Raw genomic sequence first — 57,671 nt, 5'->3', positions numbered from 1 at the left:
AGTTTCAAACCACGGTTCGTGAACAAGAGCTGGAGCGGATCCCAAGCGATGGCCGGGTAGTTATCATTGCCAATCATCCGATTGGTTCGCTGGATGGGCTGGCACTGATCAAACTCATCAGCGAGATCCGACCCGATGTAAAAATTGTCGCCAACCAAATGCTGATGGCCTTGCCTCCCTTACACTCCTTACTATTTCCGGTTGATGCCATGCAAGGTAAAACCCGCCGTGAGCTGCTGGATAACATCGCACAGCATTTGCAGCAAGAAGGCGCCTTGATTATTTTTCCGGCCGGTGAAGTGTCCCGGCTAAAGCCCAATGGTATTCGCGATGGTCGCTGGCACCATGGCTTTCTGCGCTTTGCTACCCAGGCCAAGGCTCCGGTGCTGCCCATCCATCTGCAAGGGCGCAATTCCTGGCAGTTTTATCTGGCTTCCATGTTGTACAAACCGCTGGCCACCATGCTGCTGGTCCGTGAAATGTTTCGTCAACGCCAAAAGCAGCTGCAAATTCGTATCGGTGAACTGATTCCGTTTGAAAGCTTCTCCAGCCTGGCGCTGGAGCCTCAGGCCAGAGCCAAACTATTTAAAAAGCACTTGTATCGGATTGGCACCGACAAAGCCCGGCTGTTTAAAACCCAAAGCGGCATTGCCTTGCCAGAAGATCGTAAAGTGTTGAAAAAGGCGGTGGAAGCGTGCCAGTTATTGGGCGAAACCGCCGATCACAAGCAAATCTATTTGTATCAGCATCAGGGCAGCTCCCCCATCCTGCGTGAAATTGGTCGTTTACGTGAAGTGGCTTTTCGGGCCGTAGGGGAAGGCAGTGGTAAACGGCGCGATATCGATCCATTCGATAGCTGGTATCAACATTTAATCCTGTGGGATCCAAAAGAGCTGGATATCGTTGGCAGCTATCGTTTTGCCGATACAGCGGCGGTTATTGCTAAGCATGGGCAAGCGGGCTTGTACTGCGATGCGCTGTTTCAAATGTCCAGCGGCATGCAGCCCTACCTGGCCGCCGGGCTTGAACTGGGCCGAAGTTTTGTGCAGCCCAAGTACTGGGGCAAGCGCAGCCTGGATTACCTCTGGTATGGCATCGGCGCCTACCTGAAACAGCGACCGGATATTCGTTATCTGTACGGCGCCGTCAGTTTATCCAACAGCTACCCGCAGGCCGCGCGCGATCTGATGGTGTACTTTTACCATCTTTACTTTCAGCACCCGGCATCCCCTGCCGTATCGCGCCATCCTTATGTACTGAATGAACAACTGCTGCCAGAGTTGCGCCAACAGTTTTGTGGCAACGACTATGCCGCTGATTTCAGCCAACTGAAGCATTTGCTGGCCAATATGGGGCTCAACATCCCCACTCTGTACAAGCAATACAGTGAGATCTGTGACGCCGGCGGTGCTTATTTTTTAAGTTTTGGGCTGGATCCGGACTTTTCCGACTGCATGGATGGCCTGGTGCTGGTCGATATCACAAAAATTAAAGCCCATAAGAAACAACGCTATATGGGGTGATGGCGGCCAGTTCACTGGCAGAGTGCGCCAATTCAGGTTAAGTTAAGCTTGTACCGTCTATAAATTAGTCAAATGCGTGACTCTTTCACGCTGCACTGATCGCTTGCCGTGGTCAATTCCCGCTGGCAATGGCGAGTACAGGAGGACACCCATGTCTGACTTAGTCCATACCTTTAAACGGTGGCTACCGCTGGCACTTTGTGCTTTGCTGTTAAGTCTGCCAGCCAGCGCTCAGGATGAGTCCTTTGAGCAGGCGCAACTGGATCAGGTGCTGGCACCGATAGCTCTGTATCCGGACAGCATCCTCAGCCATGTGCTGATTGCCTCTACCTACCCGCTGGAAGTAGTACAGGCCGCCCGCTGGGTTGCGCAGCATCCGGAACTGGATGCAGAAACCGCCTTGCAGCAAGTCGAGCAGCAACCCTGGGATCCCAGTGTCAAAGCGCTGGTGGCATTTCCGGATTTGTTGGAGCGCATGAGCGACGATCTGGATTGGCTGGAGCAATTAGGCGAAGCTTTTTTAACCGATGAAACCTGGGTGATGCAGAGCATACAGCAGCTGCGTGAACGCGCCTACGCCCATGGCGCCTTTGATGAAGTCGAACACATTGTGGTGCAACGTGAGCAGGATGTGATTATCATTGAGCCGCGTCAGCGTGAAGTCGTCTATGTCCCCTACTACAACACCCGGGTGGTGTATGGGGATTGGTGGTGGCCGCATCATCAGCCTTACTACTGGCATTATCCAGGCGCTTACTATACCCACAGTGCTTTCTATTGGGGGCCTTATTACCGGGTCACGCCACGCTTTTACTTCAGCGGTTTTCACTGGCACCATCGCCATGTGATCGTGAACCATCATCACTTTTATCATCCACCACGCTATTACCCGACCCGGGTGGTGCATGTGCACCATGGAAAACGTTGGCAACACAATCCGGTGCATCGCCGTGGTGTGGTCTATCGTCGTGAAGCCCTGAGCCGTCAGTACGACCCTCGCCCCAGAAGCTATACCCGGGAAGAACGTGGTCCGGCCCGCGAGTGGCGCCGCCCGCGTGCACAACCGAGTGGTGATTACAGCACAAGTTTCCGCCAGCACGCTCGTAGCCAGGAAAGAACGGAGCAAGGGCAGCGTCAAGAGCGAGACTGGAGAGGTCGCAGCGAAGGCTCACGGAGCCTGCGGGCAGATGCAGCGCCACAGCGCCAGGAGTCCAATCTGCAGCAACGCCGGGAACAGCTGCAACAACGTCAGCACGCTACCCATGAGCGTTCTGCCAATCTACAGCAACGCCAGCAGCAGACAGAACGGCCAGAACGCCGCATGTCCGCGGACAGTGCAACGGCCAATCCGGTTCGTGAACAGCGGCAGCGTGCCTCAGAATACCGGGGTGCCCGTGAGGTGCAGCAGAGCCAAGCCGTGCCAAGCCGTCAACCGGCCATGCAGCAACGCGTTCAGACCAGAAGCCATGAACAGCAAGCTCCTATCCGGCCGAATCGCCAGCTAGAGCAGCAGGCCATGCCACAACCGGAACCAATCCGTCAAAGCACTCAACCGCAACAAAGAGCGCAGCGGCCGGTCGAAGCGATCCGCAGCCAAAGCCCTGTGCAGGCACAACCCAGGGTACAGTCGCAGCCAAGCTCGCCCAACCGGGTTCAAAGCACTGCCCCGGCACAACGGCCGCAACGGGTTGAGCGCTCGGCCTCCCCACGGCCCCAAGCTGCTGAGCGCAGCAGCCGCAGCAGTGAACGCCGGCAACGGCAGATTGATTAAGTCCCTGTTACAGTGTCAGCCTATGCTGGCACTGTAAATTTTCCTGCCACTTCATCGTAAATTTTTATAATTCCATTTCAGACACTTAGCATGTTATCAGAACTTTATCATTTGACAACGCTGTCATTTAATAAATAGTTAGTACGACATGCCATACGGAGCAACACAGCAAGCAACAGGGAGCCGTCCGTCAGGCAGACACTCGTTACAGCATGTTGATACCGAACTGCCTCAGGGTAGTGATAACAATAAAAAACTCTCTTTTGGAGGACACCATGCAAGATCGTATCAGTCAGCTTTGTCTGGCCAGTTCGCTGCTGTTTGTCAGCAGCTCAGCTTTTGCCAGCACACCTGGCCCCCCCAACATCAGCTGGATGCCAAGCCAGTTCGAACTGCAAAATGGCGCTGTTACCATCCCGGTGCAATGGGATATGTGGTGGGGCACCAACGGTAATAAGTGGGTTTTGTTACAAAATGACAGCGCTGTCTACAGTGCAGCGTTAACTCCTAATGGTCAACAAGCACAAAGCGGCCAGGCCAACCTGACGCTCACCCAGCCCGGTAGCTACCAGTTGCAAGTGCAACTCTGTCTGGTCACTGACGGTACCGAAAACTGTCAGCCCAGTGGCATCACCACCATTCAGGTCAGTGGCAGTGGCGGTTCGGATCCAGTTGACCCAGTCGATCCAGTAGACCCGGTAGATCCAGTTGATCCAGTAGACCCGGTCGAACCTGAACCCGTGAATCCAGCGGCTCCCGCCAAACCAGTGATTGCCTGGCTGGATAGCAATCAATCCCTGACCAATGGTAACGCCAGCTTTACCATCAGCTGGAATATGTGGTGGGGCAATAACGGCAATCTGTGGCAATTAAAGCAGGATGATACGGTGATCCACAGCGCTGCACTGACGCCCAATGGCCAGCAGGCACAAAGTGGCAGTGTGCAGGTAAATGTCGGCCAAACCGGTCAGTACCACTACAAGGTCAGCCTCTGCCAGCAAAGCAGCTCCGCCCTGCTCTGCACCGACAGTGATGCAACCACTGTGACCGTCTCCGCAGGCTCAGGTGGCGGCGGTGGAGGTGGCACCAATCCGGATTTTGATCCCTGGACCGATCTGGACATGACCTACTGGCCACACCCACTGAAAGAGCGCAACCGCAGCTACCAGAACACCAGCGGCAAAAAAGTGGCCGCCTACTTCGTGGAATGGGGCATCTACGGTCGCAATTACCATGTGGCCGATATCCCGGCAGAAAACCTGACCCATATTTACTATGGATTTATTCCGGTCTGTGGCCCGAACGAGTCGTTGCGCCAGGCCAACCCGGAGGGCTATGCCGCCTTAAATGCCCAGTGTCAGGGCAAGCCCGATTACAGTGTGGTAGTGCACGACAAATTTGCCGCGCTGGAAAAATCCTACCCGGGCGATCGCTGGGATCAGCCCATCCGCGGTATTTTTGCCGAGTTGTACCGGCTAAAACGGGCGCACCCTGAGGTGAAAATTCTGCCATCGGTGGGTGGCTGGACCCTGTCTGATCCGCTGTACGACATCGGGGTGGATCCAGCCGCCAGAGCCGTCTTTATCGAGTCGATGATCGACTTTATCCGCACCTACGACTTCTTCGATGGTATTGACATCGACTGGGAATTCCCTGGTGGCGGTGGCGCTTTGCCTGAACTCGGCAGCCCACAAGACGGGGCCGGCTTTGCCATTTTGATGCGCGAGCTGCGTGAAGCCCTGGATGCACTCAGCCTGGAAACCGGCCGTGAGTACGAGCTGGCAGCGGCTATGAGTGGCGGGGTAGAAAAACTCAGTGTGGTCGATTGGGAAGATGCGCACCCGTACATGGATTTCATCAATCTGATGACCTACGACTACTACGGCGCCTGGAGCGGTACCCTGGGCCACATGACCGGCCTGTACCCATCCGACAACTCCCCCATCACCGGATTTTCTGCCCACGAAGCGGTGCAGTACCTACTGAACCGTAGCGTACCGGCAGAGAAAATTGCGCTCGGTGTTGCCATGTATGGCCGCGGCTGGACCAACGTCAGTGGCGTAGTGGCTGGCAACCCCTTTACCGGCATTGGCGGCGATGGCATTACCGGTGGCTGGGAGCGCGGCATCATGGATTACAAAGCCATTGAAGCCGACTTTATGGGCGGGCCTGAAGCCAGTGGCATCAACGGCTTTACCGTCGGCTGGGACGATGAAGCCAAGGCCAGCTATGTCTGGAACCCTGCCACCAATACCCTGATCAGTCTGGATACTAAGCGCTCGGTGAGGGAAAAAGGCAGTTACATTCTGCAGCATCAGCTGGGCGGCATTTTCGCCTGGGAGATTGATGCCGATAACGGCGCCATCCTGAATTCGATGCATCAGGGCCTGGGCCATCCAGCGCAATAACAATCGATGAACCCGGCCCGCAGCCTCTGTGGGCCGATCTTCAATTCATGACTGAGACGAAAACAATGAAAAGCATTCCTTTTGCGCTATGCAGCGTCGCCGCTTTGCTAAGCGCCCCGCTGCTGGCTTACGACTGCAGCAACCTGCCTGAGTGGCAACCAGAACAAGCATACACCACTGGCAGTGAAGTACAGCAACAGCAACAAGCCTTTCGTGCCAATTGGTGGACCCAGGACCAGAGCCCGTTGGAGCATTCCGGTCCCTGGCAAGAGTGGACGGCCCTGGGACAGTGCGAGGGCAGTGACCCGGTCGATCCTGTGGATCCCGTTGACCCGGTTGATCCAGTTGACCCAGTTGACCCGGTGGACCCCGTTGATCCGGTAGACCCGGTCGACCCAGTAGACCCAGTTGACCCGGTGGATCCGGTAGAGCCTCATCCAGGCGATACCCCCTGCCGGCCAGATGGTCTTTACCAAACCCCCGGGCTGGAGGTGCCCTACTGCAGCATCTACGACGAACTCGGCATCGAGATCATCAGCCCGGATCACCCACGGCGCATTATTGGCTATTTTACCAGCTGGCGTCATGGCAAAAACGACCAGCCGGCTTATCTGGCCTCCGATATCCCCTGGTCAAAGATAACCCATATTAACTACGCCTTTGCCCATGTCGACAGCAACCATCGCATCTCAGTTGGCGATGTCACCGATCCGAACAACAGCTCGACCGGTATGAGCTGGCCGGATGTACCGGGCGCCGAGCTGGATCCGAACCTGCCCTATCAGGGCCATTTCAATCTGCTGAACCGCTACAAAGCCGAACACCCCCATGTCAAAACGCTGATTGCGGTCGGTGGCTGGGCCGAAACCGGTGGTTACTTTGATGCCAATGGCGATCGCATTGCCAGTGGTGGCTTTTACAGCATGACCACCAACCCGGACGGCAGCATCAATCACGCTGGGATCCATACCTTTGCCGAGTCGGCGGTTGAGTTTTTACGTCAGTACCAGTTCGACGGCCTCGACATCGACTACGAGTACCCGACCAGCATGACAGACGCCGGCAATCCGGATGACTTTCACATCGCCAACCCACTACGCGGTGCCTTAAATGCCTCCTTTGTCGAGTTGATGCGGGTGCTGCGCCAGTACCTGGATGCAGCCAGTGTCGAAGATGGCGTGCATTACCAACTGACTATGGCGGTACCGTCTTCGGCCTATCTGCTGCGCGGTATGGAGGTGTTTGATGCCTTACAATACCTCGATTTTATCAATGTGATGAGCTACGACCTGCATGGCTCCTGGAATCAGTTTGTCGGCCCCAATGCCGCCTTGTTTGATACCGGTGAAGATGCTGAGTTGGTGGCCTGGAATTACTACAGTGCCGCTCAGTACCAACAACTGGGTTACCTGAACACCGACTGGGCCTTCCATTACTACCGAGGCGCCCTGCCGGCGGGTCGGATCAACATTGGTATCCCCTACTACAGCCGCGGCTGGCAACGGGTGCAAGGCGGTCATCATGGCCTCTGGGGCACGGCATCCTTACCCGATCAAAGCCAATGCCCACCGGGCACCGGTGGCAGCACCGTCAGCCGCTGTGGCGATGGCGCCGTCGGCATTGATAACCTCTGGCACGATCTGGATACCCAGGGCCAGGAAATCCCGGCCGGTTCCAACCCCTTGTGGCATTTACGCAACCTGCAGCAAGGCATTGTCGGCTCCTACCTGGAGGATTATGGGCTGGATCCGGCCAGCAACCCGGCACACCAGCTGATTGGCAGCTACCAGCATCACTACGAGCCGGTCGCAGTGGCACCCTGGCTGTGGAATAACGAGAAAAAGGTCTTCTTATCGATTGAAGACGAACTCAGCATAGCCACCAAAGCGCAGTACGTGATTGATCAGCAGATTGGTGGCGTGATGTTCTGGGAACTGGCCGGTGATTACAGCTGGCACAGCGATCGCGGCGAGTATTTCTTTGGCGATACCCTGACCTCGATTTTCTACCACAGTTTCCAATCGGCCCCTGCTTATGGTCATTTGCGCTCCGGGCTGCCGTTGTCTGGGCAGGCCATCGATCTGCGCTTTACCATCGATAACTTTAAACTGGGCGATCAGAACTTTCCCATCAACCCCACCCTGACGCTAACCAATCACAGTGCCTTGACCATTCCCGGCGGCAGTGCCATCAGCTTTTCGGTGCCCACCGCTATTCCGGATAGTTTAAGCGATCAAAGTGGTTTTGGCTTAAGCGTCATCGACAGTGGCCGCAATGCCAGTGGCAACAACATTGGTGGCTTGCAGCACCCCTTCCATCGGGCCGAGTTCAGTCTGCCTGGCTATCTGGCTCTGGCTCCCGGAGAAAGTCTGGAGCTGACGCTGAATTACCAGCTGCCAATGCCTACCCCAACCGGCTGGCGCATTGAACTGGCCGGAGAGTCCTACGCCTTTAGCCAGGAATACCCGCAGCTGCCGCAGCTGACCGAATTGCCTGGCGATCCGGGCAATGGCGGCCCGGGTGAAGGCTGTGGTGGCATCAGCCCTATCCACCCCTGGCCGCAATGGCCGCAGACCGACTGGGCCGGCAATCCAAGCCATGCGCTGGGTGGTGATCACCTGTCGTATCAGGGCAGTGTCTACCGGGCCAACTGGTGGACCAACTCACAACCTGGCTCTGATGGTAGCTGGACCCTGATCTGCAGCCTCTAAGTGCTGCACAAAACCAACAGCGGGGCCTGGCCCCGCATAACAACCATAAGGAGACACTCCATGAACCATGTCATCACCCATTCCCGGCGACTGCTGGCCATTGCCACCTTGCTGGCCAGCCCGGCCTTGCTGGCGCACGGCTACGTCGAATACCCCAAGGCCCGTCAGCAAATCTGCAAAGAAGATGGCGGCTACTGGTGGCCGGCCGATGGCTCCGGTGTATCCAACCTGGCTTGTCGCGCCGCTTTTCAGCAATCCGGCGGTTACATGTACACCCAGCACCATGAATTTGCCATCAATATCCGCGATTACCACAATATGGCCGCAGTACGGGCCGCCATTCCAAATGGCACTTTGTGCGCGGCGAATGATGATCGCAAAGCCGGCATGAATATCGCCTCCAGTCACTGGCAAAAAACCGAAATCAATCTGGCTCAAACCCCGGTGTTGCCGGTACGCTTTCGCGCCACAACCCCGCACAACCCGAGTTTTTGGCAGTTTTACCTGACCAAGCCCGGCATTGATCCGGCGGCCCGTCCGCTGCATTGGGAAGACTTAGACTTGATTTATGAGACAGGCAATACGCCGGCTGAAGCCGGCTATTACCTGTTTGATGTACCATTACCGGCCGGTAGAAGTGGACCGGCTATTCTCTATACCCGCTGGCAGCGCAACGATGTGGTCGGTGAAGGGTTTTACAACTGCTCGGATTTGGTCTTTACCGGCAGTGGTGGCGGCACCGATCCGGTCGAGCCACCGCCAAGCTGGTTTGATAAAGGTGCCTTTGTTGATTTGCAAATCCCGGTGGCGGCAGGCGACAGCGCCCAGCTGCGGGTGTTTGACAGCCAGGGTCAGGAATTGCTGGACCAAAGCTGGACCATCAATGCCGCCCAGTTGCCGCAGCAGTGGGCCTTTGATATCGCCAATCAGGTCAATGCCCAGCACGGCTCGCTGATCCAGATTGGGGTGCTCAGCAACAACAGCGTGCAGCTTAGCCCGGATTTAGCCAGCAATCGTTTCTATTTATCGGATAACAGCTACTTTGTGAATCTGGATATTCGGGCCGGTGAAACCAACCCGGTGCCGGATGACTGCCAGGGTCATGATCCGGCCACGGCTCCGGCCTATCCGAACTGGCCACAAAATGATTGGGCGGGTAACCCCAGCCATGCAGCGTCTGGCGATCTGATGCAACACCAGCAGGTGCTGTACCGCGCCAACTGGTGGACTCAGTCGGTACCGGGCTCGGACGAAAGCTGGACCGAGATCTGCGCTTTCTAAGCCGCGTTTTTTAGTCACTCTGCTCAGGCAGCCGGATCAATTGATGCACCTGGATCCGGCGGCCTTCCTTGGGGCTGGCAGTAAAGCGGCCCCGAACCCGAACCTGCTGCCCGACCAAATCCTGTACCAGGGTTTCCGGGTGAATGCCCACCCTGCGATGTGCATCGTCTTCCAGCCAATAATGCCTGGGCTCATCAAAGGAGCGCACCTGACCGGTGATCACCACCACATGGCCATGAAAGCGTTCGGGCTCTGCCACCAGCTTGGCTATCGGCACTTCCAGCACCGCATCACTGCAACTGCTGAGCAGCCACAGCACTGGCAGCAACAGCAGCACTGTGCGTAACACCCAACCTATCCGTTGCATGGTTTGACTCCCCCCAAATAGCAAAAACCCGCGCCAGCGCGGGTTTTCAATCACAGCATTAGCCCAACCAAACCCGGGCGTTGCGGAACATCCGCATCCAGGGGCTGTCTTCCTGCCAGTCATCCGGATGCCAGGAGTTGGCCACGGTGCGGAATACCCGCTCCGGGTGCGGCATCATAATGGTGGCGCGGCCATCACGGCTGGTTAAAGCGGTAATACCGGCCGGTGAGCCATTCGGGTTGGCTGGGTACTGCTCAGTCACACGGCCGAAGTTGTCCAGATAGCGCAGCGCTACGGTGCCACTGTCGTTGGCGGCAGCAAAGGCTTGCTGATTGGCAAATTCGGCATGGCCCTCGCCGTGCGAGACGGCAATCGGCATGCGGGAACCGGCCATACCGCTAAAGAACAGCGATGGCGTTTCCTGCACTTCCACCAGGCTAAAGCGTGCTTCAAAGCGCTCGGACTTGTTGCGCACAAAGTGGGGCCACAGCTCGGCGCCCGGGATCAGGCTTTTCAGGTTCGACATCATCTGACAGCCGTTGCACACCCCAAGCGAGAAGGTATTGTCACGTTGAAAGAAAGCCGCGAACTGATCGCGCGCCTGCGCATTGAACAAAATGGACTTGGCCCAGCCTTCACCGGCGCCCAATACATCGCCGTAGGAGAAACCGCCACAGGCCACCAGGCCATCGAAGTCGCTCAATTGACGCCGGCCAGCCAGAATGTCGCTCATATGCACATCGATGGCGCTAAACCCAGCCCGGTTAAAGGCCGCGGCCATTTCCTGATGCGAGTTGACGCCCTGCTCGCGCAGAATCGCGACTTTAGGCGCAGCGCCTTTGGCAATGTAAGGTGCGGCAATATCGGCATTCAGATCAAAGGTTAGGCGGGTATTAAGGCCAGGATCGGCCTGATCGGCTTTGGCAGCGAATTCCTGCTCCGCGCAATCCGGATTGTCCCGCATCGCCTGCATCTGATAGGTGGTTTCGGCCCAGATGCAGCGCAGCTTGGTCCGGCTTTGCTGATACACCAGGGCATCGCCACGACGCACCAGAATGTCATCGCTGTTGCTGACGCTCCCCAGCAGATGGCTACAGGCCGCCAGCTGATGATCCGCTAATACTTGCTGCACATGCGCCAGCTTGTCGTTGCTGACTTGCAGCACAGCGCCCAGCTCTTCACTAAACAGCACCGCCAAGTCATTCTGACCCAGCGCGGCGATATCAACGTCAAAGCCAGCCTTACCGGCAAAGGCCATTTCGGCCAGTGTCAGCAACAAACCACCGTCGGAGCGGTCGTGGTAAGCCAGAATTTGCTGCTCACGCACCAGTTGCTGCATCGCATCAAAGAAGTGTTGCAGCAGCTCTGGCGACGCCAGATCCGGCACTTCCTGCCCCAATTGCTGGTACACCTGAGCCAGACAGGAGGCACCCAGGCGGTTTTGGCCCTGGCCCAAATCAATCAGCAACAGGCTGCTGTCACCGCAGTCGGTGCGCAGCTGTGGCGTCACGGTTTTGCGAATATCTTCTACCCGGCCAAAGGCGGTGATCACCAGGGACAATGGCGAAGTAACGGCTTTTTGCTCGCCATCTTGTTGCCACTGGGTTTTCATCGACATCGAGTCTTTCCCCACTGGTATGGTCAGGCCAAGCGCCGGACACAGCTCTTCACCGATGGCTTTGACCGCCTGGTACAGGCCGGCATCTTCGCCCGGGTGACCGGCGGCGGCCATCCAGTTGGCGGAGAGTTTAATCCGTTTCAGTTCACCGATATCGGTGGCGGCAATGTTGGTGATGGCTTCGGCCACCGCCATCCGGGCAGAGGCGGCAAAATCCAGCAAAGCCAGCGGGGTGCGCTCGCCCATCGACATGGCTTCGCCGTGGTAGCTGTCGTACGAGGCTGCCGTGACCGCACAGTTGGCGACCGGCACCTGCCAGGGACCGACCATTTGATCGCGCGCCACTAAACCGGTCACAGAGCGATCGCCAATGGTGATCAGGAAGGTTTTCTCAGCAATGGTCGGTAAGCGCAGCAGCCGCTCGGTGGCATCGGCCACAGTCACGCTATCAAGCTGCAACGGCTCGCCGGCCGTCTGGCTGCTTGCAACGTCGCGGTGCATCTTCGGCGCTTTACCCAGTAATACATTGAGCGGTAAATCAATTGGCGTGTTGCCAAAATGCTGATCCGACAGCACCAGATGCTGCTCGGCGGTGGCTTCACCCACCACCGCATAGGGGGCGCGCTCGCGGCGGCAAATGTCTTCAAACACCGCCAGGCGCTCTGGCGGGATCGCCATTACATAGCGTTCCTGCGACTCGTTGCACCAGATTTGCAGTGGCGACATGCCCGGCTCATCGTTCGGTACTTTGCGCAGCTCAAAACGGCCACCGACGCCGCCATCATTGACTAGCTCCGGGAAGGCGTTGGACAAACCACCGGCACCGACATCGTGGATAAAGCAAATCGGGTTGGCATCGCCCAGCTGCCAGCAGCGGTCGATCACTTCCTGACAACGGCGTTCGATTTCCGGGTTTTCCCGTTGCACCGAAGCAAAATCCAAATCTTCCGCCGACTGACCGGACGCCACCGAAGAAGCAGCACCGCCGCCCAGACCGATGTTCATCGCCGGGCCACCCAGCACCACCAGCTTGGAGCCTGGTTTCATCTCGCCTTTTTGCACATGATCTTCACGGATATTGCCAAGACCACCGGCCAGCATAATCGGCTTGTGGTAACCGCGCACTTCCACGCCGTTGTGGCTGTTGACCTGTTGCTCGTAGGTACGGAAATAACCCACCAGATTCGGCCGGCCAAATTCGTTGTTAAAGGCAGCGCCGCCCAAGGGGCCTTCCAGCATAATGTCCATCGCATTGACAATGCGGCTTGGCTTGCCAAAATCGGTTTCCCACGGCTGTTCAAAGCCCGGGATCCGCAAGTTCGATACCGAAAAACCAACCAGGCCGGCTTTGGGCTTGGCACCGACACCGGTCGCGCCTTCGTCGCGGATTTCGCCACCAGAGCCGGTGGCCGCGCCCGGGTATGGAGAAATGGCGGTTGGGTGGTTGTGGGTTTCCACCTTCATCAGAATGTGGATCGGCTCGTGATGGTAGTTGTATTCCTGGGTGGTCGCATCCGGGAAGAAGCGGCCGGCTTCCGAGCCAATCATCACCGCAGCATTGTCTTTGTAAGCCGACAGCACGTAATCCGGTGTCTGCTCAAAGGTGTTTTTGATCATCTTGAACAGCGACTTGGGTTGCTGCTGGCCGTCGATGGTCCAGTCGGCATTGAAAATTTTATGCCGGCAATGCTCGGAGTTGGCCTGAGCAAACATGTAGAGTTCAATGTCGTTCGGGTTGCGGCCCAGCTGTTGGAAGTTGCTGACCAGATAATCGATTTCATCGTCGGCCAGAGCCAGTCCCATGCTGCTGTTCGCCTCGACCAGGGCTTCGCGGCCACCGGCCAGAATATCCACCGAGCTGAGCGGTGCCGGCTCGCCGTGCAGGAACAATTGCTCGGCCGCTTCCAGGCTATCAAACACCGCTTCCATCATCCGGTCGTGCAGCAGGGCTTTTAATGCGTCCTGCTGGCTGATGGTCAGGGTTTCGCTGCACTGCACATAGTAAGCAACGCCCCGCTCCAACCGCACCACCGACGACAAGCCACAATTGTGGGCAATGTCAGTCGCTTTCGACGACCAGGGCGAAATAGTACCCGGCCGTGGTGTCACCAACAGCATCAAGCCCTGCGGGGCATGACTGGCCAGTGCCGGGCCATAAGTCAGCAGTTGCTCCAGCGTGTGCTGCTGTTCTGCAGTCAAAGCGGCACTTAGCTCGGCAAAGTGCATAAACTCAGCGTAAATTTCCGTAACCGGCAGCGCCAGACGCTGGCATTGGTCCATCAGTTTGCGGATTCGAAAGTCTGACAGTGCAGGTGCACCACGCAGGATCAACATAGGCTTTTTTCCGTTGGTTGAACGACGAGGAATTTGAGCGCGCTATTATAAAGAAATTTGCTGTCTAGGGATAGAGCGGCAACTGGGGCGGGATTTGGCGACGCAATACAAGCAGCCGACTTCGCGCGTCTCTTTTGTCGTCGTTGTCTATTGCCGACTTGGCAACATTAAGTACACCACAAAAACACTGTATTCCTTAACAGCAGCAAGTGTAATTAAATTGTTGATTAGGATGCGTTAGTTCGATAGATTGGAGAAATTTAAAATAAAGTTATGTGCAATAGGAGATTTAATGCAATGAAAAGGAGGTTCTTAGCCTTTGTTTTTATTATTTTCGGTTTTCAATATGCTGCTCTGGCATCAGAGACAGTAGCACAACCAACTATTTCAGAATTAGAGCGAACAATTAGTACTCTACAGTCAAAAGTTAGAAGTTTGGAATATGCGCAAACCAATACAGAGACAGCCGTTTCAAAGTTACAAGAGGCTATAAATAGGAATGGCCTTGCTATCGTATTATTTGCCTTTTTCTGTGCATGGTGGGCAAAAACAACTGGGCGAAGTGCGTTTGGGTGGTTTTTATTAGGGCTGTTTTTTCACGTTTTTACAGCAATCGCACTTTTAATAAAAACCGAGCGCAGCTCATAACAAACCAAGTCAGCGGGACACTAACACTTAGGCTCCCGTCACTTCGTTCCGTATTTTATCCTAAGTGTTATTACCCTGCTTGGGGCGTTAGATTTATAAGGAGTTAGAAATGAAGAAAGCAATTACTTTATCGATTTTTAGTGTTTTCTTAGTGGCATGTGCTTCAAATGATAAAGTCGAAGTAGCCACTGATGAGCCAATACAATATATGGATTTAACCTCAGACGATAAAAAAGAATTGATTAAAGAGTATTGGGTGGTAGAAAAAAGGCAAGAGCCTAAATACCCAATAGACGCGGCTAGAAAAGGTTTATCGGGTTGTGTTGATTTGATTGTAGGTATCAACAGTGATGGCAGGTTAGGTGGATATAAAGTTAAAAAATCATACCCTGAAGGCGTATTTGATGAGCATGCTGCAGCCGCACTAACTCACTGGAAATGGGTGGCAACAGAAATAAATAGCGATAAGACACCGGTTTTAACATCGATTCAATTGGATTTCATGGTCAGTGGATCTAAAAATAAAACAGAGTCAGAAAATCAGTGTGGCTATTCCCACAATTTGTATCTCTAACAAGCCAAGTCAGCGGGAATTTTACTCGTTGGCCTTTGGCCAAGACACTCATAAAATCCCCTGCTTGGGGCGTTGGTATGACTCCCCACGTCAAGCAGGTTGAGCATATTTCTGCTCATTCAAGAACCATGTTTTTTGCTGTTTAAAGCGAGTTAATGCACCAAATGAAGCTGGTAATGTTCGTCGGTTGTCATGCTGGTATCCGTGGATTATCAGCTTTCGCTGACAACGCCTACCTTACTTGTTCCGCCGTGGCACCTGTCTTCAGTCTAGGTTCGAGGTTCAACAGCCGTGAGGCTGTTGCCATCCTAACGCCGTCGGTGGTTGTGCCACACCCGATGCTTGATCCAATGCATTAACTCTAACCTGTTGCTCATGCTGGCACCCTGGATAACCGCTTTGCCGGGTTCACCGGTGACAGCACCACTTCACGCGAGATAGCCCAGATGTAGGCTATCATTTCTCTGGCAATGGCGGTCACTACCAGGTTGTAGTGTTTACCGCGCTTCATCAGTCGCTGGTAACGCCTGCACAGCCGAAGCTGGGCCTGCCAGGCGATATCAATAACTTCTTTGCTAAGACTTTCCTGACGCTTTTGCAGCTCGGTGGATACCTTGGCGGCATAGCGGTAGGTATGCGCTCCTTCGACCAGCAAACGCCTGGCGCGGGTATTGCCCGTTCGGGTAATGCCGCCTTGGCGTCGTTTACCCCCGCTGGAGTGTTCCGAGGGAACCAGCCCCAGATAGCTCATCAGCTTTCTGGGGTGGTTGAAACGGGATAAATCACCCAGCTCGGCAATCACTCCAACTGCGACCAGTAAGCGCACACCGCGCATGGCCTGAATGGCTTTGACCACAGGATAATAGCGCCAGTTTTTGACATGATAGCTGAGTTCGTTATCCAGCAGCTCTAAACGGCGGATACGCTCGGTAATGGTTTGTATCGCTTCTTGCAGCACAATTTGCTGGGCTGGGTGCGGTAGTATCAGCTCAGTAAGCCAGCGTAAATGCTTTGCTGACCAGTTGTCCTGGATGCTGCAGCGAATGTTGTTGCGAAGCAGCAGGGCTTTGAGCTGATACTTGGCATCCTTTAAGTCCTTCATGGCGGTTTCACGGGCACGGGATAAATCGCGCACAGCTTCGTCTTCCGGCTCAGGGACATAAATAGGGTCCATATCCCCAGAGCGCAACAATAGTGCCAGTTTTACCGCATCGCGCTTATCGGTTTTGACACGCTCACCGGCTTTTTTGGGGATAAGGGAAGGAGCGACAACATAGCAGCAATGGCCAAGGCTGGTAAGGTAACGATAAATCCAGTAACCACAAGGGCCAGCTTCATAAACAAAGTGCAGTGTTTTCCCTGGATGCTTCGATTCAAATTGGCGAACCAGCTTTTGCAGGGCGGGCTTGGTACCACCAATGCGGCCAAGGCTGATTGGTTTGGCCTCACGGCTGTCTTCAATGTAGGCGACTTCGAAAAAATCTTTATGCGTGTCCAGACCAATAAAGGTTATGCTATTGTTAATCATGCTGACCTCCAGTATTGTATTCTCAGCAAATACAGTATGGCTCTGGCTGCGAAGCTAACCCACGAACTCGGAGGTCAGCACCTTGTGGGGAGTCATTATGTCTAGCTTTCATTAGGGGGTCTCAGTGCGATCACGCTCCATTGTCGCTTTGCTTCAGGCATTGTCGCTCGCATTTGCTTGTGCGGGTATTCTGTCGGCATGCGTTCCGTACTCGCGATCCTACTTGCATATCAATGCGAAAGTTCATGAGCGCGAGGTATGTGGAACGGGTGCGCCAGTCACCGCGGTATTCCCTCACGGGCAGGTTACCGTTGCTCTCACGCTCGATCCCGGCCCGTTTACCCGGCGAGAGCCAGAGTTGGCCGTATTCGTCGATACGGATGCTCAGGTAACAATTGCTGAGTTGGGCGCGATGATGCATCCGAAGTCCGAGCGTGGTCCGATCCAAATCCGGCTGGTTAGCCTAGGTAGTTCAAAGGCTGCGGGCTTCTCATATCATTCGCAGTCGAAGGGTAGTTTTGTTCATAGATTTCAGCTGTTGGGTATTCCGGCCGAGGTTGCCTCCGGTGTCCTTGAGCTCCCAGAAATCGTTGTCGGCAGCCAGGTCATTCCTTCCTCCCTCGTGACGTATTCCCGGCAAAGACATGTCGGCGTTGTTCCACTAAATTGTTGAGGTTTAGCGGGCAATAAAAGCTAACTATGCGTTCAAGCGAAAAGCGGGGACAGACCATCGTGTTTCTTAATGTTTGGCCAGCCCACGACCGCTTAACACAGCGTTATAGCCTGCCAGTTTACAAAACGTACGTATAGGCGTACGCTTTATGGGTCGGAGGTGACCTATGACTACACTTAACGCTACAGAAGCGCGCACTAAGCTCTATGCCTTGATTGACGAGGCGTCTACCAGTCATCAACCTATTATTATTACAGGGAAAAGGGGGAATGCTGTCCTCCTGGCAGAAGAGGATTGGAACGCCATAACCGAAACGCTCAACTTGCTGGCTGTGCCAGGCATGAGGGAGTCTATCCGTGAAGGCATGAGTGCTGGACTCGACGAGTGTGATCAGGAGCTTGATTGGTGACTTGGAGGCTCTACTACACCAAGCAAGCTCAAAAAGATGCTCGCAAACTCACCTCAGCAGGGCTTAAGAGTAAAGCTCAAGAGTTGTTGCAAATCATCGAGCAAGACCCCTACCAGAAGCCACCTCCCTATGAAAAGCTAGTGGGTGACTTGGCGGGAGCATATTCCCGAAGGATAAATATTCAACATCGATTGGTGTACCAGGTACTAGAAGAAGACAAAGCGGTCAAAATTCTACGGCTATGGACCCACTATGAGTAAAAGCTATAAGGAACCTTCGGGGCCAGATCCCGAAGGTGAAGGTTATGGATTGACTGGATGCCACTTCAGCGCCACCACACAACGCACTAACCGCCGCCTCGAGCCCACTCATCTTGAACTGCTGAGTGAATAGCTGCGACAGGCGGCGGCAGAGAAGACTTATCTCATATAGGTCATGCGTCGGATTTTGTGGTCTTCGAGGGTGTAGATCACTGTGCCGCGCTGTGTCATTTCTGAACCTTGTATGGTGAAGCTCACTTCCACCTGATCAATCACATGATTGCCGTCAATGATGCGGTTCAGAACGATTTCCTGGGGCTTGCTCTGAAAGGTTTGAGCAAAACCGCTGCGCAGTGCGTCAATGCCCTCAAATACCTTCTTATCGGGGAAATTAAAGGCTTCAATCTCCGGGTGAAAGTGGCTGACGAAAGCGTCCAGATCATGGGCATTGTAAGCTTCCAGGTGCCCGTCGATCACTGCGGCCGCTTCCTCGGCGGTATGCACATAAGGCAAACTGAGAGGTTCGCGACCCAGCTTAAATGCAAAGTTATGCCCACTTTGTGCAAAGGTGCCGGTGACTTGCGGTTTGCCATCGTCTCCCTGATGAAGCTGCCCGCTAAAACGCGGCTCGCCGGGAACGCCTGCCATGCCGAAAGAAACACGGTCACCGTCCACCTGAACAGCCTGCAGTGGAATGCCTTGCGCACCCTGAGCCGGAATATCCATGCTTCCGTCCCAGCCGGACTCTTCCGGATTCAGGGCAACAATAATAAGCATTTCGCCGTCGGGCAGGTCAATCTGACCATACCAGGTACCGACCCACTGACGGGAATCGGCCAGCACCTGGGATGAGATCAGCGCCAGAGCGAGCATTAGCCCGGAAAAGTATTTAATTTTCATGATGGTAATCCAAATCGCTGCTGTTTATGATGGCGTTAATTATGCTTGTTCTTTGCAAGAAAACATTTCAAAAAGTGTTACAGAATATATTCCGGTCACTCCCCTTTTAGCTTAGTACCACTTGCTATTGAGTTTTAAATTGGCAGGCCGGCCAGAAAAGAAAGGGGTTAATTTTCATCTGCCCCAATTAAACATAACACTGCCGAATAGCTCCACTATACAGCAGCTGCTATTGTGCAAGCCTTGAGTACAACAAAACGATGCCCGCAATAATTTAACAATACCGTTCAAACTCATTGAAAAAATTGATTTATTATGCTTTACTTTAGCCGTGGAAAGTGCTCGCAAATATGTTTTTGGTCATGAAAATCACAGTAAGTGAGCCCTTCATGCTCACAATAAGTGCGCTCATTAGAAGGTAGTCACTGAGCCGGATTTCACCACTATCGGAGAATAACCATGTTCAAGTTATCCATGACTATACTGTTAGGTGCTTTAGTTGCTGGCTGTGCTTCTGCACCTTCGAGCAACATTAGCATAACCGGTGAGGTTCGAGAGGCCATTTCAGTTGCAGATGTTGCGATTTACCAAGTGCCAGTACCTCCGGGACAATACACTGAAATTGCCGCCTTATCCGTTACAAGCCCGAGTTCTTTGTCCATGGCTGATCATGCTACAACCGAACAGTTAATTCATCTTCTGAAATCCGAAGCCGCTGCCATTGGAGCTAATGGCGTTATCTTAACGGACTTAAACGATGTGTCCTTTACGACCAGAAAGGTAACCTACGATGGAGTTCAGTCCGCTGCCATTGATGAAACCAGATTTCAGCGGAAGATAAAAGGCTATGCTGTAGCTGTGGAATAACGAATTGTCGGAACTCCTATTGTTAGCGCTGACGCGGCTTTTTGTTCGAGCTTACCAGCCAAAACGCAAGCACAAATATGCCGTAGCGCGCAGCACCAGTTGCTTTAAACCAGCATTTAGCCAGGTGGGAACTGCTGTTTTTGATGCAGCACGCGCATGATACGAATGTTTGAACCGTCAACCCAACAGGAAACGATCATGGAGATTTCCTGGATAATCAGTAATCTACCCGAAATGCCGTCATGCTGAACCGCCATCAGTGGTTGCTCAAGCAAATGTTCAACTTTAGATTCAATGAGTTCATCCGTTTTTTCAGCTGCTACCGGATTAAAGTCGTAAAGAAACTCAAAAATTTTCTCACGATCATTGAGGGAAGCTTCTTCCCAGAAAATCATCCGTGGACCCGGTTACGGATGTTCGCTTTACGCTCAGCCATGCGGGTTTTGGCCATGCCGTGTTCAACGAATACAGCTTGCCCGGCGTCGAGCTGCTCGAATGCCTGATTCACTTGTTCAGTGAGCCATGCATCGTGCGATACTGCTTTGCGTTGTTGCTCTGCCAACTGTTCCGTCAGTTCACGACAAGCATCGCTTAAGGTCCGGCCCTGGCTTTCAGCCATTTGTTGCGCCAAGCGCTTTGTTTCTTCGTCGACACGAAATTGAATTCTGGTATCCATGGTAAGCCCCTTGCTGTACACACAAATGTTAGCACTAGCGTTGTACTTGGGCAAACAGACAACTGCAAAAAACAACCACCGACCAGCACGGAACTTGTTATACTGCCATCTTGTCTATACAGCAATAAGTGACCCTGCAACGTACAAGTAGCGTAAAGTCACTACTACATACATAGACCCAATTTTGAGGCCAAGGAGGCCCTATGATTAAACGTAAAAAACCAGTACAACTGCGCAAACGGCGAATTGTGAACGTCAGCTCTACCCGTCGTCGTATCAACCGCAGTATTGAAACCTTAAAGATGCATCGCCGCCGCCGCAACTTCCAGGCACAAAGCAATGCCCTTCAATCCGGCTCACCAGCCTGCTGCGACGCCTGATCCGCAGCCTGCTGCCGGGCTGCTTTTTTTTCCTGCCTTCTTTTTTGAAAAAACGCCGATAGCTGGGCGCTGCACGCTTCTGCCAGCACACCGCCAGTTACCTCCAACTGATGATTGAGCTGTGGATGACGCACCAAATCCATCACGGAGCCAGCAGCACCGGTCTTGTAATCGCTGGCCCCAAACACCAGGCGCTTGATACGGCTATGTACCAGCATGCCAGCGCACATGCTGCAGGGCTCCAGCGTGACGTACAGGGTGGTATCGAGCAGCCGATAATTGCCAAGGGCAGTAGCCGCCTCACGCACGGCCTGCATTTCGGCATGGGCAGAAGGATCGCTTTGGCTGATCATCTGATTCCAGCCTTCACCCAGAATCTGTCCATCCTGCACCAGCACAGCCCCTACCGGCACCTCACCTTGTTGCTCGGCACGCTCAGCCAGCAGCATCGCATGCCGCATCCAGTCTTCGTCGGTCATCTTTGTTTACATTTTGCGGTGATTTTACGCTTTAGTTTATCATCAGCAGGTGGTAAAACAGACTAAAATATTGCGATATCGACGAACTTACACTAACGCAAAGTGTAGCAGGACATTGATTTTATTATATTTTCAGTTCTGGTATCTTTTTTGCTTTACTTGTAAGTATACAGATTCGTCGAATTAAACAACATGGAGCAACACAGATGGGACCTTTTGAAATTGCAGCCATTGCCATCATTGGCGGCCTGGCTTACTCGGCCTATGAAACCTACAGCAAAAACAAACACCGCACCAACAAAGCCGATGTACAAGCATTGGAAGACGAAATTAAGCGGCTGAAAGAGCGGGTCAGCACGTTAGAAAGCATTGTTACCGACAAATCCTACCAATTAAAAGAGCAAATCAACCGGCTATAACGCCGGTTTGCTGCGCTGGTAGCGGTTTAAAATGGTATCCAGTTCGGCAGCGAATGCTTTGCGATCGCTTTGACTTAAGCTGGCCGGCCCACCGGTATGAATGCCGCTGCTGCGCATGGTGTCCATAAAATCACGCATGGTCAGCTTTTGCGCGATGGTGTCCTGCCGGTACAACTCGCCACGCGGATTCAGCGCCTGCCCCTGTTTTGCCAGCACTTCAGCGGCCAGTGGAATATCGCCGGTGATCACCAGATCGCCAGGCGAGACCCGCCGCACAATTTCATTGTCGGCCACATCAAAGCCCTGCTCTACCCGCAACGAACGAATATAAGGCGACGCCGGTACCCGCAGCGATTGATTGGCCACCAGCGTCAGCTGGATTTTGGTGCGCTCCGCCGCCCGGTACAAAATATCTTTAATGACCGCAGGGCAAGCGTCGGCATCGACCCAAATCTGCATGGTTACTCCTCGTTTAGGCACATCAGTGCTGGCTAATTTGACAGCACGGACTGGCTGATGCAGCATTTTAGCTCAATTTGCCTTGCTACAGGAAATCCAGGTGCCAAACCCATCGCTGGAGCAATTGTATCAACAACAGGCCCGGCAGGTTCTGGCCACCTTAATCCGCTTGCTTGGCGAGTTTGAGCTGGCCGAAGAAGCCACGCAGGAAGCATTTTATGCTGCTATGCAGCAATGGCCGACCGACGGCTGGCCGGATAACCCCGTGGCCTGGCTGATTACCACCGGCCGGCGCAAGGGCATCGACCAGATCCGCCGCCGCCAGACCGCCCGCCAGTTTGCCGCAGCCCAGCAGCCCTTGCTGGATGAAGCAGAGCCCAGGCTGGAAAGTAACGATATCCAGGACGACCAGTTGCGGCTGATGTTCACCTGCTGTCACCCGGCGTTATCTGCCGATGCCAGGCTGGCGTTAACCTTGCGGGAGCTGTGCGGCCTGACCACCGAGCAAGTGGCCGCGGCTTTGCTGCAACAACCAACCACCCTGGCGCAGCGGATTGTGCGGGCCAAGCAAAAAATCAAAACTGCCGCCATCCCGTATGAAATTCCAACCGCCAAAGAGCTGCCAGCCCGGCTGCAATCGGTGTTGCAGGTGATTTACCTGATTTTCAATGAAGGTTACTCCAGCAGCGGCGGCGATCAGCTGCTCGATAGCCGGCTGGCCGATGAAGCCATCCGGCTCGGCCGTCAGTTGGCTCAGTTGTTGCCAGAGCCGGAAGTCCATGGCCTGTTGGCACTGATGCTACTGCAACACGCCCGGCAGCATGCGCGGCAAGATAGCCATGGCGACTTGATCACGCTGGAGCAGCAGGATCGCTCGCTTTGGCTAGAGCCGCTGATCAGCGAAGGGGTGCATTGGTTGCAACTGGCTTTACGCCAAGCCCCGGCTGGCATCTATGGCTTGCAGGCAGCCATTGCAGCAGTGCATGCCGAGGCAAAAAGCTTTGCCAGCACCGACTGGCAACAAATTCAGGGACTGTACCAGCTACTGTATCAGCAATGGCCCTCCCCGGTGGTGGCGTTAAACCGGGCGGTCGCCATCGCCATGTGTCAGGGGCCTGAGGCTGGTCTGCGCGAACTCGATGCCCTGAGCAGCCACAAAGCCATCCAGAATTACCATCTGTACCATGCCGCCCAAGCCGACTTGTACCGCCGGGCTGGCCACATTGCGGCCGCCCGTAGCGCCTATCAGCGTGCCCTGGCTCTGGTGCAACAGGAACCTGAACGGCGCTTTTTGCAGCAACAACTCAAAACCCTGACGGACGAATAAATTTTTGCATCGCCTGTCGAAATCGATGGTATCGGCACGACTTAGGGGTAAGTCCACCACTTAACGCCTGACAGGAGTTGTTATGCACTACATCATTATCCGCAAAGCCGATGCCGCCACCGAGCGTGGCGAGCTGCCCTCCAATGACGTCTTAAGCGCCATGGCCAATTACAACAACCATCTGCTAAAAGCCGGCGTCTTTGTTTCCGGCCAGGGGCTGCGCCCCAGTAGCGAAGGCTGTCGTCTGCACATCCAGCCAGAGGATGTCGTGCTAAGCGACGGCCCCTTTACCGAAAGCAAGGAGCTGATCGCCGGTTTTACCGTAATTAAAGCCAATAGCCTGGAAGAAGCCCGGGCCTGGGCCAGCCAATGGCCAAAAGAAGACGCAGGTGCCCAACTGGAGGTGCGCCGCTTTTTCGAGCTCAGCGATTTTGAGCCTGGCAGCGGCCTGGCCAAGCATCAACAGATGGCAGCACAAATGGAGCGCCTGCCAGTAAGCATGGCCAGCTACTTAACCTTTCCCGGCACCTGCCGGGAGGCCATGCAGCGCTATGCCGAGCTGTTGGGTGGTGAAATCGAGCTGCTGATGCCGTTTAAAGACAGCCCGATGGCAGGCGATGTGCCTGCCGACTGGCAAGACAACATCATGCACGCCCGGCTCAACATCGGCGGCCGCATCCTGATGGGCTCGGATGCGCCCCCTGGCCAGTACCAGGCCCCCCAGGGGATCTCCGTTCAGCTGGAATTTGATACGGTAGCAAAAGCACAAACGCTGTTTCAGGCACTGGCACAAAACGGCCAGGTATTAATGCCATTCGGCCCGACCTTCTGGGCCAAAGGCTTTGGCATGCTGACCGATCGCTTTGGCATCGGCTGGATCATCAATTGCGACCAAGGAGACTAAGATGAACTATCTGGCACTGGTGTATTACCAGGAGCAACAAATCGAAGCCATGACCGAGCAGGAGTGGTATGACTTAAACCAAAAATGCATTCGCTGCGTGGAAGGGCTGACCCAAAGCGGCCACTTTATCGCCGGCCAGGCGCTGCAGCCGACCCGGCAGGCCACCACAGTGCGGGTGCGCGATGGTGAAACCCTGATCACCGATGGCCCTTTTGCCGAAACCAAAGAGCAACTGGCTGGCTTTTATTTGCTGCAAGCCCGGGATCTGAATGAAGCCATTCAACTGGCCAGCAAGATCCCACCGGCACAACTTGGCAGTGTGGAGATCCGACCCATCCGGCAACTGCCGCCCAAAGATGAAGGAGCTTTGTCATGAATTACGTAGATGGTTTTGCTGCCGCAATCCCTGCAGCCAATAAAGAACAATACATCCAACACGCCCGGGCGGCTGCCCAGGTGTTTAAAGAGCACGGTGCTTTGAGACTGGTGGAGTGCTGGGGCGATGATGTGCCGGAGGGGGAGCTGACATCTTTTCCCAAAGCCGTGCAATGCAAAGAGGACGAAGTAGTGGCCTTTTCCTGGATCCTCTGGCCATCGAAAGAAGTGCGCAACAGCGCCATGCCAAAAGTGATGGCCGACCCACGACTGCAACAAGACACCAACCCAATGCCTTTTGACGGCAAACGGCTGATTTACGGTGGCTTTCAAATGGTGGTGGATGAGTAATATGACCAGGCCAGCTTTAGCTGGCCTGCCCTAACCAGACTAGACCTTCACTTTATAACCGGTTTTAAAAATCCAGCCAATTACCAGCAAAAAGCTCAGCATAAACAGCAAAATCATGCTTAAACTGACAGCCACATTCACATCCGATACGCCGTAAAAACTCCAGCGAAAACCACTGACCAGATAGACCACCGGATTAAACAAGGTGACCTTCTGCCAGAACTCCGGCAACATGCTGATGGAATAAAAGGTGCCGCCTAAAAATGCCAGCGGGGTGACGATCATCAACGGCACCACCTGCAGCTTTTCAAAGCCATCGGCCAGCAAGCCAATAATAAAACCAAGCAAACTGAAGGTAATGCAGGTCAGCAGCAAAAACAGCAGCATCCAGCCTGGGTGCATAATGCTGTAATCCACAAAGAAGCGGGCGGTCAGCAAAATAATGCCACCCAGGATCATCGATTTAGTGGCCGCTGCTCCGACATAGCCGAGCACAATTTCCACCGCCGATACCGGCGCTGACAGCACTTCATAAATCGAGCCCGACCATTTGGGCATGTAAATACCAAACGAAGCGTTCGAGGTGCTTTCGGTCAGTACCGTCAGCATAATCAGGCCCGGAATAATAAAAGCGCCGTAACTGACCCCATCAATCGACACCATGGCCGAGCCAATGGCTGCGCCAAACACAATGAAATAGAGCGACGTCGAAAGCACCGGGGAGGCAATGCTTTGCAAAGGCGTACGCCAGGTGCGTGCCAGCTCGGATAAATAAATGGCTTTCACCGCATACCAGTTCATAGCGCTTCCTCCAGTAAACTGACAAAAATTTGTTCCAGCGTGCGTTGTTTGGTGTGGACATCCTTCAGTTCCAGCCGGGCCCGCTCAATGGCGCCGAGCATTTCGGTGACATGGTTGTGATCGCTGCCCCCATCGTAGGTGTAGGTCAGCATCAGGCCATCTTCCGATAAATCCAGCTGGTAGGCCGCCAGGCTATCGGGTACTTGCGGCAACGGCTGTTGCAGTTGCAGCATCAGCTGTTTTTGCCCAAGCCGGGTCATCAGCTGCTGTTTTTCTTCGACCAGCAGCACCTCGCCACGGCTGATAATGCCAATCCGATCGGCAATCTCTTCGGCTTCTTCAATGTAATGGGTAGTCAGAATAATGGTCACCCCCTGTTGGCGCAGCTGTTCTACCAAACGCCACATATCGCGCCGCAGCTCCACATCCACCCCAGCGGTTGGCTCATCCAGAAACAGCACCTCGGGCTCATGCGCCAGCGCCTTGGCAATCAACAAGCGCCGCTTCATACCACCGGACAGCTCCATCACCTTGCTGTCGCGTTTTTCCCACAGCGACAGTGACTGCAGCACCGATTGCAGATAGGCATCGTTGCGGGCTTTGCCGAACATGCCCCGGCTGAACACCACCGAATTCCAGACGGTTTCAAACATGCTGACTACCAGCTCCTGCGGCACCAGGCCAATCCGTTGCCGGCTTTGCCGGTAGTCTTTGATCACATCAAAACCCGCGACCCGCACCGAGCCGGAGCCTGGATTGACCAAACCACAAATAATGCTGATTAAAGTGGTTTTGCCAGCGCCATTCGGCCCCAGTAAAGCCAGGATTTCTCCCTGTTTGATCTGCAGATTTACGTCTTTTAGTGCTTGATGGCCAGATTTATAGGCCTTATTGAGGTTCTCTACCTCGACAATGTAGTGACTCACGCTGCTTCCTTTTTCGTCATGGTGGATGGTATTTACTCAGTCGTTTGGACGCTAAGCCAATCGACAAGGGTGGCGAATGGCTTAGCACCGCACTGTAAAACCTCAAGTTAACTTAAGGTCAAGCACTTTTACTGTTTGAAGAACTGCGCTTAGATAATTCAGCGGCAATACTGGTACGAGCACTAACAGCAATACGCCTTTCGCTCGCGACGAGTGCAATAACTTAGCATAGGTGTAAAAGGTACAGTGTTACGGCTTGTTACCCAATTGCAAGCTTTTCCAACGCTGCAAAATACGGGGCGGCAGCCAGTACCAGCTGAGTAGCAGCAACAAGAAAAACAGCGTGTAGCCCAGAGTAAAAACCCAGGCGGGTGCATCGTAGTAAATCAGGTTGGAGACCCAGTACTCGATGAAGGAAACATCAAAACCGTCCTGTCCGGCTGCCCGGCGCAGATCAACTTCCCAGTAGGTCAGCGGGCAATAACGGCCGCGCAGGCTTTGCACCAGCACTACGGTCACCACCGCCAGTTGCGTCAGGCGGAAAGTACTATTGTGCACCCAGTGCCAGCCACGCCAACCGCCGATCAAAGTCAGCAGCAAGCCGCCCAGCACAAAGAGCACGATCAAACCGTGCACCACCAGGACAATATCTGCCAGCAAGGCCGGGGCTGGCACCCGTTCATACCAAGGGTTCATCGGATAAAGTGTATCACAACAGTACTAAAATCCGTCCGAAGCCAACACAGCTGCGACCAGTGTCGGCTAAGCACAGTCTCTGTGCTAGTATACTTGGCGATGCAAAATAATACCTATACCAAGATCAACCAAGGAGACAAACCTGTGAGAAAACTAGGTATCCTGCTGCTGTGCTGGTTATTGCCGCTGTCGGCAGTACTGGCAGAGCAAAAACTACTCAGTGCCGAGCTCATCTGGGAGCTGAAGCGAATTGGCGCCCCGGTGATTTCACCCAAGGGTGAGCACATCGTTGCGCCAGTGACCAGTTTTGATGTACCGGCCGATCAGGGCAGCACCCAACTGTGGTGGTTCGCTGCTGATGGCTCCAGCAAACGGCCAATTACTGCCGAAGGCATGCGTGTTAGCGAAGCGACCTTTTCACCGGATGGCAGCACCCTGGCCTTTATCAGCCAGCGTCACAAAGACGATGCCGGCCAGATTTACCTGCTGCCGATGAATCGTCCGGGTGAAGCCCAGCGCTTAACTGAAGTACCAACTGGTGTCTATGGCATCAAATGGGTCGGCCAGCATCTGTATTTCATCAGCCGGGTGTTTCCTGGACAAAGCTGGGACGAAATAAGCGCTCAACTTAAAGCCGATAAGGACAATAAAACCTCGGCCCGTCAGTGGAATGCGCTGCCTTACTCGCACTTTGACCACTGGCTGGATGAGCGCCGCCAGGCCCATGTTTTTCGTATTCCGGCCGCCGGTGGCGAAGTCGAAGCCATTACCCAGCCGCTGGGTTTGGAGTTACCGCGCTCCAGCCAGGGCTCGGGCAGCTACGACATTGACCCATCTGAGCGCTACATCGCCTTTAACGCCAACGGCTGGGACAATCAGGTCGATGCCAAAATCGATATTTTCCTGGCCCGGATTGGCGGCAGCGAAGCCGAAAACCTGACCGCTGGCAACGAAGCACCGGATGCCAACCCACAGTTTAGCCCGGATGGCAAAACCCTGGCCTTTACCCGCCAGCGCATTCACGGTTTTTATGCCGATACCGCCAACCTGGTGTTGCTGGATCTGGCCCGTCGCAATGAGCGCGAAATTACCACCAACTGGGATCGCTCGGTATCCAACTTCAGCTGGACCCACGACAGCCGTGGCTTCTATGCCGCCATTGATGATGCCGGTACCTCGCGGATTTATCATATCGATGCCCGCAATGGCAATGTCCGCGCTGTGACCGCTGCCACCAACTTTGGTCGTCCGGCCATCGCCAGCAATGGCACCTTGGTGGCTACCAACGAAAGCTTCCTGTACCCGGCACGCCTGGTGCGGATCAACCCACGCAACGGCAACCTGACCCGACTGGACAGCTTTAACGATGAGGTGCTGGCCGATGTCGATCTGGGCACCTATGAGTCCGTGACTTACCAGGGCCACAACGGTCAGGACATTCAAATGTGGGTGCATTACCCGCCTGGTTTTGACCGCAGCAAAAAATACCCGCTGTTTTTGCTGATCCACGGTGGCCCGCACAACGCCATTACCGATGGTTTCCATTACCGCTGGAATGCCCAGACGTTCTCTTCCTGGGGCTATGTTACCGCCTGGCCTAACTTCCACGGCTCCAGCGGCTTTGGCCAGGACTTTGCTGACAGCATCAACCCGGATTGGAAAACAGCCCCACTGTACGATGTACTGCGTGCCGCCGACTGGTTCAAAGAAAAAGACTGGATCGACAACGAGCGCATGGTGGCCGGTGGCGCCAGCTACGGCGGTTACTTAAGCTCCATCATTCTGGGCCAGGAGCATCCGTTTAACGCGCTGCTGATCCATGCGGCGGTGTACAATATGTACTCGCAGATGTCGGCCGACTTTGCCGTGCACTCCACCCGTTTCGGCAATTACTGGGACAACCCGGAGATTTACAAGTCCATTTCACCGCACTACTTTGCCGGTAACTTCAATACCCCGACCCTGGTGATCCACGGTCAGCTTGACTACCGGGTGCCGGTTGGTCAGGGCTTTGAGTTGTTCCGTACCCTGCAAAGCCGTGGCGTCGAGTCGCGGATGATCTACTTCCCGGATGAAAACCACTGGATCTTAAAGCCAAACAACTCTATTTATTGGTACAATCAGGTCAAAGACTGGATGACGCGTTTTGCCGAGCCAGGCCCGCGCTAATGTGCCCTGAATCGTAACAAAGGCGGCCTGGTGCCGCCTTTTTTTATCTGGACAGAGTTTAAAACCATGCAGCTAAAAACCATTCATAAAGAGCGCTACCGCAACCGTTTAAACCGCATTATCATCGCCAGTATCCTGGCATTGGCCGGCATTAGTCTGGGCAGCTCTACGCTGCTGATCCAGCTGTTTTCAGCGCCTGGTGCGGGTAATTTTTGGCTGAATTTCACCGGGGTCGTGCTGGGCTGTTTGGTGGTCGGTACTGCGTTAAAACGGCTGAAAAGCCACCCGTACTTTTTTGAAGTGGCCTACATCTGGGATTTGAAGCACGAGCTGAATCTGATCCAACGCAAACTCAAAGCCATTCAAATCGCGGCTGACCGGCTGGAGCCTGAGGCCCTGACCATCCTGGCCTTTAGCTATGCTGGCTCACGACTGATCTGGCAACTCGATGACAATACCCTGGTGTTGTCGGAACTGAATAAAGCCGACAATGCGCTGCAACAAAAAATTGCCGATGCCGGTCTTCGCATCAGCGCCGAAGATTATCGACGCCAGTTGTTGGAAAAATTTTAAGGCGATCCGGTATTACTGAAAGGTTTTCAGATACAACTGCTCCACCTCGGCCCGGGCCCAGGGGGTTTTGCGTAAAAACTTTAAGCTGGATTTTACCGAAGGATCATTCTTAAAGCAGTTGACCCGGATTACATTGGCCAACTGCGCCCAACCATAGTGCTCAACCAACGCGACCAGGATTTTCTCTAATGTGAGGCCATGCAAAGGGTTGTTGACTTGCTCTTTACTCATTCGGCTGCACCTGTGGTTTTGAATGCATCTATGGTACCGCAAGCAGGTTGTAACCGCTATTCGCAAAACCAGGCTTCACACAACCACTAGTCGATGGCTTGTTCGAGCAGCTGGATGGCCTTGCCGTAGCGGGGATGCTCCGGCGCTAATTGAGCGGTAAGCGCTGCAACCCGAAGCGCTTCATCCACTTGCCCAAGCCGCAGCAAAGCCCAACTCAGGTTGAAATAGTAGGCCGCTTCGCCTGGCGCCAACTCGGTTGCACGATAATAATGCGCTTTGGCGGCGGCAAAGTCGTGCTGCTGATAGGCAATATTGCCAAGGCCAAAAGCACTGGTCGCTTGCTCGGGCCAACGCCGCTCAGCGACGACATACCCCTCAGCGGCTAAAGACCAGCGTTGTTGTTGCTCCACAGCTGCCACTGCCTGCAAATACCGCAATGGCTCTGCCGTCGCAGGTAATTGCCCGGATGCCGGCACCACCATGGCCCAATAGTTGGCCAGTTGCCAACTGCGCTCAAACTGACGCAATGACATACTTTGCCGGTAGCGGCTACCAGAGCGCAGCAGCAGTTGCTGGCGCTTCGGATCAAAGCCAATTACCACCGCATAATGCCAACGCGGCCAACGTGCCAGGCCCAGGTTTTGCAGTACCAGTACCGGATGCCCCGCTGCCAGTTCAGCCAGCAGATCGGTAAGTTGGGGGGCAAGTACATAAGGGATCCGTTCAGCCCGGCGACTGGCGGCTAACAGCTCAGCCTGCAGGCTACCCTGACGCTCCGGTAAATACACCTGTTCGGCCAGCTGATCAGGATGAGCCGTTTCCACACCACTTACCTGCAGCACCGTTGCCAAAGCAGCGGGACCACACTGGTATCTTAATTGCGGATAGAAAGGAGTGTCAGTCAGCTCAATGTAAGCCAGCTCTGTAGCCGGCAGCTGCTGATACTGATACAGCCGGCCCGAATGACTGCAGGCCGTCGATACCAGCATCATCGCCACCAGCAACATGCAGCGCTGACTACGCCATGCAGACATCACAATCATTGCAGCCATGCGTTGCCAACAGCAACGGTGTTGCCCAGAGTGAACCTGCCCCCTTTGCGGCTGGCTGATTAACGGAAAAATACCAGCCAGATAATAATCCCGATTAAAATGACCGTGGTACTGATGCTGATCCCGGCACCAGCCGGTAGCTCATTGATGCTGGCAGTTAACTCCCGCACTTCTTCGTCGGTTAACGCAGCAACCCGCAGTAAGGCTTCATCTGGATCCACCCCATACTGCACCAGCAACTCCCGCACATCGTCGCGCTGCAACTGCTCGGTCAACTGCGCCCGATCCCAGCCGGATTGCTTTTCTTGCACAAACTCATGGGTACTAACAATATCCGCTTGCGCCACTGGTATCAGCGCCGGTTGCAGTAAAACAGCGCCAGTCAGAGATAGTGTAAATACTAAGGTTTTCGTCATGGTAGTGCTCCGGTTAATGAACCTATTGACCTTAGACCAAAACCATAGGATTTTCCATAAAGGAATTAATAATCATTGCATTAGCGTCTTAAAGTGCTTACTGAAACGCTCGCATTGCTGCGTTTGATCAATCACCTTCCATGCTTTTCAGCGAACCCGATACCCCACCGATGACACCACATCATCACCACGACAGGTCGTTCTTTGCTGAAGTTGCTCAGGCGAGCAATTGCCCCGCCCAGTTTCCAGACAAAACTCAAAGCGTGTTTCAAACCAAGTCGGCTCTGCTACCCGATCTGCGCCCAGGCTTTGCCAGTTCCAGCGCGGCACCACGGCAGCGGACTCGTTGGCAAAATGACGGCTAGTGGCATCAAGCACTTCGACTTGCTCGACCAATAAGCTCGGGGTCAGCAAGTAGCGCACCGTTGCACAGCCCTCACGACCGGCTCTTGCTTCTTCTACAGGGTAACGCGGAGCAAATCGCTGAAACTCATTCGCTACTTGTGGGCCACTGGCTGATGCTGCTTCAGGGGTATCATTGCTGCTGCAGCCAAACAGCAGCAACATTCCTGCACAGAGTAACAATAGTCGCATTAGTTTTCCTTCAATAGCATAAACAATAACTTTAAAAAATAGTAATCAATAAAAAATCAAATCACAATGTTCTGTTTATTTTTTCCATAAAAAATGCCCACCCATGGTGAGCATTTCTGTTTAAAAGCACGGTTAGCGAATGATTAAGGCATCGCCCTCGGCATCAATCTGCACTGTGCTGCCTGGCACAATGTCACCTCTTAACAGCGCTTGTGCCAATGGGTTTTCCAGATGCTGCTGGATAGCCCGCTTCAGTGGCCGGGCACCAAATACCGGGTCAAACCCGACAGCCGCCAACGTATCCAGCGCCGCTTCGCTGACCTCCAGCTGATAATCACGCTCTTGCAAACGCTGCCGCAGCCGCGCCAATTGAATGCCGGCAATGGCTTTGATTTGCTCGTGCCCCAGCGGATGGAACACCACGGTTTCATCCACCCGGTTTAAAAACTCTGGCCTGAAGTGCTTGCCAAGCACATCCATCAGCATGGTTTTCATTTCCTGATAGCTCGACTCACTGCTGTACTGCTGGATCAGATCCGAACCTAAGTTCGACGTCATGATGATGACGCTGTTTTTAAAGTCCACCGTCCGGCCCTGACCATCGGTCAGCCGTCCATCGTCCAGTACCTGTAGCAGAATGTTAAACACATCCGGGTGGGCTTTTTCTACTTCATCCAGCAAAATGACTGAGTAAGGTCTGCGCCGCACCGCTTCGGTCAGATAGCCGCCTTCCTCATAGCCGACATAGCCAGGAGGCGCACCAACCAGGCGCGATACCGCGTGTTTTTCCATAAACTCGGACATATCTATCCGCACCATCGCATCCGGGCTATCAAACAAGAAGGTCGCCAAGGCTTTGGTCAGCTCGGTTTTACCCACCCCGGTTGGCCCTAAAAACAGGAAAGAGCCAATCGGCCGGTTTGGATCGGACAAGCCCGCACGCGAACGGCGAATGGCATTGGCCACCGCCACCACAGCTTCTTGTTGCCCCACCACGGTGCGGCGCAAGGCTTCTTCCATCTGCAACAACTTGTCGCGCTCCCCTTCCAGCATCTTGCTGACCGGGATGCCGGTGGCTTTGGACAAGACATCGGCAATTTCCTGCTCAGTGACCCGGTTCCGCAGTAATTGCATGTCCTGCATCTCGGCCTGACTGGCCAGATCCAACTGCTTTTCCAGTGCCGGAATACGGCCATACTGCAGCTCGGACATGCGCTGCAAATCACCGGCCCGGCGGGCCACTTCCATATCCAGCCGCACTTGCTCCAGTTCAGCCTTGATGGTTTGGGTGCCCTGCAAGGCCGCTTTTTCCGATGACCAGATCTCATCCAGATCTTTGTACTCTTGCTCCAGCAAAGCAATTTGCTCCTGAATGACATCACGGCGTTTTTTGCTGCTGTCATCCACTTCTTTGCTCAGTGCATTGTCTTCCAGCTTTAACTGAATAATGCGCCGCTCCAGTCGATCCATTTCCTCCGGCTTGGAGTCCATCTGCATCCGGATGCTGGATGCGGCTTCATCAATCAAATCAATGGCTTTATCCGGCAACTGGCGATCATTGACGTAGCGGTGCGACAAAGTAGCCGCGGCTACAATGGCCGGATCGGTAATTTCCACCGCATGGTGCAGCTCGTAACGCTCTTTTAAGCCGCGCAAAATGGCAATGGTATCTTCTACTGTTGGCTCTTCCACCAGTACTTTTTGAAAACGGCGCTCCAGCGCAGCATCTTTTTCAATGTATTTGCGGTATTCATCCAAAGTGGTGGCGCCCAGACAGTGCAGCTCCCCCCGCGCCAGCGCAGGCTTTAACATATTGCCGGCATCCATGGCGCCATCGGCTTTGCCGGCACCGACCATGGTATGAATTTCATCGATAAACAAAATGACCTGGCCTTCTTCTTTCGCCAGTTCATTCAGCACGGCTTTGAGCCGCTCTTCAAATTCACCCCGGTACTTGGCACCAGCCAGCAAAGCGCCCAGGTCCAGCGCCAGCACCCGTTTATCCTGCAAACCTGCCGGCACTTCTTTGTTGATAATACGCAGCGCCAGCCCTTCCACGATGGCGGTTTTACCAACGCCAGGCTCACCAATCAGCACCGGGTTGTTTTTGGTGCGGCGTTGCAGCACCTGAATGCAGCGGCGGATCTCTTCATCCCGGCCAATCACCGGATCCAGTTTGCCGGCTTCAGCCCGGGCCGTTAAATCGACGGTGTATTTGCTCAGTGCCTGTCGGGTATCTTCGGCATTGGGATCATCCACTTGCTGACCATCCCGCATCTGATCAATGGCTTTGCCAAGCGCCTCTTTGGTCACCCCTTGCTCACGCAGGATCTGGCCCAAAGCGCCCTTGTCTTCGGTGGCAGCCAGCACAAACAATTCGCTGGAGATGTACTGATCTTTGCGCTTTTGCGCCAGCTTATCGCACATATTCAGCAAGCTGCCCATGGCAGCGGATAACTGCACATCACCGCCGGTGCCTTCCACCGTGGGCAAGCGCTCTATCGCCTGCGTTACTTTCAGCCGCAGTTCGTTAAAATTAATGCCAAGCTTGTTCAGCAGCTCGCGCACGGTGCTGCCATCCTGGTTCAGCAGCGCATGCATCAAATGCACCGGCTCAATAAACTGATGATCGCGGCCAAGTGCCAGCGACTGCGCATCGGCAATGGCCTGTTGGAACTTGCTGGTCAGACGATCTAATCGCATGATGTTCTCCACTCAAAACTGTAACAAAAGTTATAGCTTATATTGGGAGCCACCGGACAGTTTTCAAGCAGCAAGTGTCAAATAATTGACTAGGATCAAAGTTAGGGCTGCAACCAAATGCAGCTAGCCATGCGGCCAGTCTGGCCATCGCGGCGGTAGGAGTAAAACAATTCGTCTTGCGTAAAGGTGCAATAGTTGCCGCCATAAATCGCCTGCACCCCGGCACGCTGCAAACGCAGCCGGGCCAGTTGGTACAAATCCGCCAGCCATTTGTGTTCGCTTTGCTGCACAAAGGCCGCTGCGGCCTGTGGATCGGTGGTAGTAAATTGCTGTACCACCTCGCTGCCTACCTCAAAGGCCGAAGGCCCAATGGCTGGTCCAAGCCAGGCCATGATCTCAGCGTCAGCAGCAAACTTTGCTAAGGTATTCTCCAGTACCCCAGCAGCGAGACCTCGCCAGCCGGCGTGAGCTGCCGCCACCTGCCGGCCACGAACATCGCAGAACAGCACCGGCAGGCAATCGGCGGTCATCACCGCACACACCTGGCCTGGTTGATCACTAAAAACCGCATCGGCAGTCACCGGTTCCGGACCGCTAAGGGGTAATGTCGCGACTTCGATTCCATGCACCTGCTCCAGCCAAAGCGGCGTCTTAGGCATAGCAGCAGCCTCTACCAACAACTGGCGGTTGCTAGCGACCGCCGTTGGCTGATCGCCGACATGAGCACCGAGATTCAAACCGGCATAAGGCCCCAGCGAAACACCCCCTAACCGGGTGCTGCAGATGGCTTGCACCACAGCAGGAGCTGGCCAATCCGGCTGAATCAGTGGCAGCTCAGGCATCGTCCATGCCATGTTCTTGTGTATCAGCCCGCAAGGTTTCAACCAATAAACGCATATCCTCCGGGATCGGCGCTTGCCATTCCATGGTTTCACCGCTGATAGGATGATCCAACTTTAGTAAAGCGGCGTGCAGTGCCTGGCGTCTGAAATCGCGCAGTACCTGACGGAACTGCTCCGAAGCGCCCCGTGGCGGACGGGGCCGGCCGCCATAAACGGGATCACCAATCAACGGATGATGCAAGGACTGCATATGCACCCGGATCTGGTGGGTACGGCCAGTTTCTAACCGCAGCCGCAACCGGGTATGGGCCCGAAAACGCTCCATCACCCGGTAATGGGTGACAGCCGGTTTGCCCGCTGAGTCTATCGCCATCAGGGTTCGCTGGGTTTGATGGCGCCCGATCGGTGCATCCACAGTGCCACCACCAGTTAAAGTACCGTGACAGACGGCTTCGTACTCACGGGTGATCAAACGTTGCTGCATGGCTGAAACCAAAGCCGTTTGTGCCGGTACTGTTTTGGCCACCACCATCACGCCAGAGGTATCTTTATCCAGCCGGTGAATAATGCCCGCCCGTGGCACTTCCGCGATATCCGGTACATGGTGCAGCAAGGCGTTGAGTAAGGTACCGGCCTGATTGCCCGCCCCCGGGTGCACCACCAAACCGGCCGGTTTGTTGATCACCAGGATATCGTCGTCTTCGTACAGGATGGTTAAGGCGATGGCTTCGGCTTCGTGCTGCACCTCTTCCTGCAGCTCGGCATCCACGGTCAGTTGCTCGCCGCCCAGCAGTTTATGCCGAGGTTTGCTTTCCACAACACCATCAATCTGTACCTGACCGGCCTGGATCCAGTTTTTTATCCGCGAACGGGAATAATCAGGGAACAATTCGGCCAGCACCTGATCTAACCGCTTACCGTAAAGATGGTCAGGCACGATTTCTGTCAATTTGATCTGTTTTGTCATAGCGGAAGCAGGTATCCTGTGTGCATTCCCGAAGGCTCTGGGTTAGAATCGGGTTTCTCTTGGAGCGTATTTTAACGGTTTTACCACCAACTGGACAGCCAAAGGCTGACGGAGATATGAATTTAACCATGAATAGCAAGTTTTCTACCATCCTCTGGGTGATTTTACTGGCACTGACGCTAAGCGCCTGTGCCGGCAAACGCAAGCAAGAACCAGTGTCTGTCACACAAAATGCCCAGGCTATGTATGCCGAGGCCAAGCGCGTACTGGACTCAGGCCTCTATAATCGTGCTATTGAGTTGCTGCAGGCTGTTGAAAACCGCTATCCTTTCGGCCCTTTAGCGCGTCAGGTACAGTTGGATATCATCTATGCCTATTACCGGGCGAACAACCTACCTCAGGCCATTGCCAACATTGATCGTTTTATCCGGTTGAATCCAAACCACCCGGATTTAGATTATGTCTATTACATGCGTGGCCTTGCCAATCTGAAAGCGGATGAAAATGCCTTCCAGTCGTTCTTTGGTATTGACCAGGCCGACCGTGATCTGGCCAGCACCCGTCAGGCGTTTGATGATTTCCGCATCCTGATCACCAGTTATCCGGACAGCAAGTACAGTGCGGATGCCCGCATCCGCATGCAGCATATCCGCGAAACCCTGGCCCGCCATGAGCTGTTGGTGGCCGATTACTACATGCGTCGTGGTGCTTATTTGGCTGCCGCCAACCGTGGCAAGTACATTGTGGAGTTTTTCCGTGAATCGCCGCAGGTAGAGCAGGCACTGGAACTGATGGTACAAGGCTACGATAAGTTAGGCTTAGAGAAGCTGCGTGATGATGCCTATGAGGTATTAAAACTCAACTTCCCCAACAACAGAACCCGGATAGGCTCTTAAGGCCTTCTCCTTGAAAATACCGCCGGTTGGCGGTATTTTTTTGCTTAATCCAAGGCTTCCAGCGCTTCTGATAACCGGCCAATACCGGTCACCTGCATGCCTTCAATCGGCTCTTTCGGGCAGTTAGCTTTGGGCACAATCGCCCGTTTAAAGCCGTGCTTGGCGGCTTCGCGCAATCGCTCCTGACCGCTGGGTACCGGCCGGATCTCACCGGATAATCCGACTTCACCAAACACCACCAGATCAGGTGGCAAAGGCTTATTACGAAAGCTGGACACCAGCGCCAGCAAGGTAGCTAAATCGGCACTGGTTTCCTGCACCCGGATGCCGCCTACCACATTGACAAACACATCCTGATCGGCCATCTGCAAACCGGCATGACGGTGCATCACTGCCAATAGCATAGCAATGCGGTTTTGCTCCATCCCCACCGTTACCCGCCGCGGGTTATTCAGTGGCGAGTGATCGACCAAGCCCTGAATTTCTACCAGCAAAGGCCGGGTTCCTTCCCACAGCACCATCACGATGCTGCCAGACTGCACATCTTCAGTTCGGCTCAGGAAAATAGCGGATGGGTTTTTGACTTCTTTCATGCCCTGGCCGGTCATGGCAAAAACTCCCAGTTCATTGACGGCACCAAAGCGGTTCTTGTTGCCGCGCAAGGTACGGTAACGGCTGTCCGCATCGCCATCGAGCAAAATGGAGCAATCAATGCAATGCTCCAACACTTTGGGACCTGCCAGGCTGCCGTCTTTGGTGACATGCCCCACCATAATCACCGCGATGTTGTGCTGTTTGGCAAAACGGGTCAGGTAAGCAGCACTTTCGCGCACCTGCGACACACTGCCCGGCGCCGACTGAATGTCAGCCATCTGCATCACCTGAATGGAGTCAATCACCATCAACCGGGGCTTTTCCTGCTGCGCCAGGTGGCAAATGGTTTCCACATTGGTTTCCGCCAGCATCCGCAGTTTGCCGGTTGGCAAACCCAGCCGGTTCGCTCGCAGTGCTACCTGTTGCAAGGACTCCTCACCCGTCACATAAAGCGCATTGCCCTGCTCAGCCAGACCACACATCATTTGCAACAGCAAGGTACTTTTACCAGCACCAGGGCTGCCGCCTATCAAGACCGCAGAGCCCGGCACGATGCCACCACCCAGCACCCGATCCAGCTCAGTGAACCCAGAGCTAAAGCGCGGTACATCCTGCAAATCCACTTCATCAAGTCGCAACACCTTCGCTGCCGCAGCACCGGCATAACCACCAAAACGGCTGTTTTTATCTTTCGCCGGGCCTAACCGAACCTCAGTAATGGTATTCCAGGCACCGCATTCACTGCACTGCCCCTGCCAACGCATAAAGTCGGCACCACAATCGTTACAAACATAAGCCGTTTTATTTTTTGCCATGAAATTCCTCAACGGGTAGGGGTCGTGCCAAAGGCAATGCATTTATGGGTATAGATATTGCATTATTTACCGGACTATTGAAAATAATGCCACAACCACGTAGCGTACAGTCATTCTACCGGCAGTTGCACGGTATTTTGACGCTGAATTCAGTGAGATTATGACAGCCCCTGACTTGCAAGAACACCTTAGCATCATAGAGCGCTTGAAAAGCTCAGTACAGACCTCTGATTTTGATCAGATGTTTACTGTGCTCACCAGTGAGCTGCCTAAATCCAAGCAATTTTTGCTGAAGATGGAGCTGAAACGGCTGTCCCAGCCCTGTGATTTCTTTATTGACCTGCGTGGCCATGTCGATGGCGATGTTCGCCCTTACGAGTATCAGGGTAAAACGCACTACATGGATGACAAAGCCATCGAAGTGTTTGAACAGGGCATCAGCGACTACGGCCGCTTTACTCTGGGTGTTTACGAAGATGTGATGAACACCGACAACAACTATCGGGTGATGCACCGCAAGGAAACTGAGGCCAGAATTCGTCAGGCACTCACTAATGGTCCGCAAACCGAACCAGAGCCCACTGAAGAGGTGATGACCAAACACCAGGCCCGGCTGGTGCAGTTTGGCAGTTACATCAACCGCAGTGAAGAGCGGATGAACTACAGCATTACCGTAGAGATAGTGCTGGAAAATGGCAAAATGTACAGCGCCCAGACCACCGATATCTCAGTACAAGGCTGCAAACTGAAACTGGCCCGCCAGATTAAACTGGCTGAGAACACTGAGATTGGGGTGTTTTTCCGCGAGCTGGAGCAAGAGTACACGCTAGATCGCAACAACCCCATCCGCTATCAGATTGTTGAAGTCAGCCCGCTCGATCAAAAGACTCAGCAATTACGCCTGAAACGACTGGAACTAAGTAATCAGCAGGAACAGGAATTTAGCAGCTTTATTGACCGCTTTATCCGCGGCAATAAACGACGCTACAAACTCAACCTGGACAATGCGCTCGATGCCGTCATTGTTAAGGGGTACGAACAATTTTATGTGCCCAGAACCAGCAGCCTGCCGGTGTTTATTGCCGTGCAGCAAGGCAAATCGCACCCGCAATGCGCGTTAACCACAGAGAACAACCGAGCCAGCTTTCATTACTTTCAGGATGAACTGCAACGCTCGGTATTGCCACAGATCCTCAGTGCTAAGCGCCTCAAGCAACTGTTGCAATTACCCGAGGGCAAACGACAGACTTTGTTGTTCTGTTTTACCCATGCCGCCAAAGGCAAGCTGTATTTTTACAGCGCAACCCAGCAAGAGCTGACTGCGGAACCAGGGCTGATGCACTTGTTTCTTGGTTTTGGCGCCAGCAAGAAAAGCTGGAAAGTTTTTCAGCTTAGTTTTTTAACCACATCGGCCGAGTACAGCCAGTTGCACTTTCAGGTACCTGGGGATGCGGCCACAGCTGGCAAACCCAAAAACACCAATTTGTTGGATGCTTACCTAAAACCCCTGCGTTTTATTGTCAGTCTGACCGATCTCAGTACCGAACCAAGCACGTCCTGGTATCAACAGCTCAGTTACGACAAAAATGCTGTGCGATCGTTGAACCAGTTTGCCCATGCCAAGTTAAACCAACTACCATTCTGTGAAGCTATCCCAGTCAAGTATGTGAACTTACGCTCGGAAGACCGTTATTTGTATAAAACCACGGTACAGCTATTCAACGCCAAAGAAGAGGCACTACCCGCAGCCTTTAGCCGGGATTTTTCTCCCAATGGCATGCAGGTGGAAATGCAGTTACCAGCACAGATCAAGCGCGGTGATATTATTCGGCTGAATCTGCCGGATCTGCAAAAGATCAGCAATAAATACCAACTCAGTCAGTTGGCGTATGAGGTCATGGCCGTCAGTAAAAGTGGCACCATCATGAACCTGAAAGTGCTGGAGAATGATGACGAGCATCAGGGCAAAGCATTTTTCCAGTTGCTGATCCAAAACAATCGCAGCAAATTAACCGTAGCCGAAGAGCAAGTGAAGCACCCTGGGCTGGCACCTGCTCTGCGCAATATGTTGATCAAAGCGTTGGATAACTTTCCGTTTTATTTGCATCGCAAAGGCATTCGCTACGAAATGAAAGCGGTGGCTCAGGGTGGCCTGCCGACCAGTTTGCATCAACTATTGGCGCAACTACCAGCCAGCCCGGAGCATCTGAATATTGAGCCCCTGATTAAACACAGTGCCGTTAATCTCACCTTTGCCAGTCAACTGAAGCAAATGAAACGTCAGGATCCCCCGCAATGTTACGAGCTCTATCTGAAAGTGCAACCACAGCAACAAGGCGAACCGGAGCTGAGCTGCCACTACGATTATGAGTACCAAACTGAACCTGAGAAGAAAGCTTTTATTGAGCGGCTTATCAACGAACAAGCCGCGGTGTTTTGTTACCGCATCTGGCTGTCGCGCACTGGCCGCCCCGACAGTGACTTTATCGCTCAGGAGCTTAGCTACATCAGCCAGTACGCTATTCATAAAGCCAAGCTGTTGGAAGAAGAGCTGTGGAGTGTCGTCGGCGTGGGTGAGCTGCTGGATATCACGGAAGAACTGCTGCTACGGTTGGATATTCCACAATCACAACGCCAGCAACAAAGTACGCTGCGTGACAGTTTACTCACCCCACGGTAAGCGAGCGTAACCAGTTCGCTAACTGAGGGAAATGATCCTGCACTGCCAGCGGGTGAGTCAGCATGCTGATGTGGTCGTAATCCGTCAAAGCACCGCTTGCTTTGCCCAGATGTGTGTACTTTGCCTGCTGCTGGCAGGCTTCCGCGATAAACGCCTGCACATCCTGCGGATGGCCCAGCACCCGGTCTTTTTCCGCCACAAAATGCCACAGATGCGGCCACTCTATCTGCTTCGCAGCAGCCGCATAATCGAAACCATCGCTGCAATCAACAAACCCATCTTGCTCTATCCAGGCAATGCAATCCTGCAAAAATTGTCTTGGCTCATCATCCGCCCCAAGCCGTAAGCGCTTCGCCGGAAAATAGCCATGTTTAGCGGCCAACCAGGGGCCAAGCCGGTTCCAGATCAAGTCCACTTTAAAACGCTTCTCCAGACTTTGCACCCGGATGCGGCGCTTGCTACCAAAACAGACTTTGGAGCTCACCAACGACAACAGCTCCGGATGGCGGCACAAGCTGGCAGCGGCCAAAACACCGCCCCAGGAATGCGCAATCAGATGGATTTTTTGCTGGTGCGCTCGCTGCAGATGCCGGATCAGGGCAGGAATATCCTGACAGATCAACTGCTGCTGACTGTGATCAAAACCACTGGAACTGTGCGGCAACGAGCGGCCCCGGCCGGCAAAGTCAGCGCAATACACCGCAAAACCCTGATCGGCCAGATAACAACCCAGGCCTTTGCCAGAGGCGCTGTAAAAAATCCGGCTATTCTCAATAGCGCCGTGCAACATCAATACCACACCATGCGGCTGATGCAGCGGCAATAAACGGCGAATATGCAGCTGGTACTGCTGCACCGGTAAAAAGTACGAATGCTGCTGGTGTTTCATCTGGCCTGTTAATCCAGTAAATACAATAGCTGCAGTAAAGAGCCATGGCGAATCGCCGCACTGGCTTTCGCCTGCACCAGTGGCTTGGCATGAAATGCCACGCCAAGGCCTGCCGCTGCCAGCATCGGCAAGTCATTGGCGCCATCACCAATGGCCACCGTTTGGTGTTTTGCCAGATGATACTGACTGGCCAGCTGCTGCAGTACCTCGGCTTTGGTACTGGCATCCACTATCGGGCCTTGCACCTCACCGGTCAGCTTGCCATCCGCTATCGCCAGCTCATTGGCAAAGGTCGCCGACAAGCCCAGTTGCTGCTCCAGCGCCTTAGTAAAATAAGTGAAACCACCCGATGCGATGGCCACATGCCAGTTGTAACGCTTGAGCTGCGCAACCAGTTCGCTCAGTCCTGGCATCAGCGGCAGCTCTGCCAACACCTCAACCAAAATAGCCGCATCGGCGCCTTTCAGTGCTGCCACCCGCTCACGCAAGCTGGCAGCGAAATCCAGCTCGCCGCGCATGGCGCGGGCCGTGACCTTGGCCACCTCATCACCGACACCGGCTTTGCGGGCAATTTCATCGATGCATTCAATTTCTATGGCGGTCGAGTCCATGTCCATCAGCAATAAGCCTGGCTCATTCAGGCTGGGCGCTTGCTCCAGATACACCAGTTCCAGCGCTTGCGCCTGCGCCCATTGCCGAACTTCCTGCTGCTGATGCTGTGATAACAGCGTTGGCAGCTGCAGCACCAGGGCTGGCATTAATTCCGGATGGGGCTGATACAAACGAAGCGCCAGCACCTGTGGTGCCAGATCAGGACAGCTGGCAAAAAGCGCGGGCAACTGGGCAAAAGTGAGAAAGCCGCCAAAAATACGCAGGCTGGCCTGGGGCGTAAAGTCACTGAGTTGCGGCTGCAGTGATGTCGTTGCCCAGGCTGCTACAGGCTTGGTCGTTTGCACACGAAGCTGCCCATGGTGCAAGCACAACAGCGCGGGTGTATTTTCAGAGCAACAGTCGGATAAGTCTTGAGATGGCCAATCAGGGGCCTGGAATTGATAGCAGTAAGACACAATAACGCCGTCGTTGGTTGCGGTTTCTCTATTCTACTCATAAAAGTGGACCGCTGTCAGCGCTTTGTGGCGGTAAAGAGTGCGCCTGGCAATAGGGCACAAACCGGCAAGAAGCCACAAAGCGACTTTTTCCTGCGATTACTAACGGTAGCTTTCTGGTGCGACAGCCGTATACTCCTTACCAAATCAAAAGGAGCCACAGATGTTTGTTACCCTAGTTGCCCTGCATGTGGCAGCCGCCGTCTCCACCCCGCTGGCAGCACAAACTGCTGCCGAAAGCGCCGAAATAGAGCGTCTGGTCATCACGGCCACCCGTACCGCCCGCCCCTGGCTGGAAACCCCAGCTGCGGTGGATCGTGTTGATGTCGAGAGCCTGACACCAGGCATGCGCACCGATGCCGCCGAGTTGCTGGAAGGCATGGCGGGCCTTCAGGTCGACACCCGCTTTAACTTTGCCCAGGATACCCGCATTACCCTGCGTGGCTTTGGTGCCCGCGCCGCCTTTGGCGTGCGCGGCGTGCGACTGCGACTGGATGGCATTCCGCTGTCGATGCCAGATGGTCAGGCGCAAACCTCCAGTATTTTGCTGGATGAACCGAGCAGCGTCGAAGTGTTGCGTGGCCCACTGGCAGCCATACATGGCAACTCGGCCGGTGGGGTGATTGATCTGCAAAGCCGCCGGCCGCTGCAAAGCACGGTGTCGGCCAACCTCAGTGCCGGCAGTACCGGGCGCGAGCGCCAACATCTTCGTGCTCTTTATGCCGATGAGCACCAAAGCTTCAGCGGCGACTATGCCCGCTTTCGCACCGATGGCGACCGGCCCTTCAGTGCGGTAAAGCGCGATCAGTGGGCACTGCGCTGGTACCGCGATCTCGGAGAGCAGGCTGAGCTGATTTTGCGGCTGGATGACAACGATGCCCCGCTACTGCAAGACCCTCTGGCTTTAAGCCCCGGGCAGTGGCTGGAAAACCCACAGCAAACCGCCCCCCAGGCGGACACCTTTGGCACCCGTAAAAGCATTCGCCATCGTCAGCAGTCGCTGACCTTGCGGGCTCGCGACTTCAGTGCGCTGCACTGGTTGGCCGACTGGCAGTTGTCAGCCTGGCATGGCAAGCGGGAAATTGAGCAGTACCTGGCGTTTCCTGGCACCGCCATCAGTTCATCCGGAGCCGTTATTGATTTAAGTCGCTCTTTTTATGGCACCAACCTAAGCGGCACAGTGCAACCTCTGGCAGCCACGCCGTGGCGCTTGACGCTGGCACTGGAGCAAGAGCAGCAAAAAGACGAGCGGCTTGGCTTTGTTAATGACTTTGGTAGCCGTGGCGAGCTGCGCCGCGACGAAACGGGCCGGGTCGACAGCCGTGATGCCACCCTGATCAGCGACTGGCAGTTCCACCCGAGCTGGGCATGGGTCACAGGCGCCCGCTTTAGCCGCATCGACTTTACCGTGGACGATCGCTTCATTGTGCCCGGCAACCCGGATGACAGTGGCGAGGTCCGCTACCAGGAAAATGCCTGGAGCTCGGCGCTGAATTTTGCCGTGCGCGATGATCTCAGCCTGTTTGCCGGCACCGGTGTTGGCTTTGAAACGCCTACCTTAACCGAAATGGCGTATCGCAATGAGGGCTCAGGCCTGAATACCGAGCTTAATGCCGCCAAAGTGCGCCAACATGAGCTTGGCCTGAAGCTGCAACGCGAGCGTTGGTTGCTGCAGAGCGCTGTCTTTGTGATTGATACCGACAATGATTTGCTAGTGGATCAAAGCATCGATGGCCGCACCACTTACCGCAATGCGGCCAACACCAAACGAGAAGGCATTGAACTAAGCAGCCGCTTTACCCTAAGCGATACCCTGAGCTGGCGCGCCAGTTACACTTGGCTGGATGCCAGCTTTGGTCAAAGTGAAGCAGATGCCAACAGTGGCAATCGCTTGCCCGGTTTAGCCCGCAGCAACTTTTTCCAACAGTGGCAATGGCAGCCGGTTAGTAGTGGTACCTTACAGCCGCTGAGGCTGCGCCTGAACCATCAGTACCGCTCGACGGTGCCGGTCGATGACGCCAACAGCAGCTTTGCACCCGGCGCGCATTTGTGGGGACTGGCGGCACAGACCGAGTGGCAATGGGGCCATACCCGGCTGGATGCCTGGTTGCGACTGGATAACCTGACCAACAAAGACTATGTCGGTTCGGTGGTGGTCAATCAGAGCAATGGCCGCTCGTTCGAGCCTGCGCCAGGCCGGCTTTGGATGGCAGGCATCACACTGCACTGGTAGGAACTAACCGGAGTACCTGTTGGGTATTGTGCCAGAGGGCTTCGGCCAGCTGGGCTGGCGACTCTGGCCGTAACAGGCAAAAGTGATGAAATACCTGCGCCAGCTGAGCCGGCGTATTGATCTGGCCCTGAAAACCGGCCAGCGGCATGGCCGGCGCATCGGTTTCCAGCACAAAGGCACTTAGCGGCAACTGCTGCACTGCTCGCCTGGTTTTGCCGGCGCGTTCATAACTGATGGTGCCGCCAATGCCCAGCTTAAAGCCACGTTCGATAAAGGCCTGGCCCTGCTCCGGGCTGCCGGAAAAAGCATGCAAAATGCCACCTTCCGCAAAATTTACCCGCTTAATTGCCGCCAGCAGATGCGGTTGGGATTTGCGGTGATGCAAAATCACCGGCTTATTCAGCCGGGCGGCCAGTGCCAGTTGGGCTTCAAACAATTGCTGTTGCATGGAAAAAGTGTCAGGCGCAAGCGCGAAATCGAGGCCGATTTCGCCAATCGCACAGATTGCGTCCTGCTGCTCACGCAGCATGGTCTCCAGCGCTGTCACCGCCTGCAGGCTGTGCTGCGCTGCCCACCAGGGATGAATACCGAGCGCAATCTGCCACTCTGGCTGCTGCTGACGCAGCTTAAGTAACGGCTGCCAGGCTGCCTGCTCTACCGCTGGGATCAGCAACGCCGCTACCCCAGCAGCCTGAGCCGCTTGCCAGTGCTCCTCCATTTGTCCAGCCAGCTCGGGCAGGTCCAGATGGCAGTGGGTATCAAATAGTTTTAAGGGCATAGCCGGTCAATCGACCAACGGCTGTCGTCCTGCTGGCGGTACATAAAGCGGTCATGCAGTCGGTGCTCGCCGCCCTGCCAGAATTCAATCTGGTGCGGTCGTACCAAGAAACCGCCCCAAAACGAGGGCAATGGTACTTCGCCATGCTCAAACTTGTGTTTGATTTCGGCAAACTTTTGCATCAAGGCCTGCCGGGTGGAGACCGGCCGGCTCTGCTCGGAGGCCCAGGCCGCTAACTGGCTTTCTTTGGGCCGGGATAAAAAGTACTTCATCACCTGAGTGCTGGGCACTCGCTCGGCGGTGCCATAGACAATGACCTGACGCTCCAGCGGATGCCAGGGAAAATGCAAACTGACTTTGGGGTTGGCTGCCAGCTCGGTCGCTTTGCGGCTGCCCAGATTGGTGTAGAACACAAAGCCATCGGCACTGACATCCTTTAACAGCACCAGCCGCTGCGACGGCTGACCACTGGCATCCACCGTCGCCACGCACATGGCGGTCGGATCCGGCAGCTCGGCAGCAATGGCATCTTTTAGCCACAGCTCGAACTGCTGGATGGGATCTGCATGCAGTTTATCCAGATCCAGTTTGTCTTTGCTATAACTGCGCCTGATGGCATCAATCTTCATTACATCCGCTCCATCACCTCAATGCCCAGCAAGTCCAGCCCCTGGCGTAACATGCGGGCGGTTAAAATACTTAACATTAAACGGCTGGCTTTGAGCTCTGGTTCAATGCCGTCTTTGAGGATAGGGCAAGCTTCGTAAAAGCTCATAAAGAGGCTGGCCAGCTCGTACAGGTAATTGCAGAGCAGGTTGGGCTGGGCCTCTTTCATCACCTGCTGCAAGGTTTCTTCCAGTCGCAGCAGTTTAACTGCCAGTTGCAGCTCCTGCGGCTGTTGCAGCACAATCGTGGCCTGGAAGTCATCGCCAAGTTCTGCTTTACGCAAGATGCTGCGCACCCGGGTGTAAGCGTATTGCAGATAAGGGGCAGTGGCACCTTCAAAGCTCAGCATCGCATCCCAGCTAAAGACGTAATCGCTGGTGCGGTTTTTCGACAGATCGGCAAATTTCACCGCACCAATGCCCACTTTGGCTGCCACTTCCGCCTGCTCGGCTGCGCTTAGCTCAGTAGCTTTTTCCGCCACCAAAGCACCAGCCCGGCTGATGGCTTCATCCAGCAATTCAGCCAGCTTGACCGTGCCACCGGTGCGGGTTTTAAAGGGTTTACCATCTTCACCCATCATGGTACCGAACGGGCAATGATGGTACGCAGTATCGTCACGCAGCAAACCGGCTTTGCGGGCAGTCAGCTCCACCTGCTTAAAATGCAGGCCCTGACGGGCATCGGTAAAGATAATGATGCGATCGGCCTTTAATTGCTGACTGCGGTACTGGCAGGCCGCCAGATCGGTGGTGGAGTACAAGAAGCCACCGCCGGTTTTTTGAATAATAAAGGGGGATGGATTGCCGTCTTTATCGGCCAGCTCCTGCAAAAACACCACCAGAGCGCCCTGATCTTCCACCGCCAGGCCACTGGCTTTGAGCTGTTCAACAATGCCGTGCAGCATCGGGTTGTAGGCACTTTCCGGCTTGATGTCATCGTGCGTCAGGGTCACATTCAGCTTTTGATAAACTTCGTCGCTGTGCTTAATGGAGGTATCAATAAACAGCTGCCACAGCTTCTGGCAATGGGCATCACCACTTTGCAGCTTCACCACATAATCACGGGATTTATCGGCAAAGCCGTCTTCATCATCAAAGCGCTTTTTCGCTTCACGGTAAAAGTTTTCCAGATCGGCCAGCGCCACCTGCTCCAGATCGATGCCAGCCGCCAGCTTGTCTTCCAGGTGCGCAATCAGCATGCCGAACTGGGTGCCCCAGTCGCCCATATGGTTTTGCCGGATCACGGTATCGCCCCAGAACTCCAGGCAGCGCACCACCGCATCGCCAATGATGGTAGAGCGCAAATGGCCAACGTGCATTTCTTTCGCCAGATTGGGCGCGGAATAATCCACCACTACCCTCTGCGGGCTGCCATTAGGCGCCACGCCAAGACGTGGGTCCTGCGCGGCCTGCTGCAACTGGGCGGCCAGCCACTCTGGCTTTAAGCTGATATTGATAAAGCCTGGCCCGGCAATCTCGGCCTTGGCAGCGACATCGTCCAGCGCCAGCGCATCCAGCAATTGCTGCGCCAACTGACGCGGATTGGTTTTCAGCGCTTTGGCGGCGCTCATGGCACCATTGATTTGGTAATCACCAAACTCAGGCCGGGTGCTGACCGTGACGGCCGGGTTGGTATCGGCTGGCACGCCCAGGGCGGCAAAGGCCGCTTGCGTTTTTTCGGTCAATAATTGTTTAATATTCATTTGCTTGCCCTGTTAGTGCTCACGGGTTTTGGTAAACTGAATGTTCGGGTAACGCTCTATCGCCAGGTTCAGATTCACCATGGTCGGTGCGATGTAAGTCAGATTATCGCCGCCATCGAGCGCCAGGTTCTGGCTGGCTTTCTTTTTAAATTCTGCCATGGCTTTGCTGTCGTCGCTGTACACCCAGCGGGCAGTGGAGACGTTGATGCTTTCGTACAAAGCATCGACGTTGTATTCGGATTTTAACCGGTGCACCACCACATCAAACTGCAGAATACCAACTGCACCAACAATCAGATCGTTGCTGTCGATGGGCCGAAACACCTGCACCGCTCCTTCTTCCGACAATTGCACCAGGCCTTTGAGCAGTTGTTTTTGTTTCAGCGGATCGCGCAGCCGGATACGGCGGAACAGCTCCGGCGCAAAATTTGGAATGCCGGTAAACTGCATATCTTCGCCCACAGTGAAGGTATCGCCGATTTTAATGGTGCCATGGTTGTGCAAGCCAATAATGTCACCTGGCCAGGCTTCTTCCACATGCTCCCGATCACCGGCGACAAAGGTCAGCGCATGCGACACTTGCACATCTTTGCCAAGCCGGACATGACGCATTTTCATGCCTTTTTCGTACTTGCCAGAACAAATGCGTAAAAACGCCACCCGATCGCGGTGCTTCGGATCCATATTGGCCTGAATCTTAAAAACAAAGCCGCTAAAACCAGGTTCATTCGCTTGCACCAAGCGGGTATTAGTTGCCCGAGGCTGTGGCGTCGGCGCCCATTCGGTCAGGCCATCCAGCATATGATCAACACCGAAGTTACCAAGAGCGGTACCAAAGAACACCGGGGTCAGCTCGCCTTTTAAAAACAGTTCCTGATCGAAGGCATGGCTGGCGCCCTGCACCAGTTCCAGCTCATCACGCAGTGTCTCAGCGAAAGAACCAATCGCCGCATCCAGCTCCGGGTTATTAATGCCGGCAATGATGCGCACGTCCTGAATGGTGTGACCCAGGCCCGATTTATACAGGATGACCTCATCCCGCAGCAGATGGTAGACCCCTTTGAACTCCTTACCACAACCAATCGGCCAGGTAATCGGTGCGCAGGCAATATTCAGCACGCTTTCTACTTCATCCAGCAAATCAATCGGATCGCGGATATCCCGATCCATTTTGTTCATAAAGGTCAGAATGGGCGTATCGCGCAGCCTCGTCACTTCCATCAGTTTGATGGTTCGGTCCTCGACCCCTTTGGCGGCATCAATCACCATCAGACAGGAGTCCACCGCCGTCAGGGTGCGGTAAGTATCTTCCGAGAAATCTTCGTGACCGGGTGTATCGAGCAGGTTGACAAGGCAGTTGTTGTACGGAAACTGCATCACCGAGGTGGTGACCGAGATGCCCCGCTCTTTTTCCATCTCCATCCAGTCGGAGGTAGCAAACTGACCGGATTTTTTGCCTTTGACGGTACCGGCTTTTTGGATCAGTTCACCAAATAACAACACCTTCTCGGTGATGGTGGTTTTACCGGCATCCGGGTGGCTGATGATAGCGAAGGTGCGCCGGCTGTTGATTTCCTGCTGTAACTGTTGGTTGCTCATTCAATACTCGTTGCGACAATAGCAAATAACGCAAAGGATCACTGGATCCGCTGCGATGCATAAAAAATTTGCCGCATTTTACCGCGAATGATGGATCGGGGGAAACCTTATTGTCGGCTTTCACTTAGCCAAACTGGGTCAGATAACGCACCACCTGCTGTTCCAGCCAGCTGGCCACCCGGCCCATGGCATAGCCCTGCTCGCAAATTAACTGATAGGATTGCCAGTTCAGCGCCCCCGGATGCTTCAGTACCCGCAGCTGCTCGTTTTTCAGTTGCTCCATAATCACCGGCTGGGGCAAACGGGACCAGCCGGCGCCACTGATCACTGCATCACGAATCAGTTCAAACTGAGTCAACGCCAGGTAGTTGGATGCACCCGATAGCTGAGGTACCAGCAAATCATCCTGCAAATAGGCGGTTGTTACCTGGGTGTACTGCTGCAAGTCATCATCATGCACTAAGGGCAAGCGACAGAGTGCATGCTCCGGGCCGGTGACCATCATTACCCGAAGGCCACCAAGCGGGCGAAACTGCAGGCTTTCATGCGGTTCATTCTGCTGGGCCAGACCAAAGGCCAGATCGACCGATTGCCAGTCGACCAGTTCAGGCAGCTCTTGCGGCGGTGCCAGATAGACCGAAATACCGGTCAGGGGGAACTGCTGCTTTAAGGCCGTCATGGTTTCGCGCCAAAAGCGCTCGGGTAGCGCATCGTCCCGGGCAATACGTAAGGTTGATTCAATGCCGCTGCGCTGCTGCTGACAGCGCTGCTCAATTTGCCGGGCCGATTGCAGCAAGCGGATGCAATCCGGTTTGATGGCCCAGGCAATCGGCGTGGCGGCCAGCTCATTGCCAGAGCGTTCAAATAAAGTCACCGCCAGCTCATCTTCAAAGCTGCTGAGCACACTGCTGATGGTGGTGCGGCTGCGACCAAGCTGACGGGCCGCTGCCGCTACCGAACCTTCCTCAAGCACCACCAAAAACACTTCGGCCTGAATAACTTTCATCATCACCCCCACCAGCGACGAAAAAGTCGTCGGCTGGCGATTATCTACCTTTCTCGCACCTCACTTAGAATACCGCCAACAAAGCAGCTCAGCAAGGATGACTATTTATCAAGCAAGCCTTACTGACGAATACTTTGTCACTTTTTTGCCATAAATCGAGGTTGTTATGTTGTCGCTGAACGTCTGTTCGGAGTCATCAATTATCAAGTTTTCTGCTGCCGGCGCTGGTTTCTTCGCCCTGGTCGGCATAGGTTGGGGACTCTGGGCCCATTCCATGGCCATCGTATTCGATGGTAGTTATTCACTGGTCAGTTTGGGCCTGTCGCTATTGTCTTTAATGGCACTAAGGGTCGCGACCTCACCGGCCGATAACCGCTTTAACTTTGGCCGCTTACCGGCCGAGCCGTTGGCCATCGCGGTTAAGGGCCTGGTGATTCTGCTGGTCTGTCTGGTGTCTTTTGGCGCCGCCGTGTTGGCAATTGTGCATGGCGGCCGTGAAGTTGCTGCCGGCAAAGCCATTTTCTTTGCCCTGTTAAGTGTACTGCTGTGTTTCTTTATCTGGTGGCGGCTGCGTAAAGCCAATACCAGCTTGCAATCAGTGCTGGTTGAGGCCGAACAGCATCAGTGGTGGATGGATGGCGTGTTGAGTTTGGCGGTGTTGCTGGGCTTTGTGCTGACCTGGTCGCTGCAATTTACAGCGTTAGCGCATTGGGCACTGTACGCTGATCCTGTGCTGGTGATCCTGGTTTCCGGTTACTTTATTCAGGTGCCGCTCAAGATGCTGAAAAACGCCGTCAATGAGCTCTTGATGGTTAGTCCGTCGGCCGAGCTGCGTAAGCAGGTATACCGTGAGCTGGAAAGCCTGGGCATTTCCCACCGCCAGTGCAAGATGGCCAAAAGCGGCAGTTACCTGCTGCTGGAAGTACGGATCGGTATTGAACGGGTCGAGCAAATGCAAGGGGTGCAACAGCAACTGGAGCGCAAACTGGCAGAGCTGCCGCTGGAGCCGGTGATTTGGTTGGATTTTTATTGCCTTAATCTCGGTAAGCAGCAGCAACTCGCCTAGAAACTACTTTTTCTCTTCAAAACAACACAAGTGCTGGTCTGCTGTCCGCACTTGTGTTTCACTTTCTATCCAACCAAGTATACAATGCGCAGGTTTTGCTTGTAGCTAACGGGGAAGTGCCATGCCTGATATCGTCGTGATGTTTTTTCTGCTAGGCCTGCTGGCAGGCATCTTGCGTTCTGATCTCACCATTCCCAAAGCAGCTTACGATACCTTGAGCTTGTTGCTGATGCTTACCATCGGCCTAAAAGGTGGTATGGCCCTGCACGGCAATCTGAGCTGGCAGCTGGTACCGGAGCTTGGCAGTGTTATTCTGATTGGCGCCCTCTTCCCGTTAGTTCTCTATCCGGTATTACGCAGCCTGGTGCGCTTATCCTCGGCGGATAGTGCCAGCCTGGCAGCGCACTATGGTTCGGCCAGTGCCGGTACCTTTGCCGTGGCGCTGGCTTATGCCGAAAGCATGCAACTGACCATAGGCGCGGAAGTCACCCTCTATCTGGTGATGCTGGAACTACCAGCCATTATGGTGGCGCTGGCGATTTACCGCTGGCGGCAAAGTGATGGCCCGAAAACCAGCCAAAGTGCAATTTGGCACGAAACCCTGACCAACCGGGGCGTGGTGTTGCTGGCAGGTGGCGTGTTGATTGGTTATATGTATGGTCCACAGCAAGGCTCCGCAGTCACCGAGCTCTTTACCAATGCCTTTAAAGGGGTATTGGCGCTGTTCTTACTGGAAATGGGCTTAACTGCTGCGGAAACATTGAACCGGATTTCGCTGCGTTACTGGCGGGTGATCTGTTTTGCACTGATAGCACCGGTGGTGTTGGCTGTTTGTGGTGTCTTTACCGGCATCTGGCTGGGTCTACCGGATGGCTCCATTCTGATTTTAGCCAGTTTAACTGCCAGTGCCTCCTACATCGCAGCACCAGTAGCGATTCGCACGGCCATTCCTCAAGCGGATATTGGATTATCTTTATTAGCGGCGCTCGGTATTACCTTCCCGCTGAATGTGCTGGTTGGAATTCCGCTGTATCTGCAGTTTATTCAGTGGCTGCATTAAGTCTGAGCTGAGCTGACGCTCAGCTGCAGTCCCATCACTAGGGCATCCTCAGTCCCTGAGCTGCCCTGGTAGTAGTTTTTGCGCCGACCGGTTAATTCAAAACCAGCCGCCTTGTACAAAGCGATGGCAGCAGTATTGGATGCCCGCACTTCCAGCCAGACCTGATGGCAGCCGCGTTGTTTTGCCTGTTCTAGCATATGCTGCAATAAGGTTCTGCCATAGCCTTTGCCTTGCTCATCGGGTGCTACCACTATATTGAATAGCGTAGCTTCATCCAGCACCTGCTGCGCCAGATAGTAACCACACAGCTTACCTTCCACCCACAGCACGAAATTGAAATAATCATGGCTCAGGCAGCTTTCAAACAGACTTAGACTCCAGGGAGCAAACGCAGCTTGTTGTTCAATCGATAGGATTTCTGGCAACTGGGCGGCCGTTAATGGCTTAATCGTTCGCATCAAGGTAATGGCTTAAACAAGCCCAGAGCTGGCGTTTCAATGCTGACGATGTCAGGGAAGCAAGCTCCGGGCTGATGAGCTGATGCCCACTCAGCACACAGTCGGCAGCACCTGGCTGTATTGACCAATGCAAAGCACCTAGTTGCAGTGCTTGCGGGCTTGCATTCGGTGATTGGCAAAGCAGATAGGCAACGTCTTGAACCAGTGGGTGGCTGGATTGCGGACACAGCAGTGTCTGCTCGGCAACATCATCAGCAATGGTTTCGGAATTGTTTTGTTTTTCTGGTTGAAAACAGGCTTTAAGCTGTAACGGCTGAATGGCTAAAAGTTGCAACAGCTGGCGCTGAGATGGATTAAGCACGGCATTCACCTGTGTCTGTGGCACTTAGTGTGCTCAGACCAAAGTGGCAGGGGCAGAGGGATTCGAACCCCCAACCGTCGGTTTTGGAGACCGCTGTTCTACCAATTGGAACTATGCCCCTACGTTTGGTCGCGCCATTATACAAAAGCCGACTGAAAGGTAAAGCAGAATTCATCCTATGCTCCTTTGACTGCATAGAAAACATACACGCTTTGCTAAAAAGAAGAAAGCCCGGTGTACAACACCGGGCTTGTCGAAGGCAACATCCGTGTTAATCGGACGCTTTGCTTTGGCGATAGCGTTCAAACCAGTGAATCACATAAGCGGGTTTGGCCATCAGATTACTTGGCCGGGCATGCAAGGCATGCGATGCACCCGGGATCCGTACCATGGCAGTATCAATGCCACGCAGTTGCAGCGCCTGATAGTACTGCTCGGTTTCAGAGATCGGCGTGCGATAATCGGCATCACCGGTAAACAGCATGGTCGGCGTAGTGACATTACCAACGTAACTGATGGGCGAGTGCTTCAGGTAATGCTCCGGCATCTCCCAGGGCAGACCAGGGAACCAGTACTGGGTAAAGTAGTTGTACATATCGGCATTCAACACGAAGCTGTACCAGTTAATGACCGGATTAATGGCAGCTGCAGCAGCAAAGCGATCGGTATGGCCAATGGTCCAGGTGGTCAGTACCCCACCACCACTGCCACCGGTAATAAAGAGCTCCTGCTCATTAATAAAACCTCGGGCAAGCACCGCATCAACGCCATCCATCAGATCGTTGTAATCATAGCTTGGGTAGTTGTGATGGATAAGATTGGCAAAATCTTCGCCATAGCTGGTGCTGCCCCTTGGGTTGGTATAAAGCACCACATAGCCCTGCGCTGCCATTAACTGCAACTCCATTGCAAACACAGGGCCATAAGCAGTGTGCGGGCCACCATGAATTTCCAGGATCAGCGGGTATTGCTTGCTGGCATCAAAGCCTGGGGGGTACATCACCCAGCCGTGGATTTGCTTGCCATCGACCGAAGCCTCATACCAGATCTCCTCGACCTCGCCGATAGTACGCTTAAACAGCAGATCGCGGTTCAGGTTGGTCAAGGTGCGATTAGTACGACGATGCTGCATCGCCAACTCGGATGGACGTTCGGTACTGGCCTGGGTGTACGCAATCAACCCATTGTCTGCCACGCTGAACTGACCACCACTGTATGGCCGGCTGAAGCTGGTACCGCCCAAGTCTGTCACCAACACCGAACGATTCCCACGCAGCGGCTGCTCAGCAACTTTGCCAAGCCCCAGATCATCGTACTGAATATAAAGCCCACGACTGTTGCTCTGCCATTGGAAGGCATTGATATGGCGATCCAAATCTTCGGTCAGGTTGCGGACATTGCTGCCATCTAAATTCATCACATACAGCCGGTTTGCCTGATGAGCCAGCTTTCTGTCTTCAAACCCAAGGAAAGCCAATTGACGACCATCCGGTGATAGCATCGGTTGGCTGGCAGGTCCTGCCGGATCGTAGATTTGTTCAATGCTGCGATCAGCCAGAGTTAAGCGATAGATGGCAGAGTTGACCGGCGTACGGTAAGCAGCTTCACGTCGGTTGGCAGCAAAATACACCGCTTTGCCATCGGCTTGCCAACTCAAGTCACCACTGTGATTGTAATCACCCGTAGTTAATTGAATGGCAGAACCACCTTCGGCGGCAATCAGGTAGTGATGACGATAACCGGATGGTAAATAACCGGCACCATCAGCACGGTACTGCATACTGTCGATGTAAATCGGCGCTGGAGCCCAATTAGCAGTTGCAGGCTTGCCAGGCAAAGTCACTGGTGGTGGAGCTGACTTGGCAGTAAACATGTTAAAAGACAGCCAGTTACCGTCAGGAGACCAGGTCAGATTAGCCGGCGCATGCGGCAACTGACTGATTTGCACCGAGCGGCCGGAGTCCAGCCACAGCACATGGATTTGACCATCCTGCACATAAGCGATCCGCTTTTGATCCGGCGACCAGCGGGGTGAACTGGCATTGCTGTCGGTTTGGGTCAGCGGTTGCATGGCAGAACCATCGGCATTCATGATCCAAAGTGCCATCCGGCGGCGATCGGTTTGTCTGTCAAACCAATTCCGCACAAACACGATTTGATCGCCTTTGGCGTTGACCTGAGGATCAGTCACCAGTTCTAAATGAAATACATCATCGTACTTTAGCGGATTGACTTGTTGCGCTATTGCAGTAGCCGTCCACAGCAAAAGCAACGGCACACAGAGTTGAAGGATTTTTTTCATAGTTCGTTTCCTAGACCTTGGGAGCAGAAACATACTACTCCAGCTGACAGTGTCAGGAATACAATTTGCGGCTAACCGGAGCAAGAACAAGACAGAGTCAATTTGCGCAGATAGATGGGATCTAGGCGACAAATTCGTCAGGAACGAATTTGGACTGCCGTAGGCAGGCCCGAAGGGCGAAACACAAGGAGGTGTTTCGCAATGCCACCTCGGTGGCTGGCGTGGGTGAGTGGTACTGCGCGCAGCGC

General features: G+C 54.2%; 53 protein-coding genes and 1 tRNA gene (1 of these 54 running past the window's edge). 24 read left to right on the top strand and 30 right to left on the bottom strand.

The window, feature by feature from the left end; translation table 11 throughout:
* The 5 genes from QWY20_RS14125 to QWY20_RS14105 form a co-directional block, all read left to right on the top strand.
* On the top strand, window positions 1–1,523 hold the 3' portion of the coding sequence (locus QWY20_RS14125) for a lysophospholipid acyltransferase family protein (RefSeq protein ID WP_330129653.1). It extends 184 nt beyond the left edge of the window; the window shows 1,523 of its 1,707 coding nt (coding positions 185–1,707); its start codon lies beyond the left edge, outside the window; it ends in the stop codon at window positions 1,521–1,523.
* A 151-nt stretch (window positions 1,524–1,674) separates the two neighbouring features.
* Entirely contained in the window at window positions 1,675–3,294 is a 1,620-nt protein-coding gene (locus tag QWY20_RS14120) for a DUF3300 domain-containing protein (RefSeq protein WP_330129652.1), read from the top strand.
* A 275-nt stretch (window positions 3,295–3,569) separates the two neighbouring features.
* On the top strand, window positions 3,570–5,702 hold the full coding sequence (locus QWY20_RS14115; RefSeq protein WP_330129651.1) for a glycosyl hydrolase family 18 protein: 2,133 nt from the start codon (window positions 3,570–3,572) through the stop codon (window positions 5,700–5,702).
* A 65-nt stretch (window positions 5,703–5,767) separates the two neighbouring features.
* Window positions 5,768–8,413 carry a glycosyl hydrolase family 18 protein gene (locus tag QWY20_RS14110; protein ID WP_330129650.1) on the top strand — a complete coding sequence of 882 codons (2,646 nt, stop codon included), beginning with the start codon at window positions 5,768–5,770 and terminating at the stop codon, window positions 8,411–8,413.
* A gap of 60 nt (window positions 8,414–8,473) precedes the next feature.
* Window positions 8,474–9,694 carry a lytic polysaccharide monooxygenase gene (locus QWY20_RS14105; RefSeq protein ID WP_330129649.1) on the top strand — a complete coding sequence of 407 codons (1,221 nt, stop codon included), beginning with the start codon at window positions 8,474–8,476 and terminating at the stop codon, window positions 9,692–9,694.
* A gap of 10 nt (window positions 9,695–9,704) precedes the next feature.
* Here QWY20_RS14105 and QWY20_RS14100 read toward each other — a convergent pair whose 3' ends face one another.
* Window positions 9,705–10,061 carry a hypothetical protein gene (locus tag QWY20_RS14100; protein WP_330129648.1) on the bottom strand — a complete coding sequence of 119 codons (357 nt, stop codon included), beginning with the start codon at window positions 10,059–10,061 and terminating at the stop codon, window positions 9,705–9,707.
* 58 nt (window positions 10,062–10,119) lie between these two features.
* Entirely contained in the window at window positions 10,120–14,013 is a 3,894-nt protein-coding gene (purL, locus tag QWY20_RS14095) for a phosphoribosylformylglycinamidine synthase (RefSeq protein WP_330129647.1), read from the bottom strand.
* A 297-nt stretch (window positions 14,014–14,310) separates the two neighbouring features.
* Here purL and QWY20_RS14090 point away from each other — a divergent pair, with 297 nt between their 5' ends.
* Together QWY20_RS14090 and QWY20_RS14085 are read left to right on the top strand one after the other, a co-directional pair.
* Window positions 14,311–14,661, top strand: a complete 351-nt coding sequence (locus QWY20_RS14090) for a hypothetical protein (protein ID WP_330129646.1) — start codon at window positions 14,311–14,313, stop codon at window positions 14,659–14,661.
* Between the two features lie 109 nt (window positions 14,662–14,770).
* Window positions 14,771–15,235 carry an energy transducer TonB gene (locus tag QWY20_RS14085; RefSeq protein WP_330129645.1) on the top strand — a complete coding sequence of 155 codons (465 nt, stop codon included), beginning with the start codon at window positions 14,771–14,773 and terminating at the stop codon, window positions 15,233–15,235.
* 373 nt (window positions 15,236–15,608) lie between these two features.
* Here the strand turns inward: QWY20_RS14085 and QWY20_RS14080 are convergent, their stop codons facing one another.
* On the bottom strand, window positions 15,609–16,763 hold the full coding sequence (locus QWY20_RS14080; RefSeq protein WP_330129644.1) for an IS110 family RNA-guided transposase: 1,155 nt from the start codon (window positions 16,761–16,763) through the stop codon (window positions 15,609–15,611).
* A gap of 124 nt (window positions 16,764–16,887) precedes the next feature.
* Between QWY20_RS14080 and QWY20_RS14075 the strand changes: the two genes are divergently transcribed.
* The 3 genes from QWY20_RS14075 to QWY20_RS14065 all read left to right on the top strand — a co-directional run bounded on the left by QWY20_RS14075 (window position 16,888) and on the right by QWY20_RS14065 (window position 18,105).
* The gene (locus QWY20_RS14075) at window positions 16,888–17,436 is read left to right on the top strand and encodes a hypothetical protein (protein ID WP_330129643.1); all 549 of its coding nucleotides are present in this window, start codon (window positions 16,888–16,890) and stop codon (window positions 17,434–17,436) included.
* A 166-nt stretch (window positions 17,437–17,602) separates the two neighbouring features.
* Entirely contained in the window at window positions 17,603–17,845 is a 243-nt protein-coding gene (locus QWY20_RS14070; RefSeq protein WP_330129642.1) for a type II toxin-antitoxin system Phd/YefM family antitoxin, read from the top strand.
* Window positions 17,842–18,105: a Txe/YoeB family addiction module toxin gene (locus tag QWY20_RS14065; protein ID WP_330129641.1), complete on the top strand. Its 264-nt coding sequence runs from the start codon at window positions 17,842–17,844 to the stop codon at window positions 18,103–18,105. The genes QWY20_RS14070 and QWY20_RS14065 overlap by 4 nt, the downstream gene beginning before the upstream one ends.
* Before the next feature lie 159 nt (window positions 18,106–18,264).
* Here QWY20_RS14065 and QWY20_RS14060 read toward each other — a convergent pair whose 3' ends face one another.
* Window positions 18,265–19,005: a nuclear transport factor 2 family protein gene (locus QWY20_RS14060; protein WP_330129640.1), complete on the bottom strand. Its 741-nt coding sequence runs from the start codon at window positions 19,003–19,005 to the stop codon at window positions 18,265–18,267.
* A gap of 459 nt (window positions 19,006–19,464) precedes the next feature.
* On the opposite strand from QWY20_RS14060, the gene QWY20_RS14055 reads away from it, so the two are divergent.
* A complete protein-coding gene (locus QWY20_RS14055; RefSeq protein WP_330129639.1) occupies window positions 19,465–19,872 on the top strand; it encodes a hypothetical protein in 408 nt (135 codons plus the stop codon).
* Window positions 19,873–19,988: 116 nt separating this feature from the next.
* Here QWY20_RS14055 and QWY20_RS14050 read toward each other — a convergent pair whose 3' ends face one another.
* Together QWY20_RS14050 and QWY20_RS14045 are read right to left on the bottom strand one after the other, a co-directional pair.
* Window positions 19,989–20,267 (bottom strand): type II toxin-antitoxin system RelE/ParE family toxin, encoded by a 279-nt coding sequence (locus tag QWY20_RS14050; RefSeq protein WP_330129638.1) that lies wholly within the window; start codon window positions 20,265–20,267, stop codon window positions 19,989–19,991.
* Window positions 20,264–20,548 (bottom strand): type II toxin-antitoxin system RelB/DinJ family antitoxin, encoded by a 285-nt coding sequence (locus tag QWY20_RS14045; protein ID WP_330129637.1) that lies wholly within the window; start codon window positions 20,546–20,548, stop codon window positions 20,264–20,266. Before QWY20_RS14045 ends, QWY20_RS14050 begins: the two co-directional genes overlap by 4 nt.
* Before the next feature lie 203 nt (window positions 20,549–20,751).
* Between QWY20_RS14045 and QWY20_RS14040 the strand changes: the two genes are divergently transcribed.
* Entirely contained in the window at window positions 20,752–20,928 is a 177-nt protein-coding gene (locus QWY20_RS14040) for a hypothetical protein (RefSeq protein WP_330086822.1), read from the top strand.
* Here the strand turns inward: QWY20_RS14040 and tadA are convergent.
* The gene (tadA, locus tag QWY20_RS14035) at window positions 20,895–21,407 is read right to left on the bottom strand and encodes a tRNA adenosine(34) deaminase TadA (RefSeq protein WP_330086821.1); all 513 of its coding nucleotides are present in this window, start codon (window positions 21,405–21,407) and stop codon (window positions 20,895–20,897) included. The two genes, QWY20_RS14040 and tadA, sit on opposite strands and share 34 nt — an antisense overlap.
* A gap of 206 nt (window positions 21,408–21,613) precedes the next feature.
* Here tadA and QWY20_RS14030 point away from each other — a divergent pair, with 206 nt between their 5' ends.
* Window positions 21,614–21,826 carry a hypothetical protein gene (locus QWY20_RS14030; RefSeq protein WP_091345439.1) on the top strand — a complete coding sequence of 71 codons (213 nt, stop codon included), beginning with the start codon at window positions 21,614–21,616 and terminating at the stop codon, window positions 21,824–21,826.
* Here the strand turns inward: QWY20_RS14030 and QWY20_RS14025 are convergent.
* Window positions 21,821–22,285 (bottom strand): YaiI/YqxD family protein, encoded by a 465-nt coding sequence (locus QWY20_RS14025; protein WP_330086820.1) that lies wholly within the window; start codon window positions 22,283–22,285, stop codon window positions 21,821–21,823. The genes QWY20_RS14030 and QWY20_RS14025 overlap by 6 nt on opposite strands.
* Before the next feature lie 94 nt (window positions 22,286–22,379).
* Between QWY20_RS14025 and QWY20_RS14020 the strand changes: the two genes are divergently transcribed.
* From QWY20_RS14020 to QWY20_RS14005, 4 genes are all read left to right on the top strand, one after another.
* Window positions 22,380–23,612, top strand: coding sequence for an RNA polymerase sigma factor (locus tag QWY20_RS14020; RefSeq protein ID WP_330129706.1), 1,233 nt, complete (start codon window positions 22,380–22,382; stop codon window positions 23,610–23,612).
* A gap of 82 nt (window positions 23,613–23,694) precedes the next feature.
* Window positions 23,695–24,516: a YciI family protein gene (locus QWY20_RS14015; protein ID WP_330129636.1), complete on the top strand. Its 822-nt coding sequence runs from the start codon at window positions 23,695–23,697 to the stop codon at window positions 24,514–24,516.
* Window position 24,517: 1 nt separating this feature from the next.
* A complete protein-coding gene (locus QWY20_RS14010; protein WP_330129635.1) occupies window positions 24,518–24,892 on the top strand; it encodes a YciI family protein in 375 nt (124 codons plus the stop codon).
* A complete protein-coding gene (locus QWY20_RS14005) occupies window positions 24,889–25,242 on the top strand; it encodes a DUF1428 domain-containing protein (protein WP_330129634.1) in 354 nt (117 codons plus the stop codon). The genes QWY20_RS14010 and QWY20_RS14005 overlap by 4 nt, the downstream gene beginning before the upstream one ends.
* Before the next feature lie 39 nt (window positions 25,243–25,281).
* Here the strand turns inward: QWY20_RS14005 and QWY20_RS14000 are convergent, their stop codons facing one another.
* The 3 genes from QWY20_RS14000 to QWY20_RS13990 form a co-directional block, all read right to left on the bottom strand.
* On the bottom strand, window positions 25,282–26,043 hold the full coding sequence (locus QWY20_RS14000; RefSeq protein ID WP_330129633.1) for an ABC transporter permease: 762 nt from the start codon (window positions 26,041–26,043) through the stop codon (window positions 25,282–25,284).
* Entirely contained in the window at window positions 26,040–26,969 is a 930-nt protein-coding gene (locus QWY20_RS13995; protein WP_330129632.1) for an ABC transporter ATP-binding protein, read from the bottom strand. Before QWY20_RS13995 ends, QWY20_RS14000 begins: the two co-directional genes overlap by 4 nt.
* Window positions 26,970–27,218: 249 nt before the next feature.
* The gene (locus QWY20_RS13990; RefSeq protein WP_330129631.1) at window positions 27,219–27,665 is read right to left on the bottom strand and encodes a DUF2784 domain-containing protein; all 447 of its coding nucleotides are present in this window, start codon (window positions 27,663–27,665) and stop codon (window positions 27,219–27,221) included.
* A gap of 144 nt (window positions 27,666–27,809) precedes the next feature.
* On the opposite strand from QWY20_RS13990, the gene QWY20_RS13985 reads away from it, so the two are divergent.
* Together QWY20_RS13985 and QWY20_RS13980 are read left to right on the top strand one after the other, a co-directional pair.
* Window positions 27,810–29,834 (top strand): S9 family peptidase, encoded by a 2,025-nt coding sequence (locus QWY20_RS13985; RefSeq protein ID WP_330129630.1) that lies wholly within the window; start codon window positions 27,810–27,812, stop codon window positions 29,832–29,834.
* A gap of 30 nt (window positions 29,835–29,864) precedes the next feature.
* Entirely contained in the window at window positions 29,865–30,407 is a 543-nt protein-coding gene (locus tag QWY20_RS13980; protein WP_330129629.1) for a DUF3087 family protein, read from the top strand.
* Window positions 30,408–30,419: 12 nt separating this feature from the next.
* Here QWY20_RS13980 and QWY20_RS13975 read toward each other — a convergent pair whose 3' ends face one another.
* The 7 genes from QWY20_RS13975 to rluD form a co-directional block, all read right to left on the bottom strand.
* Window positions 30,420–30,638 carry a VF530 family protein gene (locus tag QWY20_RS13975; RefSeq protein ID WP_330129628.1) on the bottom strand — a complete coding sequence of 73 codons (219 nt, stop codon included), beginning with the start codon at window positions 30,636–30,638 and terminating at the stop codon, window positions 30,420–30,422.
* An 86-nt stretch (window positions 30,639–30,724) separates the two neighbouring features.
* The gene (locus QWY20_RS13970; protein WP_330129627.1) at window positions 30,725–31,672 is read right to left on the bottom strand and encodes a PA2778 family cysteine peptidase; all 948 of its coding nucleotides are present in this window, start codon (window positions 31,670–31,672) and stop codon (window positions 30,725–30,727) included.
* A gap of 77 nt (window positions 31,673–31,749) precedes the next feature.
* Complete coding sequence (locus QWY20_RS13965) at window positions 31,750–32,106, bottom strand: PA2779 family protein (RefSeq protein WP_330129626.1); 357 nt, start codon at window positions 32,104–32,106, stop codon at window positions 31,750–31,752.
* A 147-nt stretch (window positions 32,107–32,253) separates the two neighbouring features.
* A complete protein-coding gene (locus tag QWY20_RS13960; protein ID WP_330129625.1) occupies window positions 32,254–32,700 on the bottom strand; it encodes an energy transducer TonB in 447 nt (148 codons plus the stop codon).
* Between the two features lie 132 nt (window positions 32,701–32,832).
* Entirely contained in the window at window positions 32,833–35,403 is a 2,571-nt protein-coding gene (clpB, locus tag QWY20_RS13955) for an ATP-dependent chaperone ClpB (RefSeq protein WP_330129624.1), read from the bottom strand.
* 101 nt (window positions 35,404–35,504) lie between these two features.
* Window positions 35,505–36,245 carry a peptidoglycan editing factor PgeF gene (gene pgeF, locus QWY20_RS13950; protein ID WP_330129623.1) on the bottom strand — a complete coding sequence of 247 codons (741 nt, stop codon included), beginning with the start codon at window positions 36,243–36,245 and terminating at the stop codon, window positions 35,505–35,507.
* Window positions 36,238–37,212, bottom strand: coding sequence for a 23S rRNA pseudouridine(1911/1915/1917) synthase RluD (gene rluD / locus QWY20_RS13945; protein ID WP_330129622.1), 975 nt, complete (start codon window positions 37,210–37,212; stop codon window positions 36,238–36,240). Before rluD ends, pgeF begins: the two co-directional genes overlap by 8 nt.
* 128 nt (window positions 37,213–37,340) lie before the next feature.
* Here rluD and QWY20_RS13940 point away from each other — a divergent pair, with 128 nt between their 5' ends.
* Complete coding sequence (locus QWY20_RS13940) at window positions 37,341–38,108, top strand: outer membrane protein assembly factor BamD (protein WP_330129621.1); 768 nt, start codon at window positions 37,341–37,343, stop codon at window positions 38,106–38,108.
* Window positions 38,109–38,152: 44 nt separating this feature from the next.
* Here QWY20_RS13940 and radA read toward each other — a convergent pair whose 3' ends face one another.
* Window positions 38,153–39,517, bottom strand: coding sequence for a DNA repair protein RadA (radA, locus tag QWY20_RS13935; RefSeq protein WP_330129620.1), 1,365 nt, complete (start codon window positions 39,515–39,517; stop codon window positions 38,153–38,155).
* Between the two features lie 160 nt (window positions 39,518–39,677).
* Here radA and QWY20_RS13930 point away from each other — a divergent pair, with 160 nt between their 5' ends.
* Window positions 39,678–42,197 (top strand): PilZ domain-containing protein, encoded by a 2,520-nt coding sequence (locus QWY20_RS13930; RefSeq protein ID WP_330129619.1) that lies wholly within the window; start codon window positions 39,678–39,680, stop codon window positions 42,195–42,197.
* Here the strand turns inward: QWY20_RS13930 and QWY20_RS13925 are convergent.
* Together QWY20_RS13925 and serB are read right to left on the bottom strand one after the other, a co-directional pair.
* Window positions 42,184–43,086: an alpha/beta hydrolase family protein gene (locus tag QWY20_RS13925; protein ID WP_330129618.1), complete on the bottom strand. Its 903-nt coding sequence runs from the start codon at window positions 43,084–43,086 to the stop codon at window positions 42,184–42,186. The two genes, QWY20_RS13930 and QWY20_RS13925, sit on opposite strands and share 14 nt — an antisense overlap.
* 8 nt (window positions 43,087–43,094) lie before the next feature.
* Window positions 43,095–44,042: a phosphoserine phosphatase SerB gene (gene serB, locus QWY20_RS13920; protein ID WP_330129617.1), complete on the bottom strand. Its 948-nt coding sequence runs from the start codon at window positions 44,040–44,042 to the stop codon at window positions 43,095–43,097.
* Window positions 44,043–44,355: 313 nt separating this feature from the next.
* Here serB and QWY20_RS13915 point away from each other — a divergent pair, with 313 nt between their 5' ends.
* Window positions 44,356–46,425, top strand: coding sequence for a TonB-dependent receptor family protein (locus QWY20_RS13915; RefSeq protein WP_330129616.1), 2,070 nt, complete (start codon window positions 44,356–44,358; stop codon window positions 46,423–46,425).
* Here QWY20_RS13915 and QWY20_RS13910 read toward each other — a convergent pair.
* The 5 genes from QWY20_RS13910 to QWY20_RS13890 form a co-directional block, all read right to left on the bottom strand.
* A complete protein-coding gene (locus QWY20_RS13910) occupies window positions 46,409–47,203 on the bottom strand; it encodes a TatD family hydrolase (protein WP_330129615.1) in 795 nt (264 codons plus the stop codon). The genes QWY20_RS13915 and QWY20_RS13910 overlap by 17 nt on opposite strands.
* On the bottom strand, window positions 47,194–47,832 hold the full coding sequence (pdxH, locus tag QWY20_RS13905) for a pyridoxamine 5'-phosphate oxidase (RefSeq protein WP_330129614.1): 639 nt from the start codon (window positions 47,830–47,832) through the stop codon (window positions 47,194–47,196). The genes QWY20_RS13910 and pdxH overlap by 10 nt, the downstream gene beginning before the upstream one ends.
* On the bottom strand, window positions 47,832–49,571 hold the full coding sequence (argS, locus tag QWY20_RS13900) for an arginine--tRNA ligase (protein WP_330129613.1): 1,740 nt from the start codon (window positions 49,569–49,571) through the stop codon (window positions 47,832–47,834). Before argS ends, pdxH begins: the two co-directional genes overlap by 1 nt.
* 12 nt (window positions 49,572–49,583) lie before the next feature.
* Window positions 49,584–51,170: a peptide chain release factor 3 gene (prfC, locus tag QWY20_RS13895; protein ID WP_330129612.1), complete on the bottom strand. Its 1,587-nt coding sequence runs from the start codon at window positions 51,168–51,170 to the stop codon at window positions 49,584–49,586.
* 124 nt (window positions 51,171–51,294) lie between these two features.
* Entirely contained in the window at window positions 51,295–52,179 is an 885-nt protein-coding gene (locus QWY20_RS13890) for a LysR family transcriptional regulator (RefSeq protein WP_330129611.1), read from the bottom strand.
* A gap of 163 nt (window positions 52,180–52,342) precedes the next feature.
* Between QWY20_RS13890 and QWY20_RS13885 the strand changes: the two genes are divergently transcribed.
* Together QWY20_RS13885 and QWY20_RS13880 are read left to right on the top strand one after the other, a co-directional pair.
* Window positions 52,343–53,242 (top strand): cation diffusion facilitator family transporter, encoded by a 900-nt coding sequence (locus tag QWY20_RS13885; protein ID WP_330129610.1) that lies wholly within the window; start codon window positions 52,343–52,345, stop codon window positions 53,240–53,242.
* A gap of 121 nt (window positions 53,243–53,363) precedes the next feature.
* The gene (locus tag QWY20_RS13880) at window positions 53,364–54,302 is read left to right on the top strand and encodes a sodium-dependent bicarbonate transport family permease (protein WP_330129609.1); all 939 of its coding nucleotides are present in this window, start codon (window positions 53,364–53,366) and stop codon (window positions 54,300–54,302) included.
* On the opposite strand, the gene rimI is transcribed toward QWY20_RS13880, so the two are convergent.
* The 4 genes from rimI to QWY20_RS13860 all read right to left on the bottom strand — a co-directional run bounded on the left by rimI (window position 54,299) and on the right by QWY20_RS13860 (window position 57,423).
* Window positions 54,299–54,760 carry a ribosomal protein S18-alanine N-acetyltransferase gene (gene rimI / locus QWY20_RS13875; protein ID WP_330129608.1) on the bottom strand — a complete coding sequence of 154 codons (462 nt, stop codon included), beginning with the start codon at window positions 54,758–54,760 and terminating at the stop codon, window positions 54,299–54,301. The genes QWY20_RS13880 and rimI overlap by 4 nt on opposite strands.
* Window positions 54,747–55,121 carry a hypothetical protein gene (locus tag QWY20_RS13870; RefSeq protein ID WP_330129607.1) on the bottom strand — a complete coding sequence of 125 codons (375 nt, stop codon included), beginning with the start codon at window positions 55,119–55,121 and terminating at the stop codon, window positions 54,747–54,749. Before QWY20_RS13870 ends, rimI begins: the two co-directional genes overlap by 14 nt.
* A gap of 44 nt (window positions 55,122–55,165) precedes the next feature.
* Window positions 55,166–55,242, bottom strand: a tRNA-Trp gene (locus tag QWY20_RS13865).
* A 150-nt stretch (window positions 55,243–55,392) separates the two neighbouring features.
* Entirely contained in the window at window positions 55,393–57,423 is a 2,031-nt protein-coding gene (locus QWY20_RS13860; RefSeq protein WP_330129606.1) for a S9 family peptidase, read from the bottom strand.
* Window positions 57,424–57,671 lie beyond the last annotated feature (248 nt).

The organism is Alkalimonas cellulosilytica, assembly GCF_036325985.1.
Taxonomy (GTDB): domain Bacteria; phylum Pseudomonadota; class Gammaproteobacteria; order Enterobacterales; family Alteromonadaceae; genus Alkalimonas; species Alkalimonas cellulosilytica.
This window is presented reverse-complemented; position numbering and strand designations above follow the sequence as displayed.

Coding starts and splice junctions, on each gene's coding strand:
- QWY20_RS14120 (WP_330129652.1), top strand. CDS start 1,675: ATGTCTGACTTAGTCCATACCTTTAAACGGTGGCTACCGCTGGCACTT.
- QWY20_RS14115 (WP_330129651.1), top strand. CDS start 3,570: ATGCAAGATCGTATCAGTCAGCTTTGTCTGGCCAGTTCGCTGCTGTTT.
- QWY20_RS14110 (WP_330129650.1), top strand. CDS start 5,768: ATGAAAAGCATTCCTTTTGCGCTATGCAGCGTCGCCGCTTTGCTAAGC.
- QWY20_RS14105 (WP_330129649.1), top strand. CDS start 8,474: ATGAACCATGTCATCACCCATTCCCGGCGACTGCTGGCCATTGCCACC.
- QWY20_RS14100 (WP_330129648.1), bottom strand. CDS start 10,061: ATGCAACGGATAGGTTGGGTGTTACGCACAGTGCTGCTGTTGCTGCCA.
- purL (WP_330129647.1), bottom strand. CDS start 14,013: ATGTTGATCCTGCGTGGTGCACCTGCACTGTCAGACTTTCGAATCCGC.
- QWY20_RS14090 (WP_330129646.1), top strand. CDS start 14,311: ATGAAAAGGAGGTTCTTAGCCTTTGTTTTTATTATTTTCGGTTTTCAA.
- QWY20_RS14085 (WP_330129645.1), top strand. CDS start 14,771: ATGAAGAAAGCAATTACTTTATCGATTTTTAGTGTTTTCTTAGTGGCA.
- QWY20_RS14080 (WP_330129644.1), bottom strand. CDS start 16,763: ATGATTAACAATAGCATAACCTTTATTGGTCTGGACACGCATAAAGAT.
- QWY20_RS14070 (WP_330129642.1), top strand. CDS start 17,603: ATGACTACACTTAACGCTACAGAAGCGCGCACTAAGCTCTATGCCTTG.
- QWY20_RS14060 (WP_330129640.1), bottom strand. CDS start 19,005: ATGAAAATTAAATACTTTTCCGGGCTAATGCTCGCTCTGGCGCTGATC.
- QWY20_RS14055 (WP_330129639.1), top strand. CDS start 19,465: ATGTTCAAGTTATCCATGACTATACTGTTAGGTGCTTTAGTTGCTGGC.
- QWY20_RS14050 (WP_330129638.1), bottom strand. CDS start 20,267: ATGATTTTCTGGGAAGAAGCTTCCCTCAATGATCGTGAGAAAATTTTT.
- QWY20_RS14045 (WP_330129637.1), bottom strand. CDS start 20,548: ATGGATACCAGAATTCAATTTCGTGTCGACGAAGAAACAAAGCGCTTG.
- QWY20_RS14040 (WP_330086822.1), top strand. CDS start 20,752: ATGATTAAACGTAAAAAACCAGTACAACTGCGCAAACGGCGAATTGTG.
- tadA (WP_330086821.1), bottom strand. CDS start 21,407: ATGACCGACGAAGACTGGATGCGGCATGCGATGCTGCTGGCTGAGCGT.
- QWY20_RS14030 (WP_091345439.1), top strand. CDS start 21,614: ATGGGACCTTTTGAAATTGCAGCCATTGCCATCATTGGCGGCCTGGCT.
- QWY20_RS14025 (WP_330086820.1), bottom strand. CDS start 22,285: ATGCAGATTTGGGTCGATGCCGACGCTTGCCCTGCGGTCATTAAAGAT.
- QWY20_RS14015 (WP_330129636.1), top strand. CDS start 23,695: ATGCACTACATCATTATCCGCAAAGCCGATGCCGCCACCGAGCGTGGC.
- QWY20_RS14010 (WP_330129635.1), top strand. CDS start 24,518: ATGAACTATCTGGCACTGGTGTATTACCAGGAGCAACAAATCGAAGCC.
- QWY20_RS14005 (WP_330129634.1), top strand. CDS start 24,889: ATGAATTACGTAGATGGTTTTGCTGCCGCAATCCCTGCAGCCAATAAA.
- QWY20_RS14000 (WP_330129633.1), bottom strand. CDS start 26,043: ATGAACTGGTATGCGGTGAAAGCCATTTATTTATCCGAGCTGGCACGC.
- QWY20_RS13990 (WP_330129631.1), bottom strand. CDS start 27,665: ATGAACCCTTGGTATGAACGGGTGCCAGCCCCGGCCTTGCTGGCAGAT.
- QWY20_RS13975 (WP_330129628.1), bottom strand. CDS start 30,638: ATGAGTAAAGAGCAAGTCAACAACCCTTTGCATGGCCTCACATTAGAG.
- QWY20_RS13970 (WP_330129627.1), bottom strand. CDS start 31,672: ATGTCTGCATGGCGTAGTCAGCGCTGCATGTTGCTGGTGGCGATGATG.
- QWY20_RS13965 (WP_330129626.1), bottom strand. CDS start 32,106: ATGACGAAAACCTTAGTATTTACACTATCTCTGACTGGCGCTGTTTTA.
- QWY20_RS13960 (WP_330129625.1), bottom strand. CDS start 32,700: ATGCGACTATTGTTACTCTGTGCAGGAATGTTGCTGCTGTTTGGCTGC.
- clpB (WP_330129624.1), bottom strand. CDS start 35,403: ATGCGATTAGATCGTCTGACCAGCAAGTTCCAACAGGCCATTGCCGAT.
- pgeF (WP_330129623.1), bottom strand. CDS start 36,245: ATGCCTGAGCTGCCACTGATTCAGCCGGATTGGCCAGCTCCTGCTGTG.
- rluD (WP_330129622.1), bottom strand. CDS start 37,212: ATGACAAAACAGATCAAATTGACAGAAATCGTGCCTGACCATCTTTAC.
- QWY20_RS13940 (WP_330129621.1), top strand. CDS start 37,341: ATGAATAGCAAGTTTTCTACCATCCTCTGGGTGATTTTACTGGCACTG.
- radA (WP_330129620.1), bottom strand. CDS start 39,517: ATGGCAAAAAATAAAACGGCTTATGTTTGTAACGATTGTGGTGCCGAC.
- QWY20_RS13930 (WP_330129619.1), top strand. CDS start 39,678: ATGACAGCCCCTGACTTGCAAGAACACCTTAGCATCATAGAGCGCTTG.
- QWY20_RS13925 (WP_330129618.1), bottom strand. CDS start 43,086: ATGAAACACCAGCAGCATTCGTACTTTTTACCGGTGCAGCAGTACCAG.
- QWY20_RS13915 (WP_330129616.1), top strand. CDS start 44,356: ATGTTTGTTACCCTAGTTGCCCTGCATGTGGCAGCCGCCGTCTCCACC.
- QWY20_RS13910 (WP_330129615.1), bottom strand. CDS start 47,203: ATGCCCTTAAAACTATTTGATACCCACTGCCATCTGGACCTGCCCGAG.
- pdxH (WP_330129614.1), bottom strand. CDS start 47,832: ATGAAGATTGATGCCATCAGGCGCAGTTATAGCAAAGACAAACTGGAT.
- argS (WP_330129613.1), bottom strand. CDS start 49,571: ATGAATATTAAACAATTATTGACCGAAAAAACGCAAGCGGCCTTTGCC.
- prfC (WP_330129612.1), bottom strand. CDS start 51,170: ATGAGCAACCAACAGTTACAGCAGGAAATCAACAGCCGGCGCACCTTC.
- QWY20_RS13890 (WP_330129611.1), bottom strand. CDS start 52,179: ATGATGAAAGTTATTCAGGCCGAAGTGTTTTTGGTGGTGCTTGAGGAA.
- QWY20_RS13885 (WP_330129610.1), top strand. CDS start 52,343: ATGTTGTCGCTGAACGTCTGTTCGGAGTCATCAATTATCAAGTTTTCT.
- QWY20_RS13880 (WP_330129609.1), top strand. CDS start 53,364: ATGCCTGATATCGTCGTGATGTTTTTTCTGCTAGGCCTGCTGGCAGGC.
- rimI (WP_330129608.1), bottom strand. CDS start 54,760: ATGCGAACGATTAAGCCATTAACGGCCGCCCAGTTGCCAGAAATCCTA.
- QWY20_RS13860 (WP_330129606.1), bottom strand. CDS start 57,423: ATGAAAAAAATCCTTCAACTCTGTGTGCCGTTGCTTTTGCTGTGGACG.